Consider the following 56,960-nt stretch of genomic DNA (forward strand, 5'->3'; position numbering starts at 1 on the left):
GAGACCGTCCGCGACAGCGGCGTCACCATCCTTCTGGTCACCGACCTCATGGAGGAGGCCGAGCGGCTGTGCGACCGGATCGCGCTGATCGACAAAGGGCCGGTACGGGCCCCACCGGTCCGTGGCCGGGCAGGCCGACCGGAACGCCCGCCGGGCCGGAGTGGGACACGGGCGTCTCCGGGTCACCCGGCCTCTCGCTCTGCGGCCGGCGGGCCCGGTAGGCGGCCCGGTAGGCGGCAGGAGACGAGCCGAGCTGGCGCCGGAAGTGCCCGCGCAGCGCGACCGGCGAGCGGAAGCCGCAGCGGCCCGCCACCTCGTCCACGGAGTAGTCCGACGTCTCCAGCAGCCGCTGCGCCTGGAGCACCCGCTGTGTGATCAGCCACTGCAGCGGCGCGCTCCCGGTGAGCGAGCGGAACCGGCGGTCGAACGTACGGCGGCTCATATAGGCGCGTGCCGCCAGCGTCTCCACGTCGAACTGCTCGTGGAGGTGTTCCAGCGCCCAGGCGACGACCTCGGCAAGCGGGTCGGCGCCGATCTCCTCTGGTAAAGACCTGTCGAGGTAGCGCTCCTGACCGCCGCTGCGGCGCGGCGGGACCACCAGCCGGCGGGCGAGCGCGCCGGCTGCCTCGTTGCCGTGGTCCGTCCGCACGATGTGCAGACACAGATCGATCCCCGCGGCCGTGCCGGCCGACGTCAGCACGTCGCCGTCGTCGACGAACAGTTCGCGCGGATCCACGTGCACCGACGGATAGCGCTTGGCCAGCGTCGGTGCGTACATCCAGTGTGTGGTCGCCGGCCGGCCGTCCAGCAGGCCGGCCGCCGCGAGGACGAACGCGCCTGTGCACAGCCCGACGATGCGGGCCCCCTCTTCGTGCGCGCGGCGCAGTGCGTCGAGCGCTTCCTCCGGTGGCGGTGAGGTGATCGAGCGCCAGGCCGGTACGACGACCGTACCTGCGCGCGAGATCGCCTCCAGCCCATGCGGTGCGGTGAGTTCCAGGCCCCCTGTGGTCCGCAGTGGGCCTTCCTCGCCGGCGCACACCAGAAGTCGGTAGCGCGGCACTCCGGCGTCCTGGCGGTCGATGCCGAACACCGAAAGCGGTATGGAACTCTCGAAGATGGGGCCGCCGCTGAACAGCAGCACCGCGACGATCTCCTTGCGACGTCGCCCGGAGAGTTTTCGGGCTGCGGCTTCCGGCGCGGCAGTGGAGTCGTGGCTCATGGCTGCTAAGCCCCCCTCGGTGGTCGCGGCTCCTCGGTTGTGTCGCTCCTGCACGTTTCCCCTCGGTCCTGCACGAGTCCCCCGCCGTAAGACAGTCAAGATCGAATTTACTGGCTCCCGCGGTCTGTCGGTGGCCAGTTCCACACGCGGCGCATTGTCGACATGACAACTTGGCGTGAAGCATTCGATCACGAAGGGTTGCACTCGTGGGGCGTGCAGGGAAGTGCGCCTTGTCGCAGTGGCCAAACCGCGTAGGGTGCGCAGGGTCGCTCAGACCCTTTCCGTGCAGGTGGAACGGGGGTTGGGGGGTGGTTGGGACCCCTCGGAAGCGGTATCCAGAAGTTGGCCGAAAAGCAGCGTTCCAGGGTGCAAAAACCGGTCAGTCGACCGGTGTCTTTTGCCGGGTGTGACGTCCGCCTCTTTGCGTGGCGCAACGCTCGGAGTGCCGCAGCAGGACGCGGCAGACCGCCGTGACGGCGGCCAGGCCCAGGAAGGTGCCGGCGGCGCCCCCGAGCGAGGTGCCGTACCAGACGAGGACCACGGGGACGAGGACACAGCTGAAGGCCGCCCAGCGGATCACATCACTCGTGGTGTCCGGGGTGGGGTGCGGTTCGCGGGCGGATCGGGGGCCGGGCATCTCGTACTCCCTGTGGCGGTGGGTCACCCGGTTCAACGCTTGTTCGATCGGTCGGTCACCGGCCGTAGCTCCGGGAATACCTCGGTGGCCGCGCGAATCGTGCGCAAACCGCCTGTACGGGGCAGCAACCATTGCGTTACGGGCGCTGCTCGTGCATGCTCCGGGGAACCCCTGCGGACACCGGGGGACCCGCTTACGGAGCGTGCGCAGGAACTGGGCAGAGGAGGCGTGCCGCCGTACCCTTGGGGGTATGGGGTTGGGAAGACATTTCCCGGACACAGCTCCGCTGCACGATGTCACCCCCAGCCACAAAGGATCACAACGCCGAGACAGCCATGGCCGGTCACGAATTCTTCGAACCCGCGGACCGCAAGCGGCCCGTCGCCGATCCCACGGCGGCCGATCCCCTCGCGGCGCAAGAGTCACGCCCTTCCTGCGACCCCGCCTTCAAGCACGGCGTCGTCGTCGGCTTCGACGGCTCGACGTCCAGTGAACGCGCCCTCGCCTACGCGATCGGCATGGCCCACCGCTCCGGCTCGGGCCTGATCATCGTCCATGTGGCCAACCGGCTGCCCACCACCGTGTGGGCCGGCTGCGAGCCGCCCGTCTTCGTCGACGTGCCGGACCACCGCACCGAGGTGCTCGGCCTGGAGCTCGCCTGCGCCGACTATCTGGCCGAGGTGCCCTGGATCCTGGTCGAGCGGGGCGGCGACATCTGCCACGAACTCGAAGAGGTGGGGCGCGAGTACGAGGCGGACGCGATCGTGGTCGGCTCGACGCACGGCATCGTCGGCCGGATCTTCGGGTCCGTCGCCGGACGGCTGGCCAAGCGGGCGCAGCGCCCCGTGATCGTCATCCCCTGAACGCGGCCGCGTTCCGCTCCGCGTTCCCCGGCTTCACGACGCTTCGTCAACTCCCTTTGTACAGCGCAAAACTACTCGCGCGTAGAGGTGTTTGTGCCCTTGTGAAGGGCATATACCGGTCACCGCGCAACTGCACATGCATGAAGGGAGCCCGCAGTGGACAACGACGTCTCCGCGGGAAGCGGAACCACTACAGTGGTCGGCCGACTCGCCCTGGGTGTCACCCTGTTGGCGTTCGGGCTCGGTACGACCGGCGTCATCGACGGCGTGGGGGCATCCGACGCCGTGTCACTGGCTCATTACGTGGGGGGCGTCGCCCTCTTCCTCGTCGGTCTGCTGGCCTTCCGCGACCGTGACAGCGCCTCCGGCACCGGCTTCGTGGCCCTCGGCGCTCTCTGGTTCACCTGGGCCGTCGCCGGCCAGATGTCGGACAACGCGGCCGGACTCTTCCTGCTGCTGTTCGCCCTCGTGGCGCTCTCGCTGACGCTCGCGGGCGGGGACACGCTCGGACAGCTGATGCACGGGCTGCTCTTCCTCGCGATGCTGGTGCTCGCCGTGGCGCAGTTCGCGGACAGTTCCAGCCTGGTCAAGGTGGGCGGCTGGGCCGCCGCCGTCTCCGGTGCGGTCGCCTGGTACGCGGCGACGGCGGCGCTTGCGCACTGGCCGACGGCGCTTCCGAGGCGTGCTGCGGGCCGGGGGGTGACGGCCGCCGGCTGATCCGAGCAGCACTGAAGGGACCCCCGCGTGAAAGGTGGCGCACGCGGGGGTCCGTTCTGTTGTTCTGCCTGTGCGGGTGCGTGGCGGTTGCCCGCGCACGCGCGGCGGAGCCGCACATCGATACGGCCCCGCGCCCCTTTCGGGTCGGCTACTCCACCGTGACCGACTTCGCCAGGTTCCTCGGCTTGTCGATGTCCCGGCCCAGGGCCTTGGCCGTGTGGTACGCCAGCAGCTGGAGCGGGATGCCCATGAGGATCGGGTCCAGTTCGTCCTCGTTCTTCGGGACCACGATCGTCTGGTCGGCCTTCTCCTGCTGCTGGTGGGCCACCGCGAGGATCTTGCCGCTGCGGGCCTTGATCTCCTCCAGGGCCGCGCGGTTCTTCTCCAGGAGGTCGTCGTCGGGGACGATCGCCACCGTCGGCAGGGCGGGCTCGATCAGGGCCAGCGGGCCGTGCTTCAGCTCGGAGGCGGGGTAGGCCTCGGCGTGGATGTAGGAGACCTCCTTGAGCTTCAGGGAGGCCTCGCGGGCCACCGGGTAGCCCCGCACACGGCCGATGAAGAGCATCGAGCGGGCGTCGGCGTACTCCTCGGCGAGCTGCTTGACCTCCTCCTCCTGCTTGAGGATCTCGGTGATCTGCTCCGGCAGCTTCCTGAGGCCCTCGATGATCCGCTTGCCGTCGCGGACCGAGAGGTCACGGGTGCGGCCGAGGTGCAGGGCGAGGAGCGCGAAGGCGACGGTGGTGTTGGTGAAGCACTTCGTCGAGACCACGCAGACCTCGGGACCGGCGTGCACGTAGATGCCGCCGTCGGCCTCGCGGGCGATCGCCGAGCCGACCACGTTGACCACGCCCAGCACCCGGGCGCCCTTGCGCTTCAGCTCCTGGACGGCGGCGAGCACGTCGTAGGTCTCACCGGACTGGGAGACCGCGACATAGAGGGTGTCGGGGTCCACGACGGCGTTGCGGTAGCGGAACTCGGAGGCCGGCTCGGCGTCGGCGGGGATGCGGGCCAGCTCCTCGATCATCTGGGCGCCGATCATGCCCGCGTGGTACGAGGTGCCGCAGCCGAGGATCTTCACGCGGCGGATCTTGCGCGCCTCGCGGGCGTCCAGGTTCAGGCCGCCGAGGTGCACGGTGGAGAAGCGGTCGTCGATCCGGCCGCGCAGCACACGGTCCACGGCGTCGGCCTGCTCGTGGATCTCCTTGTGCATGTAGGTGTCGTGGCCGCCCATGTCGTACGACGCCGCCTCCCACTCCACGGTGGTCGGCTCGGCCGTCGTCCGCGTGCCCTCGGTGGTGTAGGTGCGGAAGTCGTCGGCCTTGAGGGTGGCCATCTCGCCGTCGTCGAGGGTCACTATCTGCCGGGTGTGGGTGACCAGGGCGGCGATGTCGGATGCGACGAACATCTCCTTCTCGCCGATGCCGAGCACGACCGGGGAGCCGTTGCGGGCCACCACGATGCGGTCGGAGAAGTCGGCGTGCATCACCGCGATGCCGTAGGTGCCCTCGACCACCCGGAGGGTCTCGCGGACCTTGTCCTCCAGCTTCTCGGCCTGCGACCGGGCGATCAGGTGGACGAGCACCTCGGTGTCGGTCTCGGAGAGGAACTCGACGCCGTCCGCCTCCAGCTTGCGGCGCAGGTCGGAGGCGTTGTCGATGATGCCGTTGTGGACGACGGCGACCTTCTGGTCGGCGGACATGTGCGGATGGGCGTTCACGTCGGAGGGGGCGCCGTGGGTGGCCCAGCGGGTGTGTGCGATGCCGGTGGTGCCCTTGAAGCGCGCCGGGACCTTGGCCTCCAGGTCGCGCACCCGGCCCTTGGCCTTGACCATCTTCAGGCCGGCCGTCTTCGGGGAGGTGACGACGATGCCCGCGGAGTCGTAGCCGCGGTACTCCAGGCGCTGCAGGCCCTCCAGGAGCAGGGGGGCCACATCACGCTTCCCGATGTATCCGACAATTCCGCACATGTATAGGTATCTCTCAGCCTGGCGTTTCAGCCGTAGACCATGCGGCGCAGCTGCCTGAGCGTCAGCTCCGGCGGCGCGACCGCCCGGTATTTCAGGTCCGCCTCGATCCGTTCGAAGATCTCCGTGTTCTGCAGCCCCTGGGTCTGCAGCTCGCGGTGGCGGCGACGGACGTAGTCCTGCGTCGTCTCGTCGAAGAAGGCGAGCACGTCCTGCACCACCCGCAGCGCCTCGCCCCGGTTCAGGGGTGTGGATCGCATCAGGTGATCGACAAGTTCCTCGTGCACCCGTAGATCCTGAAGTACCGTCGCCGGATTCGCAAGAATCCTGCCCGATTCCGGGCAGACGCCTGTCGTGGGGCTTGTTGAGGCTCTGTTCGCAAGCTGTCCATCCTGTGTCTTGCGTCTCGTTGCGGTTGTGGACCACTTTCAGACGTCATGGACATTCCACGTATGGGAGTACCCGACCAGCTCGCCGAGCGCATGAGCATGGCCGAGCAGCACGAGTACCTGCGGACGAGATTCTCGCGGCGCTCGATGATCCGGGGCGGCGCGGTCACGCTGGGCGCCGTCGTGGGTGGCGCATTCGTGCCGGGTGCCACCGCCCAGGCCGCCGTGCCGACCCAGCGCACCGCCTCCGCCGCCGAGACGGTCGACGGCGCCGTGGTCGCCCCCTTCGGCCGCCACCTCGCCTGGGGCAACGACCCCCGCACCGAGGTCACCGTCTCCTGGCAGGTCCCGGTCTCGGTGAACAAGCCGTTCATCCGCATCGGCGCCCACCCGTGGGACCTCTCCCGCAAGATCCCCGCCGAGGTCCGCACCCTCTACACCCCCGCCGGTGTCGGTGCGAGCGGCGACCACACGCAGTACTACCTGCACGCCCGGCTCACCCACCTGCGCCCCGGCAGGACGTACTACTACGGCGTGGGCCACGAGGGCTTCGACCCGGCCGAGCGCCACCTGCTGGGCACCCTCGGCACCTTCACCACCGCGCCCGACTGCAAGGAGCCGTTCACCTTCACGGCCTTCGGCGACCAGGGCGTCAGCTACCACGCCCTGGCCAACGACAGCCTGATCCTCGGCCAGAACCCGGCCTTCCACCTGCACGCCGGCGACATCGCCTACGGCGACCCGTCCGGCGCGGGCAAGACCACCGACACCGGGTTCGACTCGCGCACCTGGGACCAGTTCCTGTACCAGACCGAGTCGGTCGCCAAGCAGATCCCGTGGATGGTCTCGTACGGCAACCACGACATGGAGGCCTGGTACTCGCCCAACGGGTACGGCGGCGAGGAGGCCCGCTGGACGCTCCCGGACAACGGTCCGGACGCGAAGAACCTCCCGGGCGTCTACTCCTTCGTCTACGGCAACACGGCGATCATCTCGCTGGACCCCAACGACGTCTCCTTCGAGATCCCGGCGAACCTGGGCATCTCGGGCGGAACCCAGACCACGTGGTTCGAGGGCCAGCTGAAGAAGTTCCGCGCCTCGAAGGACGTCGACTTCATCGTCGTCTTCTTCCACCACTGCGCGTACTGCACCTCCACCGCGCACGCCTCGGAGGGGGGCGTGCGCCAGGAGTGGGTGCCGCTGTTCGACAAGTACCAGGTGGACCTGGTCATCAACGGCCACAACCACCAGTACGAGCGCACCGACGTCATCAAGGGCAACGCGGTCACCAAGAAGCTGCCGATCGGCGGCACGGCCTACCCCGAGACCGAGGGCGTCGTCTACGTCACGGCCGGCGCCGCGGGCCGCAGCCTGTACGCCTTCACCGCCCCGGACTCCTACGAGGGCCACGAGAACGAGGTCGACTCCGTCGCCTCCTTCATCAACCTCAAGGACGGCAAGCAGAACGAGACCGTCGCCTGGTCGCGCGTGCGCTACCTGAACTACTCCTTCCTGCGCGTGGACGTCACCCCCGCACCGAGGGGCCGCTACACCACGCTGAACGTCCAGGGCATCGCCGAGACCGGTGACCGCATCGACCACTTCACCGTGGCCCGCCGGGCGAAGTAGTCCCACCGCGCGCCCGGCGGACAGGGCGCGACCGGCCGGGAGCGGGCGGTCCTCACAGGCGCTGAAGGACCGCCCGCTTGGCCAGCGTGAACTCCTCGTCGGTCAGGACCCCGTCGCGGTGGAGCTCGCCCAGCTCGCGCAGGCGCCGCAGCAGGGCGTCGTGGTCGTCCCCGGCCGGCCCGGGCTCCTTGGCGAGCTGCGGCGGCTCGTTCGGTACCTCCGCGTCCGCCGCGGCGGGATGCGGCAGCCGCGCCTGTACGGCGGCGGCCACCAGGGCCATCAGCGGGTCCTTCTTGAACCCCCACAGCTCGACCGCGTTCGGGTCGTACTTGGCCGTTGCCGTCACCGGGGCGCCCCGCACCAGGAAGCGCAGATGGCCGTTCTCCAGCCCGACCGCCGGCTGCCACTCCACGCCGAGGACCTCCGTGAGCGGGACGGTCCGGGTGCCGACGTTGGCCTTGGCGTTCTCGGTCTTCCAGTTCCACTCCAGCCGCACCCGCTCCCCGTCGAAGCTCGCCGTGCCGTCCCCGGCGGAGACGGACACCGGCAGCGGCGGCCCCGGCAGCAGATAGGCGGTGACCGGGTCCGGTGAAACCCCGTCCAGCAGAAGCGCGTTGCGCACCTCGTCCGCGAAGTACTCGGCGACGCCGTACCGGTCGGACTCCACCGTCAGCTGGTACGGGTCGTTCGAGTCGGCGAGCCGGCCGCCGGTGGCCTGCGTCAGCGGATCGGCCCCGTCACGCAGCCGCAGCCTCAGCCGTCCCGACTTCCGCCCCTGCTCGAAGGAGACACCGGCCAACGCTCCCAGGGGCACGACGAGTTCGCCCAGCTCCCGGCGGAGCAGGCTCACGTTCTTGTCCCGGCCCGGGGTCAGCCGCAGGGCATCCCCGTCGAAGGTCCAGGTGCCGTCCTTCTGGATGATTTCCGCCATGCGGGGATTGTTTCACCGGATCTGCGGGAGAGTGGTCTTTACCACTCCTGAAGGGAGCGCATGTGAGACGCAACCACAGCACGACTCCCCGACTGACCCGCATCCTCGGATCACTGCTGCTCATGGCAGCCGCAGGCGTGTTCACCGTCGGCGCGGCGCCCGCCCAGAAGGCCGCCGCGGTGACCCCGCTGGACCAGGTGGTCCCCGAGCCCGCCTCGGTCACGCCCGGCGGATCCCCGTACCGCATCACCCGCGCCACCCTCGTCCAGGTCGACGGCACGGCCGAGGTCCGCCGGATCGGTGAGTACCTCGCAGGCATCCTGCGGCCGTCCACCGGCTATCCGCTGCCGGTCACCGAGCGCGGCAGCGGCGGCATCCGGCTCCAGCTCGCGCACGGCTCGTACGGCGCCGAGGGGTATCGCCTGACCAGCGGCCCGCAGGGCGTCCTGGTCACCGCGGGCGAACCGGCCGGCCTCTTCCACGGTGTCCAGACCCTGCGCCAGCTCCTTCCCGCGTCCGTCGAGAAGAACTCCGTGCAGACCGGCCCCTGGCAGATTGCCGGCGGAACCATCGAGGACCACCCCCGCTACGGCTACCGCGGCGCCATGCTGGACGTCTCCCGGCACTTCTTCACGGTCGCCCAGGTCAAGCGCTACATCGACCAGTTGGCCCTCTACAAGATCAACACCCTGCATCTGCACCTCAGCGACGACCAGGGCTGGCGCATCGCCATGGATGCGTGGCCGCGCCTGGCCTCCTACGGCGGCTCCACCCAGGTCGGCGGCGGCACGGGCGGCCACTACACCAAGGCCGACTACCGGGAGATCGTCCGCTACGCCGCCTCCCGCTATCTGGAGGTCGTCCCCGAGATCGACATGCCCGGCCACACCAACGCGGCCCTCGCCTCCTACGCGCAGCTGAACTGCAACGACACCGCACCCCCGCTCTACACCGGCACCGACGTCGGGTTCAGCTCGCTGTGCGTACCCAAGGCGGTCACCTACGACTTCGCCGACGACGTCATCCGCGAGCTGGCCGCCCTCACCCCCGGCCGCTATCTGCACATCGGCGGCGACGAGGCGCACTCCACCAGCCACGCGGACTACGTGACGTTCATGGACCGCATCCAGCCGATCGTCGCCAAGTACGGCAAGACGGTCATCGGCTGGCACCAGCTGACCGGTGCCACCCCGGCCAAGGGCGCCCTCGCCCAGTACTGGGGCCTGGACAGCACCAGCGCGGCGGAGAAGGCCCAGGTGGCCGAGGCCGCCCGGCACGGCACCGGGCTGATCCTGTCCCCGGCCGACCGGATCTACCTCGACATGAAGTACACGAAGAACACCAGGCTCGGCCTGGACTGGGCGGGCCTGGTGGAGGTGCAGCGCTCCTACGACTGGAACCCGGACACCTACCTGCCGGGAGCACCCTCCTCGGCCGTCAAGGGTGTCGAGGCGCCGCTGTGGTCCGAGACGCTCACCACGTCGACCGACCTCGAGTACATGGCCTTCCCGCGCCTGGCCGGAGCGGCCGAGCTGGGCTGGTCCCCGGCGGCCACCCACGACTGGACGAGCTACAAGGTCCGCCTCGCGGCCCAGGGCCCCCGCTGGGACGCCCTCGGCATCACGTACTACAAGTCGCCACAGGTTCCCTGGCCGACGGGTTGAGCACATGCTGACGGGCACCCCGTAGAACCGTTTCCGACGGTCGGGGTCGTGTGTGGGGCCGGGAGGCGGGAACTCCCCGGCCCCTTCACGCGTTGCGGAGGACGACCTGATCATTTGATGTGTGACACCACTGCGGTGCCGTCGTCGGGGGAGTGAGTAAACCCATGGCCATGGTGGGCCTGTTCTGGATCGCCGGGAGCGACGTGTACGTGGGCGCGAAGCCGTCCGGCCTGGCTCCCGGGGTGCGCCTGACCCCCGAGGGCGTGGAGGCCCTCGGCGACAGACAGTCCTGCCTCTACCTGTGGGAGGACGTGCATGCCCTGACGCTGACGGGCGTCCCCGTGAAAACCCTGAAACGGCAGGTCGGCGCAGTCGGGAGCATGGCCCTGGGCACGGTGATGGACCTGGCCCTGTCCGCGGGCGTCGGCCTGACGGGCGAGGACCCGCCGATGATGACGGTGTGCGTGGAATCGACCGACGGCGAGCATGAGTTGGCGGTGTACGTCGCTGCGGCCGTCGGCTACTCCCAGACTGAGGCCGACCTCTCCCGTGCTCTCCTGTCCCGCCTCACGGAGGGCGCCGCCACGATGGCGACGACGCTGGCGGCGATGTCGGAGTGGGGCCGCGCGTGGGAAGGCGGGTCGCCTCGGAGGGCGGAGCGGGAGGAGTTGTTGCGGGGATGGGTGAGCTGACGCCCCGCTCGTCAACCGCAGGCTGCCGGGGTGATTGACACCGTTGTGCTCGGTCATCGCCGGGAACCAGACGGTCGGAGCCGGGGAGCTGCTGCGCGACCCGGACCTACCGGCCGACGTCGTCGTGACATCGGGGGAGTGGGGTGTCGCCAAGCCTCGGCCGGAGTTCTTCCGGAGAGTCGTGGAGGTGGCGCAGGCTCCTCCCCGGCGCACGGTGCATGCGGGAGACCACGGCTGCCGTCACGGCCCCGGTCCTCGCCCGGGTGCTCGCGAGGACGTCCGGCTGAAAAACCCGACGGGCGCCCCGGAGGACCGTACTCCGGGGCGCCCGTCCGTCTTTGGGGGCGGCTTCAGAACCCGGCGATGGGGTTCTTCAGGGTCCCGACCAGCTGGAGGGCACCGGACGGGTCCGCCAGGTCCACCATCTGCCGGTTGTTGCGCAGCTGGAGCCGGTTGAGGCAGGACAGCGCGAACTCGGGGGCGAACATGTCGTACTGCCGGAACTTGTCCGCCAGCTCCGGCGTCGCCTCCTGGTACTCGCGGGTGACCTCCGCGACCGTGCGCCAGAAGCCGTCCTCCTCCAGGATCCCCTCGGCGGCGAGGTCCGCCGCGAGGAACCGGAAGAAGCAGTCGAAGACGTCGGTGAAGATCGACAGCAGCTTCTTGTCCTCGGGCACCTCGACGGCGATCCGCCGCACCTCGGGCGGCAGCACCGCGTCCGGGTCCATGACGGCGATCTCCTCGGCGATGTCCTTGTAGACCGCGCGCTGCACGGCCCCGTCCTTCAGGACGAGGATCACGTTCTCGCCGTGCGGCATGAACACCAGGTCGTAGGCGTAGAAGCTGTGCAGCAGCGGGGTGAAGTACGCCCGCAGGTACTGCCGCAGCCACTCGGCGGGGGCAAGGCCCGACTGCTCGACCAGCGCCCCCGCGAAGGAGGCGCCCGTGTGGTCCGTGTGCAGCAGGCAGGCCATGGTCGCGAGGGACTCGCCCTCCCGCAGCGAGGGCACCGGGCTCTCCCGCCACAGCGCGGCCAGCATCTTGCGGTACGGCGAGTAGCGGTCGGTCGCCTGCTCGTACTCCAGGTGCCGGTAGCCGACGGCGGCCCGCTCCCGGATGATCGTGAGCCCGGTCGACTTCAGCACGCTGTCGTTCTCGATGAGCTGGGCGAGCCAGTCGTTGATCGCCGGGGTCGCCTCCATGTAGGCGGCGGAGAGCCCGCGCATGAAGCCCATGTTGAGGACGGACAGGGCCGTCTTCACATAGTGCCTGTGCGGGGCGGAGGTGTTGAAGAAGGTCCGTATGGACTGCTGGGCCAGGTACTCGTCGTCGCCCTCGCCCAGGCACACCAGATGGCGGCGGGCCACCTCGGCGGCGAAGGTGACGGCGAGCTTGTTCCACCACTGCCAGGGGTGGACGGGGACCAGTAGATAGTCGGCGGGGTCGAGGCCCTGGTCCGTGAGCGTCCGGTGGAACCGGTCGAGGGTGGCCACCCCCAGCTCCTGCCGGAAGAACTCCTCGTACTCGATGCCGGCGCCGGCCGTGAACGCGGCCCGCGAGCGGTGCGCGGCCAGCCACACCAGCCGGATCGGGCCCGCCGTCTCCGGCGCGTACGACAGGTACTCGTGGACGCCGAACCCGAGCCGCCCGTTGTTGGCGACGAAACACGGGTGGCCCTCGGTCATCCCGGTCTCGATCGCCTGGAAGCCGCTCCGTGCCAGCTCGGCCACCGGGATCCGCGGCTTGGTGAGCTTGTAGCAGGTGCCGGAGAGGGTGGAGGAGATCTCCTCCAGATAGACGGGCAGGATCTCCTCGCTCAGCCCGAGTGCCTGCTGCAGCTCGACGAAGAAGTCCATCGCCGCGAGGGGAAGTTCGTCGCCGTCGCGGTGGCGCGTGATGGAGCCGGCGTCGACCTGCCAGTGGTCGAGGCCGCGCAGGGTGGCCGCGAACCGGTAGGAGGTGAGCCCGTCGTCGCTGCGGACGACGTACCGGTCGCCGTCCCGCTCGGGTGCGATCAGCCGCTCGTGGGCGAACTCGGCGAGCGCCTTGCGCACCAGCAGACGGTTGGCGGTCTCCCAGCGCTCGGGGGACAGATGGGCCACGGCGTCGGCGAGGCTCATACGGACACCCCCGTCGCCGCGACGAACTGCTCGCGTGTGCAGAAGCTCAGCAACGCCTTCTTCTCCGGCTTCTGTATCTCCCGTTCGGGCACGAACCCGACGGCCTCGTTCAGGGCGTGCACGGCCTTGTTGCGGACGTCCGGTTCCACCACGACCCGGGAGGTGGCCGGGTCCTCGAAGAGGTGCGCCAGCACGGCGGTGATCACGGCCTTGGTGAACCCGCGCACCGGGGTGTCGGTGGCCGGGGTCAGGAAGTGCATGCCGACGTCCCCGGGTTCCGGCTCGTACAGCCCGGCCAGCTCGCGGTGGGCGGGATCGTACTGCTCCATGAGGAAGGCGGGTTCGCCGTCCCGCAGGCCGAGGAGGGCGTGGTGGTGCTCGTCGGCCGCGATCTCCATGTAGGCGCGCTCGACGTCCTCCAGTTTCGCGTCCTGCATCATCCAGAACGCCGCCTTGGGATGCGTGACCCAGCCGTGCAGCAGCTCGGCGTCCTTGAGGGGGTCCAGGGGGCGGAAGGTGAAGCTCGTGATCGTGCTGGTCATACGGCGAACTCCTGGAACGCGATCGTCTTCTCCACCGGGTAGTACTCCGTGCCGAGCAGCTCACGGATGATGCACGAGTTCCGGTATGCGCCCATGCCGAGGTCGGGCGAGGTGATGCTGTGGGTGTGGACGCCGGCGTTCTGCAGGAAGACACCGCGGCCGGTGACGTCGATGGCGTAGTTGCGGGCGACGTCGAAGCGGCCGTGGCCGTCGAAGCGGAGGCGGTCGCGGACCGGGTCGAGGAAGGCCGGCGGCTCGTAGTGGTAGCCGGTGGCCAGCACCAGGCCCTCGGTGCGGATCTCGAAGTCCTTGTCCTGCTCGTCCTGGTGGAAGCCGAGCGTGTACGAGCCGTCCTCGTACCGGGCGCTGTGCAGTGAGGAGTTGGTGAGCAGGCGGGTGGGGACCGGGCGGTCGCCGCTCTCGACGTTCTTCTGGTAGAGCAGGTCGAAGATCGAGTCGATCAGGTCCGAGTTGATGCCCTTGAACAGGCCCTTCTGCTGCTTCTCCAGCCGGTAGCGGGTCTCCTCGGGAAGCGCGCGGAAGTAGTCGATGTAGTCCGGGGACGTCATCTCCAGGGTCAGCTTGGTGTACTCCAGCGGGAAGAACCGCGGGGAACGGGTGACCCAGTTGAGCTGGTAGCCGCGTACGTCGATCTCGGAGAGCAGCTCGTAGTAGATCTCCGCGGCGCTCTGGCCGCTGCCGACGATCGTGATGGACTTCTTCTCCTGCAGCTCCGCCTTGCGGTGCATGTACTGCGCGTTGTGCAGGAAGTCGCCGCCGAGGCCCTGGCAGGCCTGCGGAACGAAGGGGACCGTCCCCGTGCCGAGGACGAGGCGCCGGGCGCGGAACGTTTCTCCGGTGCCGGTGCGGACGGCATAGCGCTCGTCCTCGTAGGTCACCTCGGTGACCGTGGTGCCGAAGCGGACGTTGCCGAGCCTGTTCGCGGCCCAGCGGCAGTAGTCGTCGTACTCGATGCGCAGCGGATAGAAGTTCTCGCGTATGTAGAACGGGTACAGTCTGCCTTTCTCCTTCAGGTAGTTGAGGAAGGAGTAGGGCGAGGTCGGATCGGCCAGGGTGACCAGGTCCGACATGAACGGGGTCTGGAGGTGGGCGCCGTCCAGGAACATGCCCGCGTGCCACTCGAAGCCGGGCTTGGAGTCGAGGAAGACGCCGTCCAGTTCGGCGATCGGCTCGGTCAGGCAGGCGAGCCCGAGGTTGAAGGGGCCGAGCCCGATCCCCACGAAGTCGTAGGTCTTGTGCGGGGCTTCAGGACGCACGGTCAAGGGACTCTCCCAGGTACTGCTCGGCGTGGCCGGCGATCAGATCGAGGACGGCGGCGATGTCGGCCGGCGTCGTCTCGGGGTTGAGCAGGGTGAACTTCAGGTAGTGGCGGCTGCCGACCTTGGTGCCCGCGACCACGGCGTCGCCGGAGGCGAACAGGGCCTTGCGGGCGTACAGGTTGGCGCGGTCGATCTCGGCCGGGTCGGTGACGGCCGCCGGGATGTAGCGGAAGACGAGGGTGGAGAGCGAGGGCTCCACGACGACGTCGAAGCGGGGGTCGGCGGCGAGCAGCTTCCAGCCCTCCTGGGCCAGCTCGCACACCTGGTCGAAGAGTTCGCCGATGCCGTCGGCGCCCATCACCCGCAGCGTCATCCACAGTTTGAGGGCGTCGAAGCGGCGGGTGGTCTGCAGGGACTTGTCGACCTGGTTGGGGATGCGCTCGGCGACCGTACGGCGGGGGTTCAGGTACTCCGCGTGGTAGGTCGCGTGGCGAAGGGTCGCGGCGTCTTTGACCAGCACGGCGGAGGAACTCACCGGCTGGAAGAAGGACTTGTGGTAGTCGACGGTGACCGAGTCGGCGCGCTCGATGCCGTCGATGCGGTCCCGGTGCCTGCGGGAGGCGAGCAGTCCGCAGCCGTAGGCCGCGTCCACGTGCAGCCAGGCGGAGTACTGGGCGCACAGGTCGGCGATCTCGGGCAGCGGGTCGATGGAGCCGAAGTCGGTGGTGCCGGCGGTGGCGACGACGGCCATGGGGACGAGGCCGTCCTTCGCGCAGCGCTCCAGTTCGTGGGCGAGCGCGAGGGTCTGCATGCGCTTGTCGTGGTCGACGGGGACGGAGACGACCGCGTCCGGGCCGAGGCCCAGCAGCTTCGCGGACTTCTGCACGCTGAAGTGGCTGACCTCGGAGGCGAAGATGCGCAGCCGGGCGAGGGAGCCCCCCTCTTCCCACCCTGCCCGCCCCGGCTTCGCCTCCTCCCGGGCCAGCAGGAGCGCCTGGAGGTTGGACTGGGTGCCGCCGGAGGTGAAGACGCCGTCGGCCGCCGGGCCGAGGCCGATGCGCTCGGCGGTCCAGTCGATGAGCCTGCGCTCGATGAGGGTGCCGCCGGCCGACTGGTCCCAGGTGTCCAGGGAGGAGTTGACCGCGCAGAGCACGGCCTCGCCGAGCACCGCGGGGATCACGACCGGGCAGTTGAGGTGGGCGAGGTAGCGGGGGTGGTGGAAGTAGACCGCGTCCCGGAGGTAGAGGTCCTCCAGCTCGTCCAGGACCGCGGTGGTGTCGCCCAGCGGCCGGTCGAGGTCGATCGCGTCGATGCGCGGGGCGAGGCTGTCGACGCTGACGCCGGTGAACGGACGGTCGGTGGTGGCGAGTTTGGCCGCCACCCGCTCGACTCCTTCGGTCACGGAGCGGCGGTAGTGCTCCGCGGTGAGGCCATTGAGCAGGTGCGAGCGCATGTGGGGGTCCTCCGAGGGGACTGTCCGTGCGGGATGAACTTAGGTTAGCCTAACCTAAGTTGAGGGGGGCAGGGCATGCCTGTGCCGTGACCGATGTCACTTCAGGGGGAGTTACTCGCCGGCCGCGCGGAGCTGTTCCTCCGTCATGCCCTGCCGCCAGTACCCGACGAAGGTGATGCGCCGCCGGTCGATTCCGCGCTCGCCGACGAAGTGCCGGCGCAGCTCCTTCACCCGGCCGGACTCGCCGGCGATCCACACGTACGGCCCGTCGGACGCAGGCAGTCGGGCATCCCGTACGGCGTCGACGGCCATGCGGGACCCGTCGTGCCGGACGAGCCAGGTGATCTCCGCGTCCGCCTCGGTCGCCACGTCCTGGATGTCACCGGCGTGCGGCACCTCCAGCCAGGCGCGGGCGCGGGTGCCGGCCGGCAGGGACTCCAGGACGGCGGTGGCGGCCGGCACGGCGGTCTCGTCACCCCACAGGACGACCAGGTCGGTGTCCGCGGGCGGCCGGAACCGGATCGCCCGGTTGTCGGCGATCGCCGGGCCGAGCAGCAGGACGCGGTCGTCGGCCGCGGCCCGCGAGGCCCAGCGGGAGGCGGGGCCGGCCGGAGTGTGCAGGGCGAAGTCGATGTCGATCTCGTCGGGGTCCCGGCGCAGCGTCCTCAGGGTGTACGAGCGCATCACGGCCCGTACGTCGTCCGGGAGTTCACGCCACGCGTGCCACCAGCTGTCGCCCAGCTCCAGCGGTACGACGGGCTCGTCCTGCCCCGGGTGCGGCAGGAACAGCGACAGGGACTGGTCGCGCCCGTCGGAGTGGAAGGCGTGCAGATCGGCACCGGTGAAGGTGACCCGGACCAGGGACGGCCCGAGCCGCCTCGTCCGCGCGACCTGAAGGGAGAAGAAACGGAACGGGGCGGCTACGGCCGTCGTCATGTCAGCTCCTGAATCTGCGTCAGGTTCTCGATGTGGGGGACTGCGGCAGACCTGAAGGGGCGCGGGGCCGTGTCGATATGCGGCTCCGCCGCGCGGGCGCGACCAGCCGCACACGGCCCGCAGCCGCCCGCGATGCGGAACAGCCCCTCCGAATGGGTGCCTAACCGACCTTCTTCGCCTTCTCCAGAGCCTCGGCCAGACCGGTCAGCAGCGGCACGCACTTGTCATAGGAGAGAATGGGCTCGGGCGACCGCGCGATGACCTGCCCCGCTTTCACCGCGGGCAGCTTCTTCCAGGTCGCCTTCGTGATGTCGGCGGGCTGGATGGTCGAGGACCGGTCGTCCATCATGATGATGTCGGCCTGGTACTTGTCGACGTTCTCCCAGCTCAGCGACTCGTACCAGCCGCCACCCTGCTTCTTCGCGCTCTCCGGGGGCTCCACGAAGTTCACGCCGAGAGCCTTGAAGTACTCCAGGTCGACGGAGAGGTTGGTGCCGGAGACGTAGAAGAGCTGGTCACTGGCGGAACCGGCCATCACCTTGATGCCGGGCTTCGCCTTGGCGGCGGCCCGCAGCCGGGCGGCCGCGGCCTCGAACCGCTTCTTCGCGTCCGTCACCTTCGCGGCCTTCATGTCGGCGCCGAGCGACTCGGCGAGGTCCCACATGCGCTGCAGCGGCTGGGTGAGCTGACGGTCGTAGGCGGAGATGCCGACGCTGGGCGCCAGCTGGGCGATCTTCTTCTTCGACTCGTCGGGGACGTACCAGAGGGTGCCGGCGTTGTCGAACATCGTCGTGATGAGCACGTCGGGCGCGAGGGACGCGTACTTCTCGATGTTGAACTGGCCCCAGGCGTTGCCGAGGACGGTCACCTTGCTGACGTCCATGTCGCCGGCCTGGACGTCGGCCTTGCCGTCCTTGGTCGTCGTCGGGCCGAAGACGCCCTTGACCTGGATGCCGTAGTCGTGGAGGGCGGCGCCGACGCCGGTGAAGGCGACGATGTTCGCGGGGACCTTGTCCAGCTTCACGGTCGTGCCGCGGTCGTCCTTGAAGCTCCAGGGGCCGGACTTGCCGGCCTTCGCGTCCGTGCTGGAGCCACCGCTTTTGCCCTTGTCGTCCCCGCAGGCGGCGAGCGCGGCGCCGAGTCCGAGGGCGCCGCCCACAGTGAGCAGGCCGCGGCGGGTCAGGTGGGTGGCACGGGCATGGGGCATGGGTATGACTGCTTTCGAACGGGGCGAGGCGCCCGTCGGACAAGGTCAAAGATAGGTTAGCCTAACCTCAGCTCGTGTCCAGGGGGCGGTGCGCCGGGGTTGGCCGTAAATGCCTTCTGCTTGTGGGGCTCCAACCTGCTTAATGGTCTGCACGTCGGCCGCCGGGTCACGTGCATACGGGGGTTGCTCGTGCCGTCACAGGGGTCCTTGGGGCCGATTCCGCCTCTGCCGCCACCGCCGTCGCAGAAGCCGGCGACGGGTGTCCTCCTGGAGGTCAGCAAGCGGCTGCTGTGGGTGGGCAACGCCGCCTATCCGCTGCACAACATCACACGCGTGCACACCTTCGTGCTCAAGCCCAAGCGCGCGGAGGCCGTCGGCGACTTCCTGAAGTGGGGCGGGCTGACGGCCATTGCGTACGCCGTCGTGCGCGCGCTGGTCGAGACGTCGTCCGCCGGTGAGGGACGGCCCCAGTCCTCACAGGGGGTGGGGATCGTCTGCCTGGCGGTGCTGATCGTGCTCTTCGGCCGGATGGTGCAGGTGCTGACGGCGTCCCCCGAGCACGTCCTGGCCGTGGAGACCGCCAGTTCCTCCACCGCGGTGGTCACGCTGCCCGATGTGCTCCAGCTGCAGCGGGTGGTCGACGACATCGTCAAGGCCATCGAGAATCCGGACGACGAGTTCCAGGTCCTGGTGCAGTCCCTGAACTTCAACCCGAAGAACTACCACTTCGGGGACCAGGTGAACATGTACGGCGGGCTCGGCAGCACGGGGTTGGTGAAGAAGTGAGCGCGGGGGACTCGTACCACTACGGGGACCAGGTCAACGTCCACGGCTCGCACAACATCGGCATGATCAAGCACCAGCCGGCCGACGCGCAGCAGCAGATCCGGGACCTGGCCGACCTGATCGCCGAGTTGCGGGGGCAGGTGCCGGCGGGGGCCGCACAGGTCATCGACGAGAGCCTGCCCGTGCTCACCGACGAGGCGAGCACCCCGCAGGACCGCCGCGACGCCCTGCAAGCCCTGTCCACCATCGCCCGGACGGTCGGGGAGGTGGGGCTGCCGGTCGTGGAGGCGGTCCGCAGGGTGCTCCAGCTGCTGGGCCTCGGCTAGGCCCTCCCTTCCGGATCCTGCCGGGCCGCGGGAAGCCGGCCTGATCCGAAAGGAAGGCGCCGGGACTGCGAGCCGCTCAGCCCGCGAGGCCCAACTCCCGTGCGATCAGCATCCGCTGGACCTCGCTCGTGCCCTCGCCGATCTCCAGGATCTTGGAGTCGCGCCACATGCGGGCCACCGGGTACTCGTTCATGAAGCCGTAGCCGCCGTGGATCTGGGTGGCGTCGCGGGCGTTGTCGACGGCGACCGTGGAGGAGTAGAGCTTGGCCAGGGCCGCCTCCTTCTTGAAGGGCTCGCCCGCGACCAGGCGGCTGGCCGCGTCGCGCCAGGCGAGTCGGGCCGTGTGGGCCTTCATCTCCATGTCCGCGATCTTGAACTGGATGGCCTGGTTGGCGCCGATGGGCCGGCCGAAGGCCTGGCGCTCCTTCGCGTACTTCACCGACTCGTCGACGCACCCCTGGGCCAGACCCGTCGCGAGTGCCGCGATGGCGATGCGGCCCTCGTCGAGGATGCGCAGGAACTGGGCGTAGCCCCGTCCCTCCTCGCCGAGCAGGTTCCCGGCCGGCACACGGACGTCCTGGAAGGACAGCTCGCGGGTGTCGGAGGCGTTCCAGCCGACCTTCGAATAGGGGGCGGCGACCGTGAAGCCGGGGGTGCCCGAGGGGACGATGATCGAGGAGATCTGCGGCCTGCCGTCCGGCCCCCGGCCGGTGACCGCGGTGACCGTCACCAGCCCCGTGATGTCCGTGCCCGAGTTGGTGATGAAGCACTTCGTGCCGTTGATGACCCACTCGTCGGTGTCCGGGTCCAGGCGGGCCGTGGTGCGGGTGGCCCCGGCGTCCGAGCCGCCGTCCGGCTCCGTGAGGCCGAACGCGCCCAGGACCTCGCCCGCGCACAGGCGGGGCAGCCACTCGCGCTTCTGCTCCTCGGTGCCGAAGAGATGCAGGGGCATGGCGCCCAGGGAGACACCCGCTTCGAGCGTGATGGCCACGGAGGAGTCCACCCTGGCCAGTTCCTCCAGGGCGATACCGAGGGCCAGGTAGTCGCCGCCCATGCCGCCGTACTCCTCCGGGAACGGCAGCCCGAACAGGCCCATGCGGCCCATCTCACGGACGATCTCGTACGGGAACTCGTGCCGCTCGTAGAAGTCGCCGATCTTCGGCGCCACGACATCGTGCGCGAACTCCTCCACCGTACGGCGGAGTTCCTCCAGCTCGGGGCTGAGACGGTGGTCCATGCTGATCACTGGTCCTTGTGGGAGAGAGCGCGGACGGTACGGGACGGGCTCGGGCGGCCCAGCTGTTCGGCCATCCACACGCTGGTGGCGGTCAGACGGCCCAGGTCGACCCCTGTCTCGATGCCGAGGCCGTGCAGCATCCATACGAGGTCTTCGGTGGCGAGGTTGCCGGTGGCGGACTTGGCGTACGGGCAGCCGCCGAGGCCTCCGGCGGACGCGTCGATCGTCGTCACGCCGTGTTCCAGGGCCGCGTAGGTGTTCGCGAGCGCCTGGCCGTAGGTGTCGTGGAAGTGCACGCCGATCGTGTTCGTCGGCACGCCCTCCTCGTTCAGCAGGGAGAGCAGCTCCAGGACGTGGCCCGGGGTGGCGACCCCGATGGTGTCGCCGAGGCTCAGCTCGTCGCAGCCCATGTCGCGCAGGGCCGTGCAGACGCGGGCCACCTGGTGGAGCGGGACCGCCCCCTCCCAGGGGTCGCCGAAGCACATCGAGACATAGCCGCGGACGTGCGCGCCCGCCTCCTTCGCCTGCCGCACCACCGGGTCGAACACGGCCAGCGACTCGTCCACCGTGCGGTTGAGGTTGGCCTTCGCGAAGGACTCCGTGGCGCTGGCGAAGACCGCGATCCGGCGGGCGCCGAGCGCCAGCGCCCGCTCCAGCCCGCGCTGGTTGGGCACCAGCACGGGCAGGGCGACGTCCAGGTCTCCGACCATGGGGAACAGCTGCTCGGCGTCGGCGAGCTGGGGCACCCACTTGGGGTGCACGAAGCTCGTCGCCTCGATCGTGGTCAGGCCGGCGTCGGCCAGGCGGCGGATGAACTCCGCCTTCACCGCCGTCGGTACGGCCGTCTTCTCGTTCTGCAGGCCGTCGCGCGCGCCGACCTCGTGGATGCGCACCCGCTCGGGCAGGTCCTGGGCCGGTACGACCATGGGCAGTTGCTCGGCACTCACTCCGCCGCCTCCTTGGGTGCGATGACGGCCAGCACCTGGTCCATGGCGACCGTCGTGCCCGGGGTCACGTCCAGCTCGGCGACCGTGCCGGCGTGCGGGGCGGAGATGACGTGCTCCATCTTCATCGCCTCGACCACCAGCAGGCTCTGCCCGGCCGACACCTCGTCGCCGACGGCCACCTTGACCACCGTCACCGTGCCGGGCATCGGCGCGGTGAGCGAGTCGGCGCCCGCGTGCGCGGACCGGTTCAGGGACGCGGCCACCGGATCGTGGTCGCGCACCTGCCAGGCGTCGCCGTCACGGCCGATCCAGTCGCCGGCGCGGTGGAAGGTGTGCCGGACTCCCTCGAGGGTGACGCGGACCCGGTCCACGGTGACGGTGTGCGCGCCCCGCGGGGTGTACGTGACCGGATCGGCCACGCGCAGGTCGAAGGCCGGCTGCTTCGGAGTCCCGCCGAGGCGCCAGCCGCTCGGCACCGAGAAGGGGTCCACCCAGCCCGCGGTGCGCGGCCGCAGCGCCTGGAGCCGTACGGCCGCCGCCGCCTCGTACACCTCCTGCGGCACGTCGGCGGGGACCAGCTCGTCCACCACCCGCTCCACCAGCCCGGTGTCCAGCTCGCCCGCCACCACCGCCGGATGCGCCAGCAGCCGCCGCAGGAACCCCGCGTTGGTCTGCACGCCCAGCGTGACGGTCTCGGCGAGGGCGGCCCGGAGCCTGCGCAGCGCCGTCTCCCGGTCGGGGCCGTAGGCGATGACCTTGGACAGCATCGGGTCGTACAGGCTGCCCACCTCGGTGCCTTCGCTGAGCCCGGAGTCGGTGCGGACGCCGTCGCCCTGCGGTTCGTTCAGCAGCAGCACCGTGCCGCCGGAGGGCAGGAAGCCGCGTGCGGGGTCCTCGGCGCAGATCCGGGCCTCGACGGCGTGCCCGGTCAGCGTCACGTCCTCCTGCGCGAAGCCCAGCCGCTCCCCGGCCGCCACCCGCAGCTGCCACTCCACCAGGTCCAGACCGGTGATCAGCTCGGTGACCGGGTGCTCCACCTGGAGGCGGGTGTTCATCTCCATGAAGTAGTACGAGGACGGGTCCCCGCCCGGCACGATGAACTCCACCGTGCCCGCGCCCCGGTAGCCGCACGAGCGGGCCGCCTGGACGGCCGCCTCGCCCATCGCCGACCGGGTCGCCTCGTCGAGGAGTACGCTCGGCGCCTCCTCGATGATCTTCTGGTGGCGGCGCTGCAGCGAGCACTCCCGCTCGCCGAGGTGCACCACGCCCCCGTGGCCGTCCGCCAGCACCTGGATCTCGATGTGCCGGGGCCGGTCCACCCAGCGCTCCACGAGCAGGGTGTCGTCCCCGAAGGAGGCGCGGGCCTCGCGGCGGGCGGCCGCGATCTCCTCCTCCAGCGCGCTCACGTCCCGCACCAGGCGCATGCCCTTGCCGCCGCCGCCGGCGGAGGGCTTGAGCAGGACGGGCGTCCCGATCTCCCGGGCCGCCTCGGCGAGTTGCGCGTCCGTCAGTCCGCTGCCGCTCGACCCCGGCACGACCGGCACCCCGGCCGCCTTCACCGTCTCCTTGGCGCGGATCTTGTCGCCCATCAGGGCGATCGCGTCCGCCGGGGGGCCGATGAACACCAGCCCCGCCTCCTCGCACGCGCGCGCAAAGCCCGCGTTCTCGGCGAGGAAGCCGTACCCGGGATGGACCGCCTGGGCGCCGGTGCGGGCGGCGGCCTCGAGCAGCCGCTCCACCGACAGATAGCTCTCGGCGGCGGGCGCCGGACCGATCCGTACCGCCGTGTCGGCCTCCCGTACATGCCGCGCGTCGGCGTCGGCGTCGGAGAAGACCGCCACCGAGCGCACACCCAGCGAGCGGAGCGTACGGATGACCCGTACGGCGATCTCGCCCCGGTTGGCCACCAGCACTGTGTCGAACACGGTTCCCCTCCTCACATCCGGAAGACGCCGAACTGGGGGTCTCCCAGGGGCGCGTTGGCGCAGGCCGTCAGGGCGAGTCCCAGCACCTGACGGGTTTCCAGCGGGTCGATCACGCCGTCGTCCCAGAGACGGGCGGTGGCGTAGTAGGCACTGCCCTGTCGCTCGTACTGCGCGCGGACCGGCGCCTTGAAGGCCTCTTCCTCCTCGGCGGGCCACTGTTCGCCACGCGCTTCCAGCTGGTCGCGCTTGACGGTCGCGAGGACGGAGGCGGCCTGCTCGCCGCCCATCACGGAGATCTTGGCGTTGGGCCACATCCACAGGAAGCGGGGGGAGTAGGCCCGGCCGCACATCGAGTAGTTGCCGGCGCCGTACGAGCCGCCGACGACGACGGTCAGCTTGGGCACCCGGGTGCACGCCACCGCCGTCACCATCTTGGCGCCGTGCTTGGCGATGCCGCCCGCCTCGTAGTCCTTGCCGACCATGAACCCGGAGATGTTCTGCAGGAACACCAGCGGGATGCCGCGCTGGTCGCACAGCTCGATGAAGTGGGCGCCCTTCTGGGCGGACTCGGAGAAGAGGATGCCGTTGTTGGCGACGATCCCGACCGGGTGGCCGTGGATCCGGGCGAAGCCGGTGATCAGGGTCTGCCCGAACTCGGCCTTGAACTCGGCGAAGCGCGAGCCGTCCACCACGCGGGCGATGATCTCGCGGACGTCGTAGGGGGTGCGGGAGTCCACGGGAACGGCGCCGTAGAGCCCGTACGGGTCCACCTTGGGCTCCGCGACCGGCGTGACCTCCCAGGGCATGGACTGCCGGGCGGGCAACGTGGCCACGATGTTCCGCACGATCCTGAGGGCGTGCGCGTCGTCCTCCGCGAGGTGGTCGGTGACACCGGAGATCCGGGAGTGGACCTCGCCGCCGCCCAGCTCCTCCGCCGTCACCACCTCACCGGTGGCCGCCTTCACCAGCGGGGGCCCGCCGAGGAAGATCGTGCCCTGGTTGCGGACGATCACGGCCTCGTCGCTCATGGCCGGGACGTAGGCGCCGCCGGCCGTGCACGAGCCGAGGACGGCCGCGATCTGCGGGATCCCGGCGCCGGACATCCGCGCCTGGTTGTAGAAGATCCGCCCGAAGTGCTCGCGGTCCGGGAACACCTCGTCCTGCATGGGCAGGAACGCGCCGCCGGAGTCCACGAGGTAGACGCACGGCAGCCGGTTGTCCAGGGCCACCTCCTGCGCGCGCAGGTGCTTCTTCACCGTCATCGGGTAGTACGTGCCGCCCTTGACGGTGGCGTCGTTGGCGACGATCACGCACTCGCGCCCGCTGACCCGCCCGATCCCGGCGATCACGCCCGCGGCCGGTGCCTGCCCGTCGTACATCCCGTCGGCCGCCAGGGGGGCGAGCTCCAGGAACGGCGAGCCGGGGTCGAGCAGTGTGTCCACCCGGTCCCTCGGCAGCAGCTTGCCGCGTGCGGTGTGCCGGGCCCGCGCCTTCTCGCCGCCGCCGAGGGCGGCCGTGGCCAGCTTCGCGTGCAGCTCCCCGACGAGTGCGAGGTGGGCTTGTTCATTGGCCCGCCAGGCCTCCGACGCGGGATCTGCCGCGCTCGTCAGCTCCGGTGCCTCGTGCATCCTGCGGTCCCCTCACCCAGTGGTCGTACTGTTAATGAGCGTTAACCATTTCCTTCAGGTTAACGACCGCTAACGTCGCTGTCTAGAATTGCTGGCATGGTCACCAGAGCCGACGCACCCACCCGCCGCGAGCAGATCCTCAAGGAAGCCGCCCGGCTCTTCGCCGAGCGCGGTTTCCATGGTGTCGGCGTGGACGAGATAGGCGCCGCGGTCGGCATCAGCGGCCCCGGTCTGTACCGGCACTTCCCGGGCAAGGACGCGATGCTCGCGGAGCTGCTGGTGGGCATCAGCGGCCAGCTGCTGACGGGGGCCAAGCGGCGCCTGGCGGAGGCCGACGGGCAGAGCGGCCCCTCCGCCGTCCTGGACTCGCTCATCGAGGGCCACATCGACTTCGCCCTGGACGACCGTCCCCTGATCACCCTGCACGACCGCGAGCTGGACCGGCTGCGCGACAGCGACCGCAAGCTGGTGCGGCAGCTGCAGCGGCAGTACGTCGAGCTGTGGGTGGAGGTGGTCCGCGAGGTGTATCCGGCACTGACCGAGCCCGTCGCCCGCTCCGCCGTCCACTCGGTTTTCGGCCTGCTCAACTCCACCCCCCACCTCGGCCGCGCCGGCACCCTGCCCGGCCGGGGCGCCATGGCCGCTCTGCTGCACCGGATGGCGCGGGGTGCGTTCGCGGCCGCCGGCCGGGAGTAGTCCGGCCGGGCCGTTGTCGCAGGTCGGCGGCAGGGCCTGAGGGACACCACCCCCTCGGCGTGACGAGCGTTACGGCGGATCCCCCCTGGACGGGCTTCCGTACCCGCCGGTACGGTTGAGTCTGAGCAAGCGCTTAGACATGGCGATGTCGATACCGAGGTACGTGGAGGTGGGCGGCGTGCGCCGTACGGTGTTCAACGAGGATCACGAGGCGTTCCGGGAGACCCTGCGCGCCTTCATCGAGGCCGAGGTCGTGCCGGTGTACGACGAGTGGTTCGCCGCCGGCCAGGCCCCGCGCGACTTCTACTACAAGCTCGCCGAGCTGGGCGTCTTCGGTATCAAGGTCGACGAGGAGTACGGCGGTGCCGGCATCGACTCGTACAAGTTCGAGGCCGTCCTGTACGAGGAGACCGCCCGCGCGGGCGTCCAGTTCGGCGGCTCCGGCGTGCACGTGCTGCTCGGCCTGCCCTACATCAAGCTGCTCGCCACCGACGAGCAGAAGAAGCGCTACCTGCCGAAGTTCGTCTCCGGCGAGGAGATGTGGGCCATCGCGATGACCGAGCCGGGCACCGGCTCCGACCTCGCGGGCATGAAGACCACCGCCAAGCTCTCCGAGGACGGCACGCACTACGTCCTCAACGGCGCCAAGACCTTCATCACCGGCGGCGTGCACGCCGACCGCATGATCGTCTGTGCCCGTACCGCCGCGCCCACCGCCGAGGACCGCCGCCACGGCATCTCCCTGTTCGTCGTGGACACCAAGGCCGAGGGCTACTCCGTCGGCCGCAAGCTCGACAAGCTGGGCCTGAAGACCTCCGACACGGCCGAGCTGGCCTTCGTCGACGTCAAGGTGCCCGTCGAGGACCTCCTCGGCGAGGAGAACAAGGGCTTCTACTACCTCGGCCACAACCTGGCCTCCGAGCGCTGGGGCATCGCCTTCGGCGCGTACGCGCAGGCCGCGGCCGCCGTCCGGTTCGCCAAGGAGTACGTCCAGCAGCGCACCGTCTTCGGCCAGACCGTCGCCTCCTTCCAGAACACCAAGTTCGAGCTGGCCGCCTGCCAGGCCGAGGTGGACGCCGCCCAGGCCGTCGCCGACCGTGCGACGGAGGCTCTCGACGCCGGTGAGCTGACCCCCGCCGAGGCCGCCTCCGCGAAGCTCTTCTGCACCGAGGTCGCCCACCGCGTCATCGACCGCTGCCTCCAGCTGCACGGCGGCTACGGCTTCATGAACGAGTACCCGATCGCCCGCCTGTACGCGGACAACCGCGTCAACCGCATCTACGGCGGCACCAGCGAGATCATGAAGTCGATCATCGCCAAGGACATGGGTCTGTAAGGTCCCCCTCATCACTGGCCGGTACAACTAACGCCATGAGCCAGGCACTCCAGGACCTCCTCGATCTGCTCGACCTCGAGCAGATCGAGGAGGACATCTTCCGCGGCCAGTCCCGCTCCGCCGTCGTACCCCGCGTCTTCGGTGGGCAGGTCGCGGCGCAGGCGCTGGTCGCCGCCGGGCGCACGGTCCCCGCGGACCGGCCCGCCCACTCCCTGCACGCGTACTTCCTGCGCCCGGGCGACCCCGGCGCGCCGATCGTCTACAGCGTCGACCGCATCCGCGACGGCCGGTCCTTCACCACCCGCCGGGTCGTCGCCGTCCAGCACGGAAAGCCGATCTTCCACCTCTCGGCGTCCTTCCAGACGTACGAGGAGGGCCTGGAACACCAGACCCCCATGCCGCCCTCCCCGGACCCGGAGACCCTGCCCACCTCCCAGGAGCGGCTGCGCGGCTACGACCACCTGGACCCGGCGGTCGTGGAGAAGTTCCTTCAGGCCCGCGAGGCGATCGACCTGCGGTACGTGGACGAGCCGCCCTACGGGCAGTTCGGCGAGCCGCGCGAGCCGCACAGCCAGGTGTGGTTCCGCAGCAACGGCAAGCTGGACGACGATCCCCTGCTCCACGTCGTCCTCGCCACCTATGTCTCCGACATGACCCTGCTCGACTCCGTGCTGCTCGCGCACGGGCGCGGCGGCTGGGCCGTCGGCGACGTCGTCGGGGCGTCCCTGGACCATGCGATGTGGTTCCACCGCCCCTTCCGCGCCGACGAGTGGCTGCTGTACGACCAGGAGTCGCCGTCCGCGCACGGCGGCCGGGGCCTCGGCCAGGCCCGGATCTACACCCAGGACGGACGGCTCGCCATCACGGTGATCCAGGAGGGCGTGGTCCGCGTACCGCGCTGACCCCCGTGCAGCTGTTGAAGCTCGAACACCTTGCCGCCGCAGAGGAGTTGACCACCCGGTAGCGGCCCGCCCTCCCGGCCCGGCGCCGGGTGCCTCCGGAGCCCGCCAGGAGGCCTGCGGGGCGGACTTTCGCCCGAAATGACGAGTGACGCAAGGGGTACTAGGCTCTTCGAGTGAAGGCCGCAGCGCACGGCAGGCCCGGCCGGCGAGGCTCCGTACCCCTCGGACCTCAGCCGCAGCACCCGATGGCGCGAACGCGTACGGGTGGGCTGCAGGTGTCGGCACCGAAGGCACGCGCCGTGCCGTTCAATCCACTGCGGTGACACCTGAAGACCGCGCCGCATCGTCCCCTGTCGGCTGCGGCGACGGCCATCACCTCGCGCCTCCCGAGGAGCCGCGAGAGACGATGGAGATGGAAGGTATTTCCCATGCGATCACAGCGCACGAGGCGCCTTGTCGCCATGTCCGCAGCAGGTCTGATGCTGGCCGGCGGAGCCGCGATAGGTGCAGCAGGCACCGCCTCGGCGAGCTCGTCCTACAACCACGGCTCCTACAGCTGCGGCCACGGCGACCACGACCACGGCAGCTGGTGGAACGACGACGATGACGGCTATGGCGACCATGGTGGCTACGGCGGCCACGGCGACCACGGCGGTTACGGCGGCGACCACGGCGGTTACGGCGGCGACCACGGCGGTGGCGGTTACGGCGGTGGCGGTAATGGCGGCGGCGGTTACGGCGGTGGCGGTAACGGCGGCGGCGGTTACGGCGGTGGCGGTAACGGCGGCGGCCATGGCGGCGGCGGTAACGGAGGTTACTGACTGAACCACAACCCCAGCACGGTGTGCGGCCCTGCCGGTGGGGTCGCACACCGCGGTCGTCGCCGGTTCAGGCGAGACCCGCCTCCGTCAGCAGATACGCCGTCATCGGGTCGTAGTAGCGGGGGCTGAGCACGTGGTCGTCGAGCGGCACCGCCACCTGGAGGGTGCCCTCGGACTCGGCGAGGAACAGCGCCGGGTCGTTGGAGTCGGCGTAGCCGACGGAGTCGAGGCCGTGCTGTCCGGCGTATCCGGCCCAGCCGTGGTCGGCGACCACCAGGTCCGGCAGCGCACGCCCGGCGCGCTCAAGTCCGGTCAGGATCGCGCGCATCGGTTCGCCGGAGTGGGTGTGCCACAGCGTCGCACCGTGCTCCAGCACCGCCACGTCCGCGAACTGCATGACGTACCCCTCGTCCGTCTGCAGTCCGTCCGGGATCACGACGATCTCGCAGCCGGCGGCGCGCAACGCGGCGGCCGTGGCCCGGTGCACGTCCAGCAGGCCGCCCGGGTGACCGGTCGCGAACAGCACCCGCTGCTGGGCGTCCGCCGCCTTGCGCAGCCGTCTGGCCAGGCGCTCCAGCGCGTCCACGGTCAGCTCGGGGTCGATGGTGTCCTGCCCGTACCGGTACTCGGGATCGTCGTTGACACCCACCCGCTCGGCCATCACCGCGAGCACGTCCTGCTCGTCCGACCAGCGCTCGCCCAGCTCCAGACCGAACCAGAAGTGGCGGTCGCCGTTGGCCAGCTTGCGGTAGTGGGAGAGGTTGTTCTCGCGGGGCGTGGCGACGTCCCCCGCGATACGGGTCCTCACCAGGTGGTCGACGAGCTGGGCGCGGCTGGGTGTCCCGGATATCGGCATGCCTCCCATTGTGGGGCAGCGGGCGGGGCGCGTCGCAGGCATATCGCCCCCTGGGACACGGGTCACTCAGCGCTGCCGCAGCGCGAACCACAGCTCCATGCGTACGTCCGGATCGTCCAGGTCGGCGTCCAACAGCGCGGCACAGCGGGCGATCCGCTGCCGCACGGTGTTGCGGTGCACCTCCAGGGCCACCGCCGTACGGTCCCAACTGCCGTGCAGGGAAAGCCAGGTCCGCAGGGTGTCGGCGAGCGCGGCCCGGTCCGCGAGAGGTGCGAGCAGCGCGCGGGCGTGCGCCTCGGCGTCCGCCGGCGGCACCAGGTCCTCCAGCCCCGGCCGGGCACCGTGCCGGACCAGGGCGGTGCGGGTGGCGCGGGCACGGGCCAGGGCGCGGGCCGCCTGGGTGTCGGCGGCCGGCCACTCCCGCGGGCCGGCGGCGGCGCTGACCCCGAGGGTCCAGCCCGGCTGCGGGAGCGGCTCCCGCTCGGCGGACACCAGCACCCGTACGACGTCCCGGTCGAGGTCCACCAGCGGCGATCCCAGCGCCGCCCCCAGTGCGGAGGCGGCCACGGCATCCGGCATCTGTCCCTCCGGCCGCGCGTGCACGACGACCCACCGCCCCTCGCCCAGCAGCGGCGCGACCGCCTCCGGCGCGGCGCCGAGGAGCAGCCGTACGAGTGCGGACGACCGTGCGGCACCGGCACCGCTGTGGTGCTCGCCGGCGAGCAGCGACAGCAGGACGGCGGCGACGGAGGCGATGGTGTGATCGCCCGGCTCACGCCGCGTACTGGCCACACCGAGGACGAACCCGCCTTCGGCCCCCAGGGCGTAGGCGGCCAGGTGGGTGCCGCCGAGGGTGTCGGTGGCGGAGGTGGGGGCGGTGGCGGAGCGGGGGGCGGCGGTGGGACGTGGGCCGGGGGTGACGGACGCGGTGTCGCCGGGGGCCGGGCCGGTGGCCGCCGCGGAGCCGTCCGGCTCGTGGTCCGCTCCCGCAGTGCCGCGGTCCGTCGGGCGCACCACCGCCGCCAGGCCCGCCAGCGCCTCGCGGACCCCCTCCGCCGGCTCCCGGCCGGCTGCCGCGACCTCGGAGCCGTCGGGGCCGTGGACGGCCGCGTGGCCGCTCAGGCGCTGGGCCAGCTGGCGCAGGACCGAGGGGACCGGATCCGGGCGCGAGGCGGCCGCCGCGAGGCTCTGCTGGGCCTCCGTGACGCGGCGCAGCTCGGCCAGGCGGGCCTGCGCCATCAGCTGCCAGACCGCGCGGGCGACGCCGGAGAAGGTCGTCTGCGGCGGGACCTCCAGGAGCGGCAGGCCGTGGGCCTCGCAGGCGGCGACCAGCGCGCGCGGCACCGTGTCGTGCACGGGTGCCAGACCGAAGCCGAGGGCCGCCCCGCCCGCGGCCACGATCCGTGAGACGTAGTCGTCGAAGTAGTCCCCCGGCCCCGGATCCTCCCCCGCTCTCGACTGCGCCCGAGCGCGGGCACCTCCCTGACCGGGGGCGCCCCCGTCCGAGCCCGCCGCGTCCGGGATGTGCACCCCGGCCGTGAGCAGCAGCTCGCCGCCCAGCAGATACGGGTACGGGTCGGACATCTCCGAGGTGTGCGCCCAGTGGATCACGATGTCCGGGTCCGAGGGGCCCGCGATCTGCCGCAGGGCCAGGTCCTCGCGGGCCAGCAGGGCCGACAGCGGGACGGGTGGGGTCGGTGGGACTGCTGGGGCGACCGTCTCCGGCATGGTGTGCGTTCCTTCCACCCCGTACCGCTTCGAATGGATGAAACGTACACTTCGCAGCTGCTTTCCGGCCACCTAGTGTCAAGTCAGCACGGCAGCCGCGGGTACGGGCGGATGTCCCCGCAATCCAGTGCCGTCGCTCCTCTTCGCAGGAAACCCCCACGTCTCTGCACGACACGCCACCGACAGTGCGCGAAGGAGGGCCCTCATGGCCGTCGACTACACAGTGATCGTCGTCTATCTCGTCGGCATGCTCGGCATGGGCTGGTGGGGCATGCGCCGCGCCCAGTCCAAGAGCGACTTCCTGGTGGCCGGCCGCCGCCTCGGGCCCGCCATGTACTCCGGCACCATGGCCGCGATCGTCCTCGGCGGCGCCTCCACCATCGGCGGGGTCGGGCTCGGCTACCGGTACGGCCTCTCCGGCGCCTGGATGGTCTTCACCATCGGCCTCGGTCTGCTGGCCCTGAGCGTCTTCTTCTCGGCCCGCATCGCCCGGCTGAAGGTCTACACGGTCTCCGAGATGCTGGACCTGCGCTACGGCGGCCGGGCCGGTGTGATCTCCGGCGTGGTCATGTGGGCGTACACCCTCATGCTGGCCGTCACCTCGACCATCGCCTACGCCACGATCTTCGACGTCCTCTTCGACATGAACCGCACCGTCGCGATCGTCATCGGCGGTTCGATCGTCGTCGCCTACTCGACCCTCGGCGGCATGTGGTCCATCACGCTGACGGACATGGTGCAGTTCGTGGTCAAGACGGTCGGTGTGCTGCTCCTGCTGCTGCCCATCGCCGTCGTCAAGGCGGGCGGCTTCTCCGAGATGAGGGCCAAGCTGCCGACCTCGTACTTCGACCCGCTGGGCATCGGCGGCGAGACGATCTTCACGTACGTGCTGATCTACACCTTCGGCATGCTCATCGGCCAGGACATCTGGCAGCGCGTGTTCACCGCCCGCAGTGACAGGACCGCCAAGTGGGGCGGCACCGTGGCCGGAACCTACTGTCTGGCCTACGCCCTCGCCGGTGCCGTCATCGGCACCGCCGCCAAGGTCCTCTACCCCAAGCTCGGCAGCCCCGACGACGCCTTCGCCACCATCGTCAAGGACGAACTCCCCGTCGGCGTGCGCGGCCTGGTGCTGGCCGCCGCCCTCGCCGCCGTGATGTCGACGTCCTCCGGCGCCCTGATCGCCTGCGCCACCGTCGCCAACAACGACATCTGGTCCCGGCTGCGGGGCGTGGTGCGCCGGGGCGGAGAGGACCATGCCCCCCACGACGAGGTCAGGGGCAACCGCGCCTTCATCCTGATCATGGGCGTCGCGGTGATCGGCACGGCGATCGCGCTGAACAACGTCGTCGAGGCCCTGACCGTCGCCTACAACCTCCTCGTCGGCGGCCTGCTCGTCCCGATTCTCGGCGGGCTGCTGTGGAAGCGCGGCACCGTGCAGGGTGCGCTGGCCTCCGTGATCGTCGGCGGCCTCGCCGTGATCGGCCTGATGGCGGGCTACGGCATCCTCGCCAACGAGCCCGTCTACTACGGCCTGCTCTCCTCCCTCGCCGCCTACCTGGCCGTATCCCTGGCCACCAAGCCCACCGACGAGGCCGTCCTCACCACCTGGCGCGAGCGCCTCGCGGGACGATCCACCGAACTCGCGTCCGAACCGGTCCCGGCTCACCAGTAGAGTCGTATGACAAGCAGCACAAGCGCGACGAAGCGCAGGAAAGAAGGCAATTCATCATGAGCAGCAACGAGACCCCCCGCGGCCCCGTCGACTCCTCCCGCATCCCGCGGTACGCCGGACCCGCGACCTTCGCCCGGCTGCCCCGCCTGGACGAGGTCGGCACCGCCGACGTCGCCGTCGTGGGCGTGCCGTTCGACTCCGGCGTCTCGTACCGGCCGGGCGCCCGCTTCGGCGGCAACGCCATCCGCGAGGCGTCCCGGCTGCTGCGCCCGTACAACCCGGCGCAGGACGCGTCGCCGTTCGCGCTGGCGCAGGTCGCCGACGGTGGCGACATCGCGGTGAACCCGTTCAACATCAACGAGGCGGTCGAGACCATCGAGGCCGCGGCGGACGAGCTGCTCGGCACCGGCGCCCGCCTGATGACCCTGGGCGGCGACCACACCATCGCGCTGCCTCTTCTCAGGTCCATGGCGAAGAAGCACGGCCCGGTCGCCCTGCTCCACTTCGACGCCCACCTGGACACCTGGGACACCTACTTCGGCGCCGAGTACACCCACGGCACCCCGTTCCGCCGCGCGGTCGAGGAGGGCATCCTCGACACCGAGGCGCTCTCCCACGTCGGCACCCGCGGCCCGCTGTACGGCAAGCAGGACCTCACCGACGACGAGAAGATGGGCTTCGGCATCGTCACCTCCGCGGACATCTACCGCCGCGGCGCCGACGAGGTGGCCGACCAGCTGCGCCAGCGCATCGGCGACCGCCCGCTGTACATCTCCATCGACATCGACTGCCTCGACCCGGCCCACGCGCCCGGCACCGGCACTCCGGAGGCGGGCGGCATGACCTCCCGGGAACTCCTGGAGATCCTGCGCGGTCTTGCTTCGTGCAACCTGGTCTCGGCGGACGTCGTCGAGGTGGCGCCGGCGTACGACCACGCCGAGATCACCTCGGTCGCGGCCTCCCACACGGCCTACGAACTGACCACCATCATGAGCCGCCAGATCGCGGCGGCCCGGAAGGACGCGTAAGCGCAGTGACTCACGACCACGACCTGGTACTCCGCCCGACGGCGGCACAGATCTCGAGCGCTCTGAACCCGCCCCCGGGGCGCAACGGCGGAGACCTGGTCGTGGAGACCCTGGCCGGACTGGGCGCGACCACGGTCTTCGGCCTGCCCGGCCAGCACGCGCTGGGAATGTTCGACGCCCTGCGGCGCTCCTCCCTGCGCTACATCGGCCTCAGGGTGGAGAACAACGCGGGCTTCGCGGCGGACGCGTACGGCCGGGTCACCGGCGAGGCGGCCCCGCTGCTGCTCTCGACGGGCCCGGGCGCGCTGACGTCGCTCGCCGCCCTGCAGGAGGCCGCCGCCGCCTCCGCCCCGGTCCTGGCGATCAGCAGCCAGGTCCCGACGGCGGGCCTGGGCGGCGGCCGCCACGGCTACCTCCACGAACTCCCGGACCAGGCAGCCTCGTTCAGGGGCGTCGTGAAGTCGGTCCACACCGTCCGCACCCAGTCCCAGATCCCCTCCGCCGTCGCGGCGGCCTGGAAGTCCGCGCTGACGGCCCCGCACGGCCCGGTGTGGGTGGAGATCCCGCAGGACGTGCTGCTCGCCGAGACCACCCTGCCGGTGGTCACCGGGGCGGACGCGACCCCCGACGAGCTGGTCCCGCGCCCCGAACTGACCGCGGTGGCCGCGCACCTGCTGTCGCACGCCGCGCGCCCGGCGGTCATCGCGGGCGGCGGGGTCGTACGCTCCGACGCCTCGGGAAAGCTGAGGGCGCTGGCCGAGAAGCTCGACGCTCCCGTCGTCACGACCTTCGGCGGCAAGGGCGCCTTCCCCTGGGAGCACCCGCTCTCGCTCCAGTCCTGGCTGGAGGACCGCCACACCACGGACTTCCTGGAGGACGCGGACGTCCTCCTGGTGGTCGGCTCGGGCCTGGGCGAACTGTCCTCCAACTACCACACGTTCAAGCCCCGCGGCCGGGTGATCCAGATCGAGGCGGACCTCGGCAAGCTGGAGTCCAACCACCCGGCGCTGGGCATCCACGCGGACGCCCGGCTCGCGCTCCAGGCGCTGCTGGAGACGGTGGAGGAGCGGACGGACGCCACCGCCCCCGAGCGCGTACGGTCGGTGCTGGCCCGCGTCCGCGAGCGCATCGCCTCCCAGGAACTGACCCTGGAACAGGACCTGTTGGCGGCCGTCCGGCGCGCCCTGCCGGCCGGCTCCCCCTCCTTCTGGGACATGACGATCCTGGCGTACTGGGCCTGGTCCGCGTTCGATCCCCAGGGCGCCAACACCATGCACTCGGCCCAGGGCGCCGGCGGCCTCGGTTACGGCTTCCCGGCGGCGCTGGGCGCGGCGGCGGCCGACCCGACCCGCCCGGTACTGGCGGTGTCCGGCGACGGCGGCGCCCTGTACTCGATCGCCGAGCTGGCCACCGCCCGCCAGTACGACCTCCCCGTCACCTGGCTGATCGTCGACGACGGCGGCTACGGCATCCTGCGCGAGTACATGACGGACGCCTTCGGCCGGGCCACCGCCACGGAACTGACGCGCCCCGACTACGTGGCCCTCGCCGAGTCCTTCGGCGTCCCCGGCATCCGCACGACCCCGGAAACCCTGGAGACGGACCTCGCGAAGGCCCTGTCGTCCCCCGGCCCGTCGGTGGTGGTCCTCCCGGCCGTGCTCCGCATGTTCGCGCCGACCCACCTGGGCTGACCCACCTGGGCCAGGGCCGTGCGGTTCCCCGGGGTGTCCTGGTCGGAGTTCTCCCGGACCAGCACCCCGGGCCCGTCCGGTGTCACGACCGGGCCCCACGCCTCGTCGATCTCGGCGAGGCGTGTCTCGTCCAGGACCAGGGGAGCGGGGAACGGATCGTCGCGGTTCGCGGAGCCGTACACGTGGAAGGCGACCGCTTCCCTCAGGCGGCCGAGCAGGTCCTCCGGCCAGTCCAGCCCCCTGCTTCCCCGCCCCTTCAGCTCACCGACGAAGGCCTCCTTCGGCTCCTCGTCGAGCCCCTGCCCGAACAGAGGGATCAGACAGCCCTCCTGCGCGTACTGGACACAGCCGAACCCTCCGCCCTGCACCTGGTAGACCACGCCGGTCTCCGCCGCCACGACGATGCAGGCCCAGCCCTGGTCCGAGCCCGTGCCGTCCGGGTCGAGGAAGACGTACCGCCGGTTGCCGCCCGTATCGGTCATGAGGGCGAGCGTGGCACGCGGCAGGGCGCACCGGCGGCCGGATCGGCAGGCGCGGAGGGCCGCTCCGGCGATGCGGCCGCCGACGGTACCGCCGTACTGTGAGCGCCGGTCGGCGTTGGGGCGGGACCGGTCGGGCGGGCGCCGTTCAGGGGGCGAGTGTGAGAGTCAATCGGCGGATGGCCGCGTTCCTGGGGCAGGGCCTGCCGGCCCGGGAGGGCGACGTGCCCGCGCCGTTCCGGGACGTGGTGCGTGCGGGGTGGGTCCTCGACGACGGCGCCCTCGTGCTCGCGGAGCTGCGCTCTGGTTACGTGGGCGCCGGACGCTCCGGTTTCACGGACGTCATCCACTACGAAGCCACCGTGAACGGCCGCGGCATGACCGACTACGACCTTCCCCGCGGGGGGCCGGAACGGGCGCGGACCCTGCTGTGCCGCTCCGTCGGCTACGCGCGGCCGGCTCTCGCGGCCGTGCCGCAGGGGTGCGAATGGCCCGTGCTGGCGTACGTCTCGCTGTCCGAGGGCGGCTCGACCGACGACCTCCTCACCGCGCACGTCACGTTCTGCACCGAGCGCCCGGGGGTGGCGCCCTATGTGGCCGACCTGGAGTCGTGCCGGGAGGCGCTGATGGAGCTGTCGGCGCCTCGGTCCGGGTTCGACGGGCCCGGACGGTAGACGCGGGAAGAGGCTTTCAGTTCAGCGAACCGCTCCGGAAAGTCCGGTATGCGGCGGAATGTTGGTGATGCTGCCGCGCGTCCGCTCACCCCCTCGCCCCCTCGAACTCCCGCCCTGGGAACATGCGTACAACTCTCGGCCACCCCGGCGAGTCACTTCACAAGGCGCAGGGGTGCGCCCGACGGCGTCCACGCGACGCCAACACGACGTTTCAAGGGGAAGCTTCGATGACTCACCGGATATCCCGGCGTGCCAGAGTGCTGGCCACAGCCGCTCTCGGCGCCGGGGTGCTCATACCCTCCGTGGCCGCCGCAGTCCCGGCCGCCGCGGCGCCGCCGGCCGTCAGCTGCACGTCGGGCAAGGCGGGCCTGGCGGCCAAGCTGCAGAAGGACATCACTGCGGCGCTCGCGAACCGCAAGGGCACGGTCGCGGTCGGCCTGTACGACCGCAGCACCAGCACCACCTGCACCCTGCGTGCCACCAGCGCGTACGACTCGGCCAGCACGGTGAAGGTCACCGTCCTCGCCACGCTGCTGTGGGATGCGAAGAAGCACAACCGGTACCTGACGAGCACCGAGCAGTCGCTCGCCACGGCCATGATCACCCAGTCCGACAACGACGCGACCAGCAAGCTGTGGAAGCAGCTGGGCATGACGAAGATCAAGGGCTTCCTGTCCGCCGCCGGCATGACGAAGACCACGCCGGGCGCGGACGGCTACTGGGGGCTGACCCAGGAGAACGTCACCGACGAGCAGAAGCTGCTCAAGCTCGTCACCGCCAAGAACTCCGTACTGAGCGACAACTCCCGTGCCTACATCCTGAAGTTGATGGGCAACGTCATCTCCTCGCAGCGCTGGGGCACGCCCGCCGGCGCGCCCTCCTCGGTCGCCGTGCACGTCAAGAACGGCTGGCTGCAGCGCGCCACGCACGGCTGGCGGGTGCACAGCCTGGGCACCTTCAACGGTGCCGGCCACGACTACATGATCTCCGTGCTGACGCAGGACAACAGCACCATGGACTACGGCGTCACCACCATCCAGAACGTCGCCAAGGCCATCCACAAGGACCTGGTGCCGACGACGGCCTCGGTCACGCGGTACACCCCGACCAGCGCGCCCAGCGAGGCGTTCGTGGCGGTGCCGCCGCAGGGCTGAGCCTTCACGAGGCGGTCTCCCCGGCGTCACCGTTGCGATCTACGGTGACGCCCATGCGTTTGAGAACCGTACTCGCCGCCCTCACCGCCGGCCTGGCGGCGGCCACCTGTCTGTCCGCCGCCGGGCCCGCCAGTGCCAACTCCACCGACCGCAACGCGTGTTCGCCCACCGTCTCGATCGACCGCTTCTCCGACGCGCTCGACAAGACGACGTACCAGGGCACCTTCGTCGGCAACTTCTCCGCCCTCGCGGTGGACCGGGACGGCTCCCTCGCCGCACTGGAGGACCGCTCCTCTCTCTTCCGCCTGGACCCGGGGACCCTCCAGCCCCTCTCGGCCGTCCACCTGGCCGACGAGATGGGCGCCGACCTCGACTCCGAGGGGCTCGTCGTCGACGGCGACGGCACCCGGCTGATCACCTCCGAGACCGAGCCGTCCGTCCGCCGCTACTCCCGCGACGGGAAGATCCTCGACCGCCTCCCGGTCCCCTCCTCCCTCCTGGTCGCCCCGGCCGGCCGCGCCACGGGCAACCAGACCTTCGAAGGCCTGACCCTGCTGCCCGGCGGCCGTACCCTGCTCGCCTCCATGGAGTACGCGATCTCCGGGGACTCCGCCGGCACAGTCCGCTTCCAGACGTGGAGGCGTCACCACGGCCGCTTCGAGCCGGCCGCCCAGTACGCCTACCGCACCGATGCGGGCCTCGGCGTCCCGGAGGTCCAGGCCACCCCCGACGGCCGCCTCCTCGTCCTGGAACGCGGCTTCACCGCAGGCGTCGGCAACACCGTCCGCCTCTACCAGGCCGACCTCCGCCACGCCACGGACACCAGCGGCATCGAGAACCTGACGGGGCAGCCGGGCGTCCGCCTCATCAAGAAGACCCTGCTCACCGACATCGCCACCTGCCCGTCCCTGGGCGCGACGGCCAAGCAGCCCCAGCCGAATCCCCTGCTGGACAACATCGAGGGCATGACGATCACGGGGCGTGACCGTACCGGCCGTCTGAAGGTCCTGCTGGTCAGCGACGACAACCAGAACGCGGCCCAGACGACGCGGTTCTATTACCTCCGGGTACGAGAAACCCCGTAGGGGCGCGAGACCGTATCGATGTGCGGCTCCGCCGCGTGGGCGCGACCGGCCCAGCGGTGCGGCAGCCGCCTTGCGACCGTGCCCGGCAATTGTTGCGGCGGGATGAAATCCGCCCCCGCCGGCGTTGGTGTCTTCCGGTAGAGCATGTCGAAGGAACTCTGACGGAAGGCACCAGCGTGGCAGCGCAACGGGGATGGGCAAAACGGCTGGCGGGCTACGCCTGGCGCTACCCCACGGACGTGATCCTCGCTCTCGGCTCCTCCCTCGCCGGCATGGCGGTCATGGCCGTCGTCCCGCTGATCACCAAGGTGATCATCGACGATGTGATCGGCGCCCACAGCCGCGCCATGACCCCCTGGGCCGGCGCCCTGATCGGCGCGGCCCTCCTCGTCTACGGCCTCACCTTCGTACGCCGCTACTACGGAGGCCGTCTCGCCCTGGACGTCCAGTACGACCTGCGGACCGAGATGTACGAGACGATCACCCGCCTCGACGGCCGCCGCCAGGACGAGCTGTCCACCGGCCAGGTGGTGGGCCGCGCCACCAGCGACCTCCAGCTGATCCAGGGCCTGCTCTTCATGCTCCCGATGACCATCGGGAACGTCCTGCTCTTCCTGCTCTCCCTGGCGATCATGGCGTGGCTGTCGCTGCCGCTGACCCTGGTCGCCCTGGCCGTCGCCCCGGCCCTCGGCTGGATAGCCCGGCGCAGCCGCAGCAAGCTGCACCCCGCCACGTGGTACGCGCAGGCCCAGGCCGCCGCCGTCGCGGGCGTGGTCGACGGTGCGGTGAGCGGCGTACGCGTGGTGAAGGGGTTCGGGCAGGAGGAGCAGGAGACCGGGAAGCTCCGGGAGGTCGGCCGCCGGCTCTTCGCGGGACGCCTGCGCACCATACGGCTGAACAGCAGGTTCACCCCGGCCCTCCAGGCCGTCCCGGCGCTCGGCCAGGTCGCCATGCTGGCGCTCGGCGGCTGGCTGGCCGTGCGCGGGCACATCACCCTCGGCACCTTCGTCGCCTTCTCCACCTACCTCGCCCAGCTGGTCGGCCCGGTCCGCATGCTCGCGATGGTCCTCACGGTCGGCCAGCAGGCCCGGGCCGGCACCGAGCGCGTCCTGGAGCTGATCGACACCGAGCCGACGATGAAGGACGGCACCAAGACCCTGCCCGCCGACGCGCCCGCGACGGTCGAGTTCGACGACGTGTCGTTCGGGTACGAGCACGAGCGCCCCGTACTGAAGGGGCTCAGTTTCGAGATCCGGCCGGGCGAGACGCTCGCCGTCGTCGGCTCCTCCGGCTCCGGCAAGTCCACCGTCTCCCTCCTCCTGCCGCGTTTCTACGACGTCACCCACGGCGCCGTCCTGATCGGCGGCCACGACGTGCGCGAGCTGACCCTGGAGTCGCTCAGGGCCGCGATCGGACTGGTCCCCGAGGACTCGTTCCTCTTCTCGGACACCGTCCGCAGCAACATCGCCTACGGCCGCCCCGACGCCACCCAGGAGGAGATCGAGGCCGCCGCCCGTGCCGCCCAGGCGGATCGTTTCATTGCGGAGCTGCCCCAGGGCTACGACACCAAGGTCGGCGAACAGGGCCTGACCCTCTCCGGCGGCCAGCGCCAGCGCATCGCGCTCGCCCGCGCCCTGCTCACCGACCCGCGCCTGCTGGTCCTGGACGACGCGACCTCGGCCGTGGACGCCCGTGTGGAGCACGAGATCCACGAGGCCCTCAAGCACGTCATGGAGGGCCGTACGACCCTTCTGATCGCCCACCGCCGCTCGACCCTCAACCTCGCCGACCGCATCGCCGTCCTGGACGGCGGCCGGCTCGCCGATCTCGGCACCCACGAGGAACTCCAGGAGCGCTCCGCCCTCTACCGCCGCCTGCTCACCGACCCGGACGAGCTGGGCGGGGTCTCCCCGGGCCGGGCCCTGCCGGCCGAGCCGCGGGAGGACACGTCCGTCCGCGAGGAGCTGGACGCCGAGTTCGACGCCGAGCGCGGCCTCACGCCGCGGCTGTGGACCGGTGACCGCGAGGCCAAGAACGCCGAGAACGCAACACTGTCGGGCACCCCGGCCACTCCCGAACTCCTCGCCCAGGTGGAGGCGCTGCCCCCGGCCACCGGCACCCCCGACATCGACGAGGCCCGCGCGGTCCGCCCCGAGGACTCCTACGGCCTGCGCCGCCTCCTGCGCGGCTTCGGCCCGCCCCTGCTCCTCAGCCTGCTGCTGGTCGCCGTGGACGCGGGCGCGGGCCTGCTGCTGCCGGTGCTGATCCGGCACGGCATCGACCAGGGCGTCACGAAGGCGGCCCTCGGCGCGGTGTGGGCGGCCTCCCTGCTGGGCCTGGTCACCGTGCTGGTGCAGTGGGTCGCACAGATCGGCGAGACCCGGATGACCGGCCGGACCGGCGAGCGGGTGCTGTACGCGCTGCGGCTGAAGATCTTCGCCCAGCTCCAGCGGCTCGGCCTCGACTACTACGAGCGCGAGCTGACCGGCCGGATCATGACGCGGATGACGACGGACGTCGACGCCCTGTCCACCTTCCTGCAGACCGGCCTGGTCACGGCGTTCGTCTCGGTCGTCACGTTCTTCGGCATCATGGTCGTCCTGCTGGTGATCGACGTCCAGCTCGCCCTGGTCGTCTTCGTCACTCTGCCCCCGCTGATCGTCGCCACCTTCTTCTTCCGCCGGGCGAGCGTGAAGGCGTACGAGCTGGCCCGTGAGCGGGTGTCGTCGGTGAACGCCGATCTCCAGGAGTCGGTGGCCGGGCTCAGGATCGTGCAGGCGTTCCGGCGCGAGCGGGACGGCGGGCGGCGGTTCGCCGAGCGCAGCGACAGCTACCGCCAGGCCCGTATCCGCGGCCAGTGGCTGATATCCGTCTACTTCCCCTTCGTCCAGCTGCTGTCCTCGGTCGCCGCGGCCTCGGTGCTCGTCGCGGGCGCCGGCCGGGTGGAGGCGGCCACGCTCACCACGGGCGCGCTGGTCGCCTACCTCCTGTACATCGACCTGTTCTTCGCCCCGGTCCAGCAGCTCTCCCAGGTCTTCGACGGCTACCAGCAGGCCACGGTCTCGCTGGGCCGCATCCAGGAGCTGCTGCGCGAGCCGACCTCCACGAAGTCCGCCGACGAACCCCTCGACGTCCTCTCCCTGCGCGGCGACATCGCCTTCGAGGACGTGCACTTCGCGTACGGGGCCGCCGACGAGGCCCTGACCGGCATCGACCTGAGGATCCCGGCCGGGCAGACGGTGGCCTTCGTCGGCGAGACGGGCGCCGGGAAGTCGACCCTGGTCAAGCTGGTGGCCCGGTTCTACGACCCCACCTCCGGCCGGGTCACCGCCGACGGCACCGACCTACGGACCCTGGACCTCACCTCGTACCGCCACCGCCTCGGCGTCGTCCCGCAGGAGGCGTACCTCTTCCAGGGCACCCTCCGCGACGCCATCGCCTACGGCCGCCCCGGTGCCACCGACGCCGAGGTCGAGGCGGCGGCGCGGGCGGTCGGCGCGCACGAGATGATCGCCCGGCTCGACGGCGGCTACCTCCACGAGGTCGCCGAGCGCGGCCGCAACCTCTCGGCCGGCCAGCGCCAGCTGATCGCACTCGCCCGCGCCGAACTGGTCGACCCCGACGTCCTGCTGCTCGACGAGGCCACGGCCGCCCTGGATCTGGCCACGGAGGCCCAGGTCAACCAGGCCACCGACCGCCTCACGGGCCGCCGTACGACGCTGGTGGTCGCCCACCGGCTCACCACGGCCGCCCGTGCGGACCGGGTGGTGGTGATGGACCGCGGCCGGGTGGCGGAGGACGGCACCCACGAGGAACTCCTGGCCCGCGGCGGCCGCTACGCGGAGCTGTGGCGGACCTTCGTCGGCCAGTCCGAACCCGAGGAGCCGGTCGGCGTGTCCTCATGAGACCGGCGTGTCCCGATGGGGCCGGTGTATCCGTAAAGGAGCGATGTGTCCTCATGGGGCCGGTGTGTCCGCGTGGGACAGGTCCGGCCGGGCGGTCCGGCAGCGCGTTCTGGTGACGGCCGTGCAACCATCCGGTACATGCCATGCGTCCGTACATCAGTGCGGCCATCGGCCGTGCACGACGGCGGTACGGGGAGGACGACAGTGGACAGTGGTGCGATACGTCGGCGCCTGGCGCTCGGCGCGGCCGTGCTGGCCGCATCCGGAGCGCTCGCCCTGGCGCTGCCCGGCAGCGCCCAGGCGGCGACCGCCGGCGGCTGCGGCGGGCACGAGGTGCGGGCGCTGCCCTTCAGTACCGGCACCGTGCACGTCTACAAGCGCGACGGCTATGTCTGTGCCGTCACCGTCGCCCAAAAGCCCGGGGCCAGACGCGTGATGTCGGTCAGCGTGCAGGCGCGGGGGAACCGGCCGGTCGTGGACAAGGGCGAGTACCGGCTGCTGGCCGGCCCGGTGACGGTCCACGCCGGACACCGCTGTGTGTGGCTGAAGGGCTCGGTGGGCGGCCGTTCGGTCAGCTCCGGCTGGATTCTGTGCTGACCGCGCCAACCTTCCAATATCCCCTGGTGTGACGGCAGTTGCTCGGATAGCTTCCGGCGCACATCTGTCTCACAGGGGAGAGTACGCATGCGCAAGGCGCTCAGATGGCTGCTGGCGCTCGCGGTGTTCATCGGCACGCTGAGCACGGCGGGCGCGGCCACCGCCGCGCAGCCGGCACAGCCAGGGCTCACCGACATCAAGGACCGGCTCCTGGCGATACCCGGCATGAGCCTGGTCCAGGAGAAGCCGTACCCCGGCTACCGCTACTTCGTCCTGAACTACACCCAGCCGGTCGACCACCGCCACCCGGACCGTGGCACCTTCCAGCAGCGGATCACCGTGCTGCACAAGGACACCAGCCGCCCGACGGTCTTCTACACCAGCGGCTACAACGTCTCCACGAACCCGTCCCGCAGCGAGCCCACCCGGATCGTGGACGGCAACCAGGTCTCTCTGGAGTACCGGTTCTTCACGCCCTCCCGCCCCGACCCGGCCGACTGGTCCAAGCTGGACATCTGGCAGGCGGCGAGCGACCAGCACCGCGTCTTCGAGGCGCTGAAGCCGGTGTACTCCGCCAACTGGCTGGCCACCGGCGGTTCCAAGGGCGGCATGACCGCCACCTACTACGAGCGTTTCTATCCCCACGACATGGACGGCGTCGTCGCCTACGTCGCCCCCAACGACGTGGTGAACAACGAGGATTCGGCCTACGACCGCTTCTTCACCAAGGTCGGCACCAAGGAGTGCCGCGACCGGCTGAACGCCGTCCAGCGGGAGGCGCTGGTGCGCCGTGGGCCGCTGGAGAAGAAGTACGCCCAGTACGCCGCCGACCACGGCTACACCTTCGACACCATCGGCGGCCTGGACAAGGCCTACGAGGCGGTCGTACTCGACTACGTCTGGGGCTTTTGGCAGTACAGCCTGCTGAAGGACTGCGATTCCGTCCCGGCGGATGCGCCGCACGCCACGGACCAGGCGATCTGGGACTCGGTCGACACCATCTCCGGCTTCCTGGCCTACACCGACCAGGGGCTGGAGCAGTACACCCCGTACTACTACCAGGCGGCCACCCAGCTGGGCGCGCCCACCATTCACTTCCCTTCCATCGAGCCCAGGCTGATCCGGTACGGCTACCAGCCGCCGCGCAACCTCGTGCCCCGCTCCATCCCGATGCGCTTCCGTCCGGGCGCGATGCGGGACGTGGACACCTGGGTCCGCCACCGCGCCCGGCACATGCTCTTCGTGTACGGCCAGAACGACCCGTGGGGCTCGGAGCGTTTCCGTCTCGGCGCGGGCGCCCGTGACTCGTACGTCTTCACGGCCCCCGGCATGAACCACGGGGCGAACGTGGCGGGCCTGGTGCCCGAGCAGAAGACGCTGGCCACGGCCCGCATCCTGGAGTGGGCGGGGGCCGCCCCGGCCGCGGTCGAGGCCGACCCGTCCGCGGCGAAGCCGCTGGCCGGCTACGACGCGAAGCTGGACGCGCGGGACGTGGAGCGCGAGCGCGCGCTGCGCCCGTAGGTCCCCCGGTGCCGGCCCCCGCTGCAGGGGGCCGGCCATCGGCGCAGGAGGGTGGCCATCGGCGCGACGGCGGCGAGGGGCCGGATGCCGGCCATGTGCATCATGTCCATGTACTGCACCGGTCCCTGCCCGCCCGGGAGGGCCGCTGTCGCCCGGGCCGACCCACCGGCACGGGAACCCGGCACGGGAACCCGTCGCGGCCCCCGTCCGTCCAATGTTCAGGCTGCCGGACGAGTCCGTGGTGCGGTGTCGGCCCTCGCCGCAGGCCGCGAAACGCCGACGCACCCTCTCCGCCGCACCACGCCCGACAGCCCACCGCCACCGGCGCGCCCCCCTCCCATGCGCCGGTGGCGGCCCCATCCTGGCTTACTGTGCATTGTCTTGACGGAAAGAAACTTCCCGGATAATCGTGATTCCTCGGAAGTTTCCTTCAGCGGTTCTCCTCTGGAAGGAGCGCACGTGCACGACAACAGCACGGGAAGCACGGGAAACACCGCACGGCCGTCCAGACGGACCGTCCTCACCGCCACTGCGGGCCTCACCGCCGCGCTGACCGTACCGGCCACCGCCCACGCCGCCACCCCGAACGAGCGCCGACTGCGCGCCCACATCTCCCGCATGACGCTGGAGGAGAAGGTCGGCCAGCTCTTCGTGATGCGCGTCTACGGCCACTCCGCCACCGACCCCGACCAGGCCGACATCGACGCCAACCTCAAGGAGATCGGGGTCCGCACGGCCGCCGAGCTGATCGAGAAGTACCGGGTCGGCGGCATCATCTACTTCACCTGGGCCCACAACACCCGCGATCCCCACCAGATCGCCGAGCTCTCCAACGGCATCCAGCTGGCCTCCCTGGAGCAGCCGCGCGGCCTGCCGGTGCTCATCACCACCGACCAGGAGCACGGCATAGTGTGCAGGGTGGGCAAGCCGGCCACGCTGTTCCCGGGCGCGATGGCGATCGGGGCCGGCCGCTCCCGGAGCGACGCCCGCACCCTCGGCCGTATCTCCGGCGCCGAACTGCGCGCGATGGGCATCAACCAGGACTACTCGCCCGACGCCGACGTGAACGTCAACCCGGCCAACCCGGTCATCGGCGTGCGGTCCTTCGGGGCCGACCCGGAGGAGGTGGCCGGCCTGGTCGCGGCCGAGGTGAAGGGCTATCAGGCCGCCCGGGTCGCGGCCACCGCCAAGCACTTCCCGGGGCACGGCGACACCGCTGTGGACAGCCACACCGGCTTCCCGGTCATCACCCACAGCCGGGAGGTGTGGGAAACGCTGGACGCGGTGCCCTTCAGGGCCGCGATCGCGGCGGGCATCGACTCGATCATGACCGCCCACATCCAGTTCCCGGCCCTCGACGACTCCGGCGACCCGGCCACCCTCTCGCACCCGATCCTCACCGGCATCCTGCGCGGCGAACTCGGCTACGACGGGGTCGTGGTCACCGACTCGCTCGGCATGGAGGGCGTGCGCACCAAGTACGGCGACAACCGGGTCCCGGTGCTGGCCCTGAAGGCCGGTGTCGACCAGCTGCTCAATCCGCCCTCGCTCGACGTGGCGTGGCGCGCGGTCCTGCAGGCCGTGCGGATCGGCGAGCTGACCGAGGCCCGCCTGGACGAATCGATCCTGCGGATCCTGCGGCTGAAGGCCCGGCTCGGACTCCTCGACCGGGCCCACGTCACCCGGGCCGGCGTCGACGGCGCGGTGGGCACCAAGTCCCACCTGGCCACCGCCGACCGGATCGCCGAGCGGACCACCACCCTGCTGGTCAACGAGGACGGCATCCTCCCGCTCGACCACAGCGAAGTACGCCGGATCCTGGTCGTCGGCGCCGACCCGGACTCCCCGTCCGGCACCACCGGTCCGCCCACCGGCGTCCTCGCCGCCGCCCTCACCGAACTGGGCTTCACCGCAACGGCCCTGTCCACCGGCACCGCACCCTCGGCGGCCACCATCGCCAGGGCGGAGGCGGCCGCGCAGGACGCGGACGCCGTGGTCGTCGGGACGTACAACGTCACGGCGAACAGCAGCCAGCGGCCCCTGGTGGAGCGGCTGCTCGCCACCGGGAGACCGGTGGTGGCCGTCGCCATCAGGAACCCCTACGACGTCGCTCAGCTCCCGGCCGTCAAGGGGTATCTGGCCTCCTACTCCTGGACCGACGTCGAACTGCGGGCCGCCGCCCGGGTGATCGCCGGCCGGGTGGACCCGCGCGGCAGGCTCCCGGTGCCGGTGCAGCGGGCGGACGATCCGGGGCAGGTGCTGTACCCGCTCGGCCACGGGCTGACGTACTAGACGTACGTCGCACACCGGGCACACTCCCACCAAAGGGGGAAACCCTCCCGCATGTCTGGCGTGGCCCGTTGCCGAGGGTCACGCTGGACCGGGGCGTCCGGGGGGAAGTGCGATGCGCAGGAAAGGTGCCGTGGGGGTGGCGGGCCGGCTGCTGCCGACCGCCCGCGCCCTCGCCCTGGCCACGCTGGCCACCCTGCTCACCGGGTGCCAGGGCCCGGCGGACGCCCCGGTGGGCGACGCCCGGCCCACCCCCGTCCGCCCGTCCGGCTACGGTGCCCAGTTCCTCGCGGTCGGCGAGTGCAGCTCCTTCGGCACCACCAGCTTCACCGAGGTGCCCTGCGCGAGCGAACGGGCCGCGGCCCGGGTCGTCGCCCGCTACGACGGCACGGTCACCGACGGCCCCCTGTGCCCGCCGCTCACCGACTTCGTGCTGCACATCAGCGAACAGCGGCCGCAGGACGACGAGGACGGCGACGGCGCGATTCCCCGGGGCTACGCCTGCATGCGCAACCTGGAAGCCCCGCACCCCGGCGACCCCGGGGGCGGAGGCGGCCCGCGCACGGTCCCCGGGGACTGCGTCTACGACTCGGGCGACGGCCAGGTCCGCGAGACCGCCTGCAACGGCTCCGGCCGCCGCGCACCCCAGTACCGGGTCACGAAGGCGGTCACCGACCGCGACTCCTGCCCCGCCTCGACGGTCCTGTACGTGCAGCTGGGCGGGAACGAACCGGTGGGCTGCGCCCGGCGGCTGTGACGAGGCCGCGCACACCGGGGAGCGGGCCGTGGCGGCACACGGCACGGCCCGGGCGCGTTCACCACGGCCCGGGGCCGTTCACGGCCCGTCCGCCCCGGTGCCCGCGTCCCGCAGCTCGGGTGTCGTCCCGGCCACCGCCGCCACCGCGAGCACGCACAGCAGGCCACCGGAGACCAGGGCGGTCGTGCCGGAACTCCAGCCGGCGATCAGACCGCCGCGCACGTTGCCCAGGCTGGGGCCCGCCTGCCCGACGATCTGCTCGGCCGCCGTGACCCGGCCGAGCAGCGCGTCCGGAGTACGCGTCTGCACGAGCGTGGAACGGGAGACGACCGAGGTGGCGTCCGCCGCCCCCGCCAGCACGAGCAGTGCGAGGCCGGTCCAGGGGTCGGTCGACAGACCGAAGGCGACCAGGGCCGCGCCCCAGGCGGCGGAGGTGCACAGCATCACCGTGCCCGGTCGGCCGAGCCGGGTCACGGCGCCGGACAGGGCGGTTGCCGCGATGCCGCCGACCGCGAGCGCCGACAGGAACAGGCCGAGGGTGCGCGGGTCGTTCCCGAACCGCTCGGCGTTGACCAGCGGGAACAGGCTCGCCGGGAACGACAGCACGGTGGCGGCCAGATCCGTGATCAGCGCACCCCGTACCACCCGGTGCCCGGCCAGGAACCGCAGCCCGTCCAGCACCCCGTGCAGCCCCGCCCGCGACGGCTCGCCCCGGGGCGGCAGCGCCGGCAGCCCGAAGGCGCCGTAGAAGGCCAGTCCGAAGCTGAGGGCGTCCAGCAGATAGCAGGTGCCGATGCCCAGCCAGCCCAGCAGCACCCCGGCCAGGGCGGGGCCGAGGAGCATCATCGACTGCCCGGTGATCTGGTTCAGGGCCAGCCCGGCGGCCACCTGGTCCTTGGGCAGCAGACGCGGCACGAAGACGCCGGCCGCCGGTGCGCCGAGCGCGCCGAACGCCGACTGCACGGCGACCAGCGCGAGAACGGCCGCCACCGGGACGTGCCCGGTGAAACCCTGCACGGCCAGCAGCAGGGAGCAGGCTGCCTGGCCCACGGTCGCCGTCAGATAGATCCGGCGCCGGTCCGCCCGGTCCACCCGGGCCCCCGCGAACAGGCCGAACACCACCAGCGGCAGCGCCTGCGCCAGTCCGACGGAGCCGGTCCAGGCCGTGCTGCGGGTCATGTCCCACACCTGGTACATGACCGTCACCATGGTCATGAACCCGCCGAGCACGGACACGGTCCGCCCGATCAGCAGCCGCCGGAAGACGGGCGAGGTGCGCAGGGGTCTGACGTCGATGAGCGAGCGCGTCAGGCTCATGAGGGCAGGACGGGGCGTGGCGGGGCGGGCGGCGGAGTCACCGGGGGAGGCTAACGGGGCGTCCGCCGCCGGAGCCAGCGAATTACCGGGCCCGCGCCGCCTGCACCGGAGCCCGGCGAATCACCGGGCCCGTGCCGCCTGCGCCGGAGTCGGCGGACTACCGGGCCCGTGCCGCCTGCCGGGGCACCCTCACGCGGCGTCGTTGAGCAGCCGGACGAGGCGCTCCCGGCCGGCGCCCAGCAAGGGCGGGAGCGGGGCGGCCGACTCGTACCAGCGCTTCTCGTACTCCCAGCACAGCCAGCCGTCCCAGCCGTGCCGGGACAGGACGTCCACGCACTCGGTGAGCGGCAGGACGCCCGCGCCGAGCGGGAGCGGGGTGGTGTCCTCGACCGAGGCGATGTCCTTGACCTGGACGTATCCGAGGTGCGGGGCGAGGGCCGCGTAGCTGTCGGAGGGCTGCTCGCCGCCCAGCCAGGTGTGCATCACGTCCCACAGCGCGCCCACCTGCCGGTGGCCGACCGGGCCGAGGACGCGGATCGCGTCGGCGCCGGTGCGGTGCGAGTCGTGGGTCTCCAGCAGGATCCGCACGCCGAGCGCGGAGGCGTCCTCGGCGGCGGCGCCCAGCCGCCGGGCGGCGACGGCGTCGGACTCCTCGCGGGGGCGGTCCGGGTCGGCCCCGGGGAAGACCCGGACGAACGGAGCACCCAGGTCGTGGGCCAGTTGGAGGAGTCGGCGGACCTCCTCCAGGACGGGGGTGTCGTCGCCGGGTGCGGCGACGCGGGCGTATCCGCCCAGGCCCAGCACCTCGACCCCGGCCTCCTTGAACAGTGCGGCCGTCTCGGCCCGCGCGGCGGGGCTGATGCCCGGGTGCACCGGTTCCTCGGGGTGCGCGCGCAGTTCGACGCCGTGGTAGCCGTGCGCGGTCGCGAGCGCCAGGACCTCGGGGACGGGCAGGCCGGGGACGCCAAGAGTGGAGAACGCCAGCTTCATGATTGTGGACCCTACTCGTCAGGTGCCCGATCGGTGCAGATCCAATCGCCAGTCCTGGCCGATCAGATCCTTGCCGAAGGAGCGGTGGGGTTTCTCGGCGACGAGCCCGAAGCCGTGCCGTTGGTAGAGGTGGCGGGCGCTGCCGAGCACGTCGTTGGTCCACAGCACCAGGTCGCGGTAGCCGACGCCGCGCGCGAAGTCGACGACGGCCCGCACCAGCCGGTCGCCGATGCCGCGCCCGCGCGCGTCGGGCTCCACCAGCAGCAGCCGCAGCCGGGCGGTGCCCGGCACGTCGTCCCGCACGCACATGACACACCCGACCGGCCGCAGGTCCAGCTCCGCGATCCACACCCGCTCCAGATGCGGGTCGTGGTCCTCGGCGAAGTCCGCGACGATCCGCGCCACCAGGCCCTCGTAGTCGGCGTTCCAGCCGTACTCGGACGCGTACAGCGCCGCGTTGCGCTGCACGATCCAGCCGAGGTCGCCGGGGCGCGGCTCGCGCAGGACGGCCTCCCCGGGACCGGGTGGCGGCTCGTCCCCGAGGATGGCCCGGACGGTCCGCATCGCCTCCGCGAGGCGCGGCCGCTCCTCGGGCGCCACGGTGTCCAGCAGCGCCCCGATCGTCTCCCGTGCCCGCTCGTCCAGCAGCCCGGCGGTCTCGTGCCCGCGCGCGGTGAGCGCGACGCTCCTGCGCCGCGGGTCCGCCGCGGACGGCCCGCGCTCGACCAGCCCCGTCTCCTCGAACCTGTTCAGGATGCGGCTCAGATAGCCGGCGTCCAGCGCGAGCCGTCCGCGCAGGTCGGCCGCGTCCAGATGCCCGGAGTGCGCGAGTTCGTACAGCACACGGGCCTCGGTGAGGGTGTACGGCGTGTACAGGTGACGGCCGTAGTCGAGGGCGCCGATGACGCCGGTGTAGAACCGGTTGAAGGCGCGGACGTCCTGGACGCTCATGATCGCCCCCGGATGCTTGACCCGGTCAGAGACACGGTGCTTCCGAGGCTAGTCCCACGGGGTACGCCCGTCCATGCCTGTGCCGGAAGGCACCGGCCGTCCTTCACCGGCGGCTCCTCAGGCGCGCGGCACTCCGGAGGACCCGCGCACCATCAACTCCCCGCGCACCGAGGCGATCCCCCCGGGCGGCGGTTCCTCCCGGCCCATCGCGATGCGTCCGGCGCGGGCGCCCGCCTCCGACAGCGGCAGGCGCACCGTCGTCAGGGACGGCACCGCGTCGATGCTGAAGGGCAGGTCGTCGAAGCCCGCCACCGAGACGTCCTCGGGGATGCGCAGGCCGGACTCCCGCAGGGCGGCGCAGGCGCCGAGGGCCACGGAGTCGTTCGCGGCCACGATCGCGGTGAGCGACGGGTCCCGGCGCAGCAGCTCCAGCGTGGCCTCGTGACCGGACCGGCGGTCGTAGCGGCCGTGCACCGTCCGGACGGGGTCCTCCTCGATGCCGGCCGCCCGCAGCGCGGCGCGGTGGCCCTCCAGGCGGTGCCGGGTGGTCGTGCGCTCCTCGGGGCCCGCGATGTAGCCGAGGCGGCGGTGGCCGAGGCCGATGAGATGGTCCGTCAGCGCTCGGGCGCCGCCGCGGTTGTCGAAGGTCAGGGCGATGGCCGCGGTGTCCGCCACCGGCGGGCGCCCGCACAGCACCACCCGGGTCCCGGCGTCGGCGAGCTTGCGCAGCTTCGCCGCCACCGCCGCCGAGTGCGGCGCGTTCTCCACGGCCCCGCCGGTCAGCACCACGGCGGCGGCCCGCTGCCGCTGCAGGAGAGTGAGATAGGTCAGTTCGCGCTCCGGCGACCCGCCCGTGTTGCACACGACGGCCAGGCGCTCGCCGCCGGCCCGGCCGCCCGGGCCCCCGATCTCGGCCTGGATCGCGCTCGCCATGATCCCGAAGAAGGGGTCGGCGATGTCGTTGACGAGGATGCCGACGAGGTCCGAGGTGGCGGCGGCGAGGGCGCTGGCCGGGCCGTTGAGGACGTAGTCCAGCTCCTCCACCGCCCGCAGCACCCGCTCGCGGGTCGACGCGGCGACCGGGTAGTTGCCGTTCAGCACGCGCGACACCGTCGCCGGGGAGACCTGTGCGCGGGCTGCCACATCCGCAAGGGTCACCGTCATCTCGTCGTCCTCCGGTCGTGCTGTGGTGGTGCAGGGGGTGCTCGTACGTCCTCGTAGACAGGCCGGGCACGGTCACGGTTCCGTGCGGTGTCGAGCAGACCATAAGGCCAACCACCCGGTTTGTTCGCCCCCTCGAACAACTCGTAGGAGTCCGGCCCTTGTCGCGCCCCTCGGCCGGAGGCTAGTTTCCCCTCGGATGGAAAGCGCTTGCTACAGGAGTTGCGCGCGTTGCGCGCGTCGCTGCCGGCTCTGCACCGGCCACTGAGGACGATGACGCTGCTGATGTCGAGGGGGCGCGGGCGCCCACGAAGGGACTGACGTGACACGCAAGACGGTGCGGATCGCCATGAACGGCGTGACCGGGCGCATGGGCTACCGCCAGCACCTCGTCCGCTCGATCCTGGCCCTGCGGGAGCAGGGCGGCCTCGACCTCGGCGACGGCACCGTGCTGTGGCCCGAGCCGATCCTGCTCGGCCGTCGCGAGCACGCGCTCAGGCGGATCGCCGAACGGCACGGCCTGGAGCACGTCTCCACCGACGTGGACGCCGTCCTCGCCGACCCGGACGTCGACCTCTACTTCGACTCCCAAGTCACCTCGGCACGCGAGGAGTCGATCAGGGGGGCGATCGCGGCCGGCAAGCACATCTACACCGAGAAGCCCACGGCCACGGGGCTGGAGGGCGCCCTCGTGCTCGCCCGTCTGGCCCACGCCAAGGGCATCAGGCACGGCGTCGTCCAGGACAAGATCTTCCTCCCCGGCCTCCTGAAGCTGAAGCGGCTCGTCGACGGCGGCTTCTTCGGCCGGATCCTGTCCGTCAGGGGCGAGTTCGGCTACTGGGTCTTCGAGGGCGACTGGCAGCCCGCCCAGCGCCCCTCCTGGAACTACCGCGCCGAGGACGGCGGCGGCATCGTCGCCGACATGTTCCCGCACTGGGAGTACGTGCTGCACGAGCTGTTCGGCCGGGTGACCTCCGTCCAGGCCCTGGCCACCACCCACATCCCGCAGCGCTGGGACGAGGACGGCAAGCCCTACGACGCCACCGCCGACGACGCCGCGTACGGCGTCTTCGAACTCGACGGCGGCGCGATCGCGCAGATCAACTCGTCGTGGGCGGTGCGGGTCAACCGTGACGAGCTGGTCGAGTTCCAGGTGGACGGGACCGAGGGCTCCGCCGTCGCCGGCCTGCGCACCTGCCGCGTCCAGCACCGCTCGGCCACGCCCCGGCCCGTCTGGGACCCGGACGTCCCGGCCACCGAGGTCTTCCGCGACCAGTGGCAGCAGGTTCCGGACAACGGCGCGTTCGACAACGGCTTCAAGGCCCAGTGGGAGCTGTTCCTCAAGCACGTCTACGCCGACGCGCCCTACCGCTGGGACCTGCTGGCCGGCGCCCGGGGCGTCCAGCTCGCGGAGCTGGGCCTGAGGTCCTCGGCCGAGGGCCGGCGCCTCGACGTACCGGAGCTGGCGCTGTGACCATCCGGCTGCCGGACTCCGAGGGGCACCTGAGGGCTTACGAGCCGCGTGCCGATCCCGTCGCGCCCACCCCGGGCACCTCCTTCACCTCCCGTACCGTCTTCTCGGCGGCGCACGTCGTGGCCGACCCCTTCGCGGACGCGTCGCCGGACTCGTCCGCCGCCGTCGACTGGGACGCCACCCTCGCCTTCCGCCGCCACCTGTGGTCGCACGGACTGGGCGTCGCGGAGGCGATGGACACCGCCCAGCGCGGGATGGGCCTGGACTGGGCGGGTGCGGCCGAGCTGATCCGCCGCAGCGGCGCCGAGGCCCGGTCGGCCGGCGGCCGTATCGCCTGCGGTGCCGGGACCGACCAGATCACCGGGGGCACCCTCGCCGAGATCCGCGCCGCGTACGAGGAGCAGCTCGCGGTCGTGGAGGAGGCGGGCGCACAGGCCGTCCTGATGGCGTCCAGGGCGCTCGCGGCCGCCGCGCGCGGCCCCGAGGACTACCTGGAGGTCTACGGCCATCTGCTCCGCCAGGCCGCCCAGCCCGTGATTCTGCACTGGCTGGGCCCGATGTTCGACCCCGTGCTGGCGGGCTACTGGGGCGCACCGGACCTCGACACGGCCACCGGCACCCTCCTGGAGGTCATCGCCGCGCACCCGGACAAGGTGGACGGCATCAAGGTCTCCCTCCTGGACGCCGGGCGCGAGATCGGCCTGCGCCGGCGTCTGCCGCAGGGTGTCCGCTGCTACACGGGCGACGACTTCCACTACCCCGAGCTGATCGCGGGCGACGACCAGGGCTTCAGTCATGCGCTGCTGGGCGTCTTCGACCCGCTGGGCCCCCTGGCGGCGCAGGCGGTGCGGGTGCTGGACACCGGCGACACGGCGGGCTTCCGCGCTCTGCTCGATCCCACGGTCGGCCTCTCCCGCCATCTCTTCCAGGCCCCGAGCCGCTTCTACAAGACGGGAGTGGTCTTCCTGGCCTGGCTCGCGGGTCACCAGAACCACTTCGCCATGGTCGGCGGCCTCCAGTCGGCCCGTTCCCTGCCGCACTTCGCCCGTGCCTACGAACTCGCCGACGGCCTGGGCCTGTTCCCGGATCCGAAGCTGGCCGAGGAACGGATGAAGACCCTGCTCGCCCTGTACGGAGTGGCTCAGTGACCGGTCTTGAACGCCTCAGCATCAACCAGATGACCGTGAAGCAGCTGACGATTCCGGAACTGGCGGGCATCTGCCTGGAGTTGGGTGTCCCTGCGGTGGGCCTGTGGCGGGATCCGGTGCGGTCGTACGGCCTGGAGGCGACCGCGGAGCTGGTCCGTGACGCGGGTCTGACCGTGACGACCCTGTGCCGCGGCGGCTTCTTCACGGCGATCGACCCCGGGGCACGGGCGGCGGCCCTGGCCGACAACCGGCGGGCGATCGAGGAGGCGGCGGCCCTCGGCACGGACACGCTGGTACTGGTCTCGGGCGGCCTGCCGGCCGGCTCCAGGGACCTGCACGGCGCGCGGGAGCGGGTCGCCGACGCGCTCGCCGAGCTGGGCCCGTACGCCGAGCGGCACGGGGTGCGGCTGGCAGTCGAGCCCCTGCACCCGATGTATGCCGCCGACCGCTGTGTGGTCTCCACCCTGGCCCAGGCGCTGGACATCGCGGAGCGCTTCCCGGCCCGTCAGGTGGGCGTCACGGTGGACACGTACCACATCTGGTGGGACGAGGCGGCGCCCGAGCAGATCGCCCGGGCGGGCGCGGGCGGCCGTATCCATGCCTTCCAGCTCGCCGACTGGACGACGCCGTTGCCCGAGGGCGTTCTCAACGGCCGGGGCCAGATCGGCGACGGCGCGATCGACATGCGGGAGTGGAAGGGATACGTCGAGGCGGCCGGCTACACGGGCCCCGTCGAGGTCGAGCTGTTCAACGACGAGCTGTGGGCCCGCGACGGCCGCGAGGTGCTGGCTGAGACGGTGAGCCGCTTCGTGCGGCACGTGATCCGGTGACGACCACCGGGTGCGGCGGAAGGGTGCGCGGACAGGAAGGAAAGAAGGCGACAATATGACTTTCACAGCCCTTTCTTATAAGGCCTGATCAGGATCCATGCGCATTCTCTTATTTCTGTGGAAGAGCTGTAAATTCGGTAAATTCCAGAAAGTCTGCAACCCTGAAACCTGCAGGTCATGTCTGTATGGGTGTGCTCCCCGACCGGGAGCCGGGAGGAATTCCCGACCCATTCAGGAATCAAGGAGTTCGCTGTGAAGGCTCGAATTGCCGCCGTCTCTCTCGTCTCCGCCGCCCTCGTCGTGGGCGGCGCCGCGGCAGCCGGCGCGGCACCGGCAGTGCACGCCAAGCCGTCCCTCACCCTCTCCGCGAGCGGCACCCATGTGAAGAAGGGCGGGACCGTCACCTTCAGCGGCCGTGCCTCCGGCCTGCGGGAGGGCAGCACGGTCACCCTCCAGGTGAAGGAGGGCACCCACTGGAAGTCGCTGCCCGTCACCACCGCCGTCCGCCACGACCGCTACCGGCTCACCGACAGGTTCAGGCGGGCCGGCGTCGAGGTCGTCCGCGTCGTCGACGGCAGGACCGCGTCCAAGCCGCTGTCGGTCCGGGTCCGCTGATTCCCGGCAGCCCCCGGGAAAAATCCTGAAGCCCGTACAACCCTTTCCCCGCTCCGCCTGTCGTGTCCGGCGTCAGAACTTCTTGAGGGGGATCCGGGGGGGATCGGGGGGTTCTGATACGGAGGGGAAAGCCGAGGGGGCCCGGTCGACGGACCGGGCCCCCTCGGGTTAGGTGGTGCGGCGCTCGCA

General features: G+C 71.2%; 47 protein-coding genes and 2 pseudogenes. 27 read left to right on the forward strand and 22 right to left on the reverse strand.

The genetic code is table 11. The annotated features are described in order from the left end of the window. Positions 1-46: 46 nt before the first annotated feature. Together AB0H32_RS18925 and AB0H32_RS18930 are read right to left on the reverse strand one after the other, a co-directional pair. On the reverse strand, positions 47-1,219 hold the full coding sequence (locus AB0H32_RS18925; RefSeq protein ID WP_361121416.1) for a helix-turn-helix domain-containing protein: 1,173 nt from the start codon (positions 1,217-1,219) through the stop codon (positions 47-49). A gap of 379 nt (positions 1,220-1,598) precedes the next feature. Next, positions 1,599-1,856, reverse strand: a complete 258-nt coding sequence (locus tag AB0H32_RS18930) for a hypothetical protein (protein WP_361121419.1) — start codon at positions 1,854-1,856, stop codon at positions 1,599-1,601. Between the two features lie 335 nt (positions 1,857-2,191). Here AB0H32_RS18930 and AB0H32_RS18935 point away from each other — a divergent pair, with 335 nt between their 5' ends. Together AB0H32_RS18935 and AB0H32_RS18940 are read left to right on the forward strand one after the other, a co-directional pair. Next, on the forward strand, positions 2,192-2,719 hold the full coding sequence (locus AB0H32_RS18935) for a universal stress protein (RefSeq protein WP_361121422.1): 528 nt from the start codon (positions 2,192-2,194) through the stop codon (positions 2,717-2,719). Between the two features lie 156 nt (positions 2,720-2,875). Then, entirely contained in the window at positions 2,876-3,436 is a 561-nt protein-coding gene (locus AB0H32_RS18940; RefSeq protein WP_361121425.1) for a GPR1/FUN34/YaaH family transporter, read from the forward strand. Positions 3,437-3,584: 148 nt separating this feature from the next. Here AB0H32_RS18940 and glmS read toward each other — a convergent pair whose 3' ends face one another. Next, on the reverse strand, positions 3,585-5,402 hold the full coding sequence (glmS, locus tag AB0H32_RS18945; RefSeq protein WP_361121428.1) for a glutamine--fructose-6-phosphate transaminase (isomerizing): 1,818 nt from the start codon (positions 5,400-5,402) through the stop codon (positions 3,585-3,587). A gap of 26 nt (positions 5,403-5,428) precedes the next feature. Beyond that, positions 5,429-5,686: a hypothetical protein gene (locus AB0H32_RS18950; protein ID WP_361121431.1), complete on the reverse strand. Its 258-nt coding sequence runs from the start codon at positions 5,684-5,686 to the stop codon at positions 5,429-5,431. A 165-nt stretch (positions 5,687-5,851) separates the two neighbouring features. On the opposite strand from AB0H32_RS18950, the gene AB0H32_RS18955 reads away from it, so the two are divergent. Continuing rightward, positions 5,852-7,417 (forward strand): metallophosphoesterase family protein, encoded by a 1,566-nt coding sequence (locus tag AB0H32_RS18955; RefSeq protein ID WP_361121434.1) that lies wholly within the window; start codon positions 5,852-5,854, stop codon positions 7,415-7,417. A gap of 52 nt (positions 7,418-7,469) precedes the next feature. Here the strand turns inward: AB0H32_RS18955 and AB0H32_RS18960 are convergent, their stop codons facing one another. Beyond that, positions 7,470-8,348, reverse strand: a complete 879-nt coding sequence (locus AB0H32_RS18960; protein WP_361121437.1) for a DUF4429 domain-containing protein — start codon at positions 8,346-8,348, stop codon at positions 7,470-7,472. 122 nt (positions 8,349-8,470) lie between these two features. Here AB0H32_RS18960 and AB0H32_RS18965 point away from each other — a divergent pair, with 122 nt between their 5' ends. The 3 genes and pseudogenes from AB0H32_RS18965 to AB0H32_RS18975 all read left to right on the forward strand — a co-directional run. After that, positions 8,471-10,012 (forward strand): beta-N-acetylhexosaminidase, encoded by a 1,542-nt coding sequence (locus AB0H32_RS18965; RefSeq protein WP_361121545.1) that lies wholly within the window; start codon positions 8,471-8,473, stop codon positions 10,010-10,012. 164 nt (positions 10,013-10,176) lie between these two features. Next, positions 10,177-10,704 carry a hypothetical protein gene (locus AB0H32_RS18970; protein WP_361121439.1) on the forward strand — a complete coding sequence of 176 codons (528 nt, stop codon included), beginning with the start codon at positions 10,177-10,179 and terminating at the stop codon, positions 10,702-10,704. A gap of 52 nt (positions 10,705-10,756) precedes the next feature. Continuing rightward, a pseudogene (locus tag AB0H32_RS18975) lies at positions 10,757-10,936 on the forward strand (HAD family hydrolase); the annotation flags it as partial. 118 nt (positions 10,937-11,054) lie between these two features. Here AB0H32_RS18975 and AB0H32_RS18980 read toward each other — a convergent pair. The 6 genes from AB0H32_RS18980 to AB0H32_RS19005 form a co-directional block, all read right to left on the reverse strand. Beyond that, positions 11,055-12,824 (reverse strand): IucA/IucC family siderophore biosynthesis protein, encoded by a 1,770-nt coding sequence (locus AB0H32_RS18980; protein WP_361121442.1) that lies wholly within the window; start codon positions 12,822-12,824, stop codon positions 11,055-11,057. Then, positions 12,821-13,366 (reverse strand): GNAT family N-acetyltransferase, encoded by a 546-nt coding sequence (locus AB0H32_RS18985; protein ID WP_361121446.1) that lies wholly within the window; start codon positions 13,364-13,366, stop codon positions 12,821-12,823. The genes AB0H32_RS18980 and AB0H32_RS18985 overlap by 4 nt, the downstream gene beginning before the upstream one ends. Further along, on the reverse strand, positions 13,363-14,649 hold the full coding sequence (locus AB0H32_RS18990) for a lysine N(6)-hydroxylase/L-ornithine N(5)-oxygenase family protein (protein WP_361121449.1): 1,287 nt from the start codon (positions 14,647-14,649) through the stop codon (positions 13,363-13,365). The genes AB0H32_RS18985 and AB0H32_RS18990 overlap by 4 nt, the downstream gene beginning before the upstream one ends. Then, on the reverse strand, positions 14,633-16,099 hold the full coding sequence (gene desA, locus AB0H32_RS18995; RefSeq protein WP_361121452.1) for a lysine decarboxylase DesA: 1,467 nt from the start codon (positions 16,097-16,099) through the stop codon (positions 14,633-14,635). Before desA ends, AB0H32_RS18990 begins: the two co-directional genes overlap by 17 nt. A gap of 111 nt (positions 16,100-16,210) precedes the next feature. Next, on the reverse strand, positions 16,211-17,035 hold the full coding sequence (locus AB0H32_RS19000) for a siderophore-interacting protein (protein WP_361121455.1): 825 nt from the start codon (positions 17,033-17,035) through the stop codon (positions 16,211-16,213). A gap of 160 nt (positions 17,036-17,195) precedes the next feature. Continuing rightward, positions 17,196-18,242, reverse strand: a complete 1,047-nt coding sequence (locus tag AB0H32_RS19005; protein ID WP_361121458.1) for an ABC transporter substrate-binding protein — start codon at positions 18,240-18,242, stop codon at positions 17,196-17,198. A 207-nt stretch (positions 18,243-18,449) separates the two neighbouring features. On the opposite strand from AB0H32_RS19005, the gene AB0H32_RS19010 reads away from it, so the two are divergent. Together AB0H32_RS19010 and AB0H32_RS19015 are read left to right on the forward strand one after the other, a co-directional pair. Next, entirely contained in the window at positions 18,450-19,028 is a 579-nt protein-coding gene (locus AB0H32_RS19010; protein ID WP_361121461.1) for a DUF6232 family protein, read from the forward strand. Next, entirely contained in the window at positions 19,025-19,354 is a 330-nt protein-coding gene (locus AB0H32_RS19015; protein ID WP_361121464.1) for a hypothetical protein, read from the forward strand. The genes AB0H32_RS19010 and AB0H32_RS19015 overlap by 4 nt, the downstream gene beginning before the upstream one ends. Before the next feature lie 76 nt (positions 19,355-19,430). Here AB0H32_RS19015 and AB0H32_RS19020 read toward each other — a convergent pair whose 3' ends face one another. The 4 genes from AB0H32_RS19020 to AB0H32_RS19035 are packed head-to-tail and all read right to left on the reverse strand — an operon-like array spanning position 19,431 to position 25,091. Beyond that, positions 19,431-20,591: an acyl-CoA dehydrogenase family protein gene (locus AB0H32_RS19020; protein WP_361121467.1), complete on the reverse strand. Its 1,161-nt coding sequence runs from the start codon at positions 20,589-20,591 to the stop codon at positions 19,431-19,433. Between the two features lie 5 nt (positions 20,592-20,596). After that, entirely contained in the window at positions 20,597-21,538 is a 942-nt protein-coding gene (locus AB0H32_RS19025; protein ID WP_361121470.1) for a hydroxymethylglutaryl-CoA lyase, read from the reverse strand. Further along, on the reverse strand, positions 21,535-23,463 hold the full coding sequence (locus tag AB0H32_RS19030; protein ID WP_361121473.1) for an acetyl-CoA carboxylase biotin carboxylase subunit: 1,929 nt from the start codon (positions 23,461-23,463) through the stop codon (positions 21,535-21,537). The genes AB0H32_RS19025 and AB0H32_RS19030 overlap by 4 nt, the downstream gene beginning before the upstream one ends. An 11-nt stretch (positions 23,464-23,474) precedes the next feature. Further along, entirely contained in the window at positions 23,475-25,091 is a 1,617-nt protein-coding gene (locus tag AB0H32_RS19035) for a carboxyl transferase domain-containing protein (protein WP_361121476.1), read from the reverse strand. Between the two features lie 96 nt (positions 25,092-25,187). On the opposite strand from AB0H32_RS19035, the gene AB0H32_RS19040 reads away from it, so the two are divergent. The 4 genes from AB0H32_RS19040 (at position 25,188) to AB0H32_RS19055 (ending at position 28,846) form a co-directional block, all read left to right on the forward strand. After that, positions 25,188-25,787, forward strand: a complete 600-nt coding sequence (locus AB0H32_RS19040) for a TetR/AcrR family transcriptional regulator (RefSeq protein ID WP_361121479.1) — start codon at positions 25,188-25,190, stop codon at positions 25,785-25,787. Positions 25,788-25,965: 178 nt separating this feature from the next. Further along, positions 25,966-27,123 (forward strand): acyl-CoA dehydrogenase family protein, encoded by a 1,158-nt coding sequence (locus AB0H32_RS19045; RefSeq protein WP_361121548.1) that lies wholly within the window; start codon positions 25,966-25,968, stop codon positions 27,121-27,123. A gap of 35 nt (positions 27,124-27,158) precedes the next feature. Next, positions 27,159-28,025, forward strand: coding sequence for an acyl-CoA thioesterase II (gene tesB / locus AB0H32_RS19050; RefSeq protein WP_361121482.1), 867 nt, complete (start codon positions 27,159-27,161; stop codon positions 28,023-28,025). A gap of 461 nt (positions 28,026-28,486) precedes the next feature. Next, a complete protein-coding gene (locus AB0H32_RS19055) occupies positions 28,487-28,846 on the forward strand; it encodes a hypothetical protein (protein ID WP_361121485.1) in 360 nt (119 codons plus the stop codon). A gap of 67 nt (positions 28,847-28,913) precedes the next feature. Here the strand turns inward: AB0H32_RS19055 and AB0H32_RS19060 are convergent, their stop codons facing one another. After that, positions 28,914-29,702, reverse strand: coding sequence for a phosphatase (locus AB0H32_RS19060; protein WP_361121488.1), 789 nt, complete (start codon positions 29,700-29,702; stop codon positions 28,914-28,916). Positions 29,703-29,768: 66 nt separating this feature from the next. After that, positions 29,769-31,430, reverse strand: a complete 1,662-nt coding sequence (locus tag AB0H32_RS19065) for a helix-turn-helix domain-containing protein (RefSeq protein WP_361121491.1) — start codon at positions 31,428-31,430, stop codon at positions 29,769-29,771. A 205-nt stretch (positions 31,431-31,635) separates the two neighbouring features. On the opposite strand from AB0H32_RS19065, the gene AB0H32_RS19070 reads away from it, so the two are divergent. From AB0H32_RS19070 to AB0H32_RS19080, 3 genes are read left to right on the forward strand one after another with little or no spacing between them, the layout of a single operon-like run. After that, complete coding sequence (locus tag AB0H32_RS19070; protein ID WP_361121494.1) at positions 31,636-33,105, forward strand: sodium:solute symporter; 1,470 nt, start codon at positions 31,636-31,638, stop codon at positions 33,103-33,105. A gap of 56 nt (positions 33,106-33,161) precedes the next feature. Beyond that, positions 33,162-34,133, forward strand: coding sequence for an agmatinase (speB, locus tag AB0H32_RS19075; RefSeq protein WP_100826367.1), 972 nt, complete (start codon positions 33,162-33,164; stop codon positions 34,131-34,133). A gap of 5 nt (positions 34,134-34,138) precedes the next feature. Continuing rightward, on the forward strand, positions 34,139-35,824 hold the full coding sequence (locus AB0H32_RS19080) for a thiamine pyrophosphate-binding protein (RefSeq protein WP_361121497.1): 1,686 nt from the start codon (positions 34,139-34,141) through the stop codon (positions 35,822-35,824). 53 nt (positions 35,825-35,877) lie between these two features. On the opposite strand, the pseudogene AB0H32_RS19085 reads toward AB0H32_RS19080, so the two are convergent. Then, positions 35,878-36,306: pseudogene (locus tag AB0H32_RS19085) on the reverse strand (DUF6210 family protein); the annotation flags it as partial. A 176-nt stretch (positions 36,307-36,482) separates the two neighbouring features. Between AB0H32_RS19085 and AB0H32_RS19090 the strand changes: the two are divergent. The 8 genes from AB0H32_RS19090 to AB0H32_RS19125 all read left to right on the forward strand — a co-directional run bounded on the left by AB0H32_RS19090 (position 36,483) and on the right by AB0H32_RS19125 (position 48,285). After that, the gene (locus tag AB0H32_RS19090) at positions 36,483-36,977 is read left to right on the forward strand and encodes a hypothetical protein (RefSeq protein ID WP_361121500.1); all 495 of its coding nucleotides are present in this window, start codon (positions 36,483-36,485) and stop codon (positions 36,975-36,977) included. A 227-nt stretch (positions 36,978-37,204) separates the two neighbouring features. Then, the gene (locus AB0H32_RS19095; protein WP_361121502.1) at positions 37,205-38,131 is read left to right on the forward strand and encodes a serine hydrolase; all 927 of its coding nucleotides are present in this window, start codon (positions 37,205-37,207) and stop codon (positions 38,129-38,131) included. Positions 38,132-38,184: 53 nt separating this feature from the next. Next, on the forward strand, positions 38,185-39,216 hold the full coding sequence (locus AB0H32_RS19100) for an esterase-like activity of phytase family protein (RefSeq protein ID WP_361121505.1): 1,032 nt from the start codon (positions 38,185-38,187) through the stop codon (positions 39,214-39,216). Between the two features lie 176 nt (positions 39,217-39,392). Next, complete coding sequence (locus AB0H32_RS19105; RefSeq protein WP_361121507.1) at positions 39,393-43,121, forward strand: ABC transporter ATP-binding protein; 3,729 nt, start codon at positions 39,393-39,395, stop codon at positions 43,119-43,121. 204 nt (positions 43,122-43,325) lie between these two features. Next, a complete protein-coding gene (locus AB0H32_RS19110) occupies positions 43,326-43,718 on the forward strand; it encodes a hypothetical protein (protein ID WP_361121510.1) in 393 nt (130 codons plus the stop codon). 87 nt (positions 43,719-43,805) lie between these two features. Then, positions 43,806-45,239, forward strand: a complete 1,434-nt coding sequence (locus AB0H32_RS19115) for a S28 family serine protease (protein ID WP_361121512.1) — start codon at positions 43,806-43,808, stop codon at positions 45,237-45,239. Positions 45,240-45,698: 459 nt separating this feature from the next. Then, a complete protein-coding gene (locus AB0H32_RS19120) occupies positions 45,699-47,531 on the forward strand; it encodes a glycoside hydrolase family 3 protein (protein ID WP_361121515.1) in 1,833 nt (610 codons plus the stop codon). A 112-nt stretch (positions 47,532-47,643) separates the two neighbouring features. Further along, on the forward strand, positions 47,644-48,285 hold the full coding sequence (locus tag AB0H32_RS19125; RefSeq protein WP_361121518.1) for a hypothetical protein: 642 nt from the start codon (positions 47,644-47,646) through the stop codon (positions 48,283-48,285). Between the two features lie 78 nt (positions 48,286-48,363). Here AB0H32_RS19125 and AB0H32_RS19130 read toward each other — a convergent pair whose 3' ends face one another. The 4 genes from AB0H32_RS19130 to AB0H32_RS19145 all read right to left on the reverse strand — a co-directional run bounded on the left by AB0H32_RS19130 (position 48,364) and on the right by AB0H32_RS19145 (position 52,707). Then, positions 48,364-49,602: an MFS transporter gene (locus tag AB0H32_RS19130; RefSeq protein WP_361121521.1), complete on the reverse strand. Its 1,239-nt coding sequence runs from the start codon at positions 49,600-49,602 to the stop codon at positions 48,364-48,366. A gap of 189 nt (positions 49,603-49,791) precedes the next feature. Beyond that, positions 49,792-50,592, reverse strand: a complete 801-nt coding sequence (locus AB0H32_RS19135) for a sugar phosphate isomerase/epimerase family protein (RefSeq protein WP_361121524.1) — start codon at positions 50,590-50,592, stop codon at positions 49,792-49,794. A gap of 18 nt (positions 50,593-50,610) precedes the next feature. Then, positions 50,611-51,543 carry a bifunctional helix-turn-helix transcriptional regulator/GNAT family N-acetyltransferase gene (locus tag AB0H32_RS19140; protein WP_361121527.1) on the reverse strand — a complete coding sequence of 311 codons (933 nt, stop codon included), beginning with the start codon at positions 51,541-51,543 and terminating at the stop codon, positions 50,611-50,613. Positions 51,544-51,660: 117 nt separating this feature from the next. Beyond that, the gene (locus AB0H32_RS19145) at positions 51,661-52,707 is read right to left on the reverse strand and encodes a LacI family DNA-binding transcriptional regulator (protein WP_361121530.1); all 1,047 of its coding nucleotides are present in this window, start codon (positions 52,705-52,707) and stop codon (positions 51,661-51,663) included. 319 nt (positions 52,708-53,026) lie between these two features. Here AB0H32_RS19145 and AB0H32_RS19150 point away from each other — a divergent pair, with 319 nt between their 5' ends. The 4 genes from AB0H32_RS19150 (at position 53,027) to AB0H32_RS19165 (ending at position 56,771) form a co-directional block, all read left to right on the forward strand. Next, positions 53,027-54,178 carry a Gfo/Idh/MocA family oxidoreductase gene (locus AB0H32_RS19150; RefSeq protein WP_361121533.1) on the forward strand — a complete coding sequence of 384 codons (1,152 nt, stop codon included), beginning with the start codon at positions 53,027-53,029 and terminating at the stop codon, positions 54,176-54,178. Beyond that, complete coding sequence (locus AB0H32_RS19155) at positions 54,175-55,326, forward strand: dihydrodipicolinate synthase family protein (RefSeq protein WP_361121536.1); 1,152 nt, start codon at positions 54,175-54,177, stop codon at positions 55,324-55,326. The genes AB0H32_RS19150 and AB0H32_RS19155 overlap by 4 nt, the downstream gene beginning before the upstream one ends. Further along, on the forward strand, positions 55,323-56,156 hold the full coding sequence (locus tag AB0H32_RS19160) for a sugar phosphate isomerase/epimerase family protein (RefSeq protein ID WP_361121539.1): 834 nt from the start codon (positions 55,323-55,325) through the stop codon (positions 56,154-56,156). The genes AB0H32_RS19155 and AB0H32_RS19160 overlap by 4 nt, the downstream gene beginning before the upstream one ends. A gap of 252 nt (positions 56,157-56,408) precedes the next feature. Next, a complete protein-coding gene (locus tag AB0H32_RS19165; protein ID WP_361121542.1) occupies positions 56,409-56,771 on the forward strand; it encodes a hypothetical protein in 363 nt (120 codons plus the stop codon). Positions 56,772-56,960: the final 189 nt, after the last annotated feature.

Source organism: Streptomyces sp. NPDC020362, from assembly GCF_040642095.1.
Classification (GTDB): Bacteria; Actinomycetota; Actinomycetes; order Streptomycetales; family Streptomycetaceae; genus Streptomyces.

Coding starts and splice junctions, on each gene's coding strand:
- AB0H32_RS18925 (WP_361121416.1), bottom strand. CDS start 1,219: ATGAGCCACGACTCCACTGCCGCGCCGGAAGCCGCAGCCCGAAAACTC.
- AB0H32_RS18985 (WP_361121446.1), bottom strand. CDS start 13,366: ATGACCAGCACGATCACGAGCTTCACCTTCCGCCCCCTGGACCCCCTC.
- AB0H32_RS19055 (WP_361121485.1), top strand. CDS start 28,487: ATGTCCGCAGCAGGTCTGATGCTGGCCGGCGGAGCCGCGATAGGTGCA.
- AB0H32_RS19140 (WP_361121527.1), bottom strand. CDS start 51,543: ATGAGCGTCCAGGACGTCCGCGCCTTCAACCGGTTCTACACCGGCGTC.
- AB0H32_RS19100 (WP_361121505.1), top strand. CDS start 38,185: ATGCGTTTGAGAACCGTACTCGCCGCCCTCACCGCCGGCCTGGCGGCG.
- desA (WP_361121452.1), bottom strand. CDS start 16,099: ATGCGCTCGCACCTGCTCAATGGCCTCACCGCGGAGCACTACCGCCGC.
- AB0H32_RS19060 (WP_361121488.1), bottom strand. CDS start 29,702: ATGCCGATATCCGGGACACCCAGCCGCGCCCAGCTCGTCGACCACCTG.
- AB0H32_RS19000 (WP_361121455.1), bottom strand. CDS start 17,035: ATGACGACGGCCGTAGCCGCCCCGTTCCGTTTCTTCTCCCTTCAGGTC.
- AB0H32_RS19115 (WP_361121512.1), top strand. CDS start 43,806: ATGCGCAAGGCGCTCAGATGGCTGCTGGCGCTCGCGGTGTTCATCGGC.
- AB0H32_RS18980 (WP_361121442.1), bottom strand. CDS start 12,824: ATGAGCCTCGCCGACGCCGTGGCCCATCTGTCCCCCGAGCGCTGGGAG.
- AB0H32_RS18935 (WP_361121422.1), top strand. CDS start 2,192: ATGGCCGGTCACGAATTCTTCGAACCCGCGGACCGCAAGCGGCCCGTC.
- AB0H32_RS19020 (WP_361121467.1), bottom strand. CDS start 20,591: ATGGACCACCGTCTCAGCCCCGAGCTGGAGGAACTCCGCCGTACGGTG.
- AB0H32_RS18955 (WP_361121434.1), top strand. CDS start 5,852: ATGGGAGTACCCGACCAGCTCGCCGAGCGCATGAGCATGGCCGAGCAG.
- glmS (WP_361121428.1), bottom strand. CDS start 5,402: ATGTGCGGAATTGTCGGATACATCGGGAAGCGTGATGTGGCCCCCCTG.
- AB0H32_RS19125 (WP_361121518.1), top strand. CDS start 47,644: ATGCGCAGGAAAGGTGCCGTGGGGGTGGCGGGCCGGCTGCTGCCGACC.
- AB0H32_RS19040 (WP_361121479.1), top strand. CDS start 25,188: ATGGTCACCAGAGCCGACGCACCCACCCGCCGCGAGCAGATCCTCAAG.
- AB0H32_RS19035 (WP_361121476.1), bottom strand. CDS start 25,091: ATGCACGAGGCACCGGAGCTGACGAGCGCGGCAGATCCCGCGTCGGAG.
- AB0H32_RS18930 (WP_361121419.1), bottom strand. CDS start 1,856: ATGCCCGGCCCCCGATCCGCCCGCGAACCGCACCCCACCCCGGACACC.
- AB0H32_RS18965 (WP_361121545.1), top strand. CDS start 8,471: ATGGCAGCCGCAGGCGTGTTCACCGTCGGCGCGGCGCCCGCCCAGAAG.
- AB0H32_RS19135 (WP_361121524.1), bottom strand. CDS start 50,592: ATGAAGCTGGCGTTCTCCACTCTTGGCGTCCCCGGCCTGCCCGTCCCC.
- tesB (WP_361121482.1), top strand. CDS start 27,159: ATGAGCCAGGCACTCCAGGACCTCCTCGATCTGCTCGACCTCGAGCAG.
- AB0H32_RS19005 (WP_361121458.1), bottom strand. CDS start 18,242: ATGCCCCATGCCCGTGCCACCCACCTGACCCGCCGCGGCCTGCTCACT.
- AB0H32_RS18960 (WP_361121437.1), bottom strand. CDS start 8,348: ATGGCGGAAATCATCCAGAAGGACGGCACCTGGACCTTCGACGGGGAT.
- AB0H32_RS19065 (WP_361121491.1), bottom strand. CDS start 31,430: ATGCCGGAGACGGTCGCCCCAGCAGTCCCACCGACCCCACCCGTCCCG.
- AB0H32_RS19070 (WP_361121494.1), top strand. CDS start 31,636: ATGGCCGTCGACTACACAGTGATCGTCGTCTATCTCGTCGGCATGCTC.
- AB0H32_RS19090 (WP_361121500.1), top strand. CDS start 36,483: ATGGCCGCGTTCCTGGGGCAGGGCCTGCCGGCCCGGGAGGGCGACGTG.
- AB0H32_RS19130 (WP_361121521.1), bottom strand. CDS start 49,602: ATGAGCCTGACGCGCTCGCTCATCGACGTCAGACCCCTGCGCACCTCG.
- speB (WP_100826367.1), top strand. CDS start 33,162: ATGAGCAGCAACGAGACCCCCCGCGGCCCCGTCGACTCCTCCCGCATC.
- AB0H32_RS19145 (WP_361121530.1), bottom strand. CDS start 52,707: ATGACGGTGACCCTTGCGGATGTGGCAGCCCGCGCACAGGTCTCCCCG.
- AB0H32_RS19095 (WP_361121502.1), top strand. CDS start 37,205: ATGACTCACCGGATATCCCGGCGTGCCAGAGTGCTGGCCACAGCCGCT.
- AB0H32_RS18970 (WP_361121439.1), top strand. CDS start 10,177: ATGGCCATGGTGGGCCTGTTCTGGATCGCCGGGAGCGACGTGTACGTG.